Below are 57671 nucleotides of genomic sequence, written 5' to 3'. Positions count from 1 at the left end.
TATTGATCATCGGAATACCAAACGCAGCAGTTTTACCAGTACCTGTTTGGGCTTGACCAATCATGTCTTTCCCTTGCAATGCAATCGGGATGGATTTGGATTGAATAGGTGTTGCTTCTTCAAACCCCAGCTCCGTAATCGCCTGAATTACCTTCGGTTCAAGATCAAATTCTGCAAATGTCGTCAAATTTATTCAAACTCCTTCATAATGGTGGATGTGGTGGACAATCCACAATGTTGTCTGTATTCTTAAGTAGCGATATTATTGTATAAGTTTTCCCCAATACAGTGACAGTTTATTTAACTCTATAACTGCATCTTTCTGTAATGAATTCGGGGAACCCTATCCGATACATCTTAAACGAATTTATCCTTTTTAAAACAGTTTAAATTTTAAGTGTTTCTCTGGACATAGGTCCCTACTCAAGAATATCCACATCGCATTATAGCACAGAACAATTCATGAATACCAGTAAGTTGCTTTCTGTATAATTAAAATGAGGTGAAAAAAAGTTGTTAAAAATAGTGTTAAACTGCTTAACTGTTATTCTTGGAGCCGCTGCCATAGCATGCGGTTTTAATCTGTTTCTCGTCCCACATCACTTACTGAGCGGGGGAGTAGCCGGACTTTCCATGCTAATTGGCTATTTCACAAAATTCGATATCAGCACCATGTATTTTATCATCAATATCCCAATGCTTATTGCAGGCTGGTTTATTTTAGGCAAGCGTTTTATTAGTCTGAGCATTCTATCGGTTATCGTTACCACGTGGATTTTGGCCTGGGTACCCGTACAATCTGTTGTGTCTGATCCCCTGCTGGCCTCTGTCTTTGGTGGGGTAATGGTCGGCGTTGGGGCGGGTATTTCCTTTCGGGTAGGAGGGTCTACGGGCGGTTTTGACATTATCGGCTCCATCGTTACCACATATCGTGACTTCCCCGTCGGAACTGTACTTGTGGGCATGAATGGACTGGTCATTCTCGCAGCAGGATATTTGAACGATGATTGGAATATTGCACTGGCTTCTATGTTATCCATTTTTGTGACTGGTAAAGTGTTGGATCAAATCTATGTAAGTCATACGAAGATCACCGTCTACATCATTACAGAACACACTGACCAGCTACTCAGCCGAATGTTGACCACGCCACGAGGTGTCAGCAAAATAAAAATTGAAGGTGCATTTTCACATACCGAAAAGGACATGCTGATGACTGTTACGACACGCTACGAGCTTGTTGAATTAAAACGCATCATTAAGGAAGTAGACCCTTCTGCTTTTGTCAATATTGTGGAAACGGTTGGAGTAATGGGTTCATTCCGCCGAAGATAAGCACAAACCCAAGTGTCAAAATACTGTTTTTGTGGTACACTATATGTGCGCTGTTCCCATAGTATATAAAGACCAGCTTTACCTGCTATTTCACAGGCACTTTGCTTTTCCGAATCGTATTGAATGATTCTTTTGGAATGATTCCGAGCAGGAAAGGGTGATTTTTGTGGAAATGGAAACGGTAAAACTGTCCGACATTGTCTTAAGATGGTACCCGGAAATGCTCCCTTCTCTCAAAAAGAATGAGCTAAACTCGATGATTGTGCTTCGAGACGGGTTGTCCATACTCAAGCCAACGGATGCGCTTGAAATTATTCAGTACAGTATTTGTGAGCACCAAGACAATAACTATCTTCAATAAATTTTTTTGCCAAGTGCCGCTTCTTCCGGTTGCATCCACAACCGTGAAGAGAGCGGCATTATTTATGCCTATTTACGGATTCATCGAGCGATAGTTAGGTTAATCATGTAAGACTATGCCTGATGATACCAGTATTGGTTACAAGCGTGTTGTTTTTTCGATCCATAACTTTACGTATAATCAGGTAAGCGCTATACATAAGGGAGAGAGTTAGGAAATGAATATGATTTGGGCAATTATGCTATTGGCAATGGGAATAGGCGGAAACGGGGGCCAGTCAGCCAACGCTCCAAATGTAAAAGATACGGTGGCAACGACAATCAGCAGTGCCATGATCCAGGCACAACACAGTAATACAAAGGTAGATGCCTCCAATCCGCCGGTTAAAATTGACCCACAGCCGACCACGCCAGCTATTAAAGGTATCTATGTCACAGCCTATAGCGCAGGCGGTTCACGTATAACTCAGCTACTCGAATTACTGGACAAGACAGAGCTCAATTCTATGGTTATCGATATTAAGGACGATGCAGGTTACATCACTTATCCAACGACCAACCCCGAGCTTCTGAAATTGGGCAAGCCGCAAAAATTCATTAAAGATATTTCCGGTTTGATGGACCGTTTGAAAAAACATAATGTCTATCCGATTGCTCGTATTGTTGTATTTAAGGATACGGTATTGGCCAACAAAAATCCTGAGATGTCCTTCCGCAATGCTGACGGCTCTGTTTGGAAAAACGGCAAGGGAGATGGGTTCGTCAATCCCTATAATAAAAAAGTATGGGATTATAATATCGCCATTGCCAAGGAAGCAGCAAAACTCGGGTTTAAGGAAATCCAATTTGACTATGTACGTTTCCCTGAAGGTTTTGAAAAAAGAGCAGACAAACTAAAATATACCAAATCCGATCAATCCCGCTCGGATACGGTCGCTGAATTCGTACAATATGCCCGTAAAGAGCTTGCTCCACTAGGTGTGAGAGTATCGGTAGATATTTTCGGATATGCCGCATCCGTTCCTGCTGCCGAGGGTATCGGACAGGATTTCACTAAAATTTCTGAAAATGTGGATGTCATTTCACCGATGGTTTATCCAAGTCACTATACAACAGGCTGGTTTGGTGTAAAGGACCCAGATAAAAACCCCTACCAGACGATCAAAGGCTCCATGGCCGATACACACAAAAAACTCGATCCTACAGGCAAGCTAAAGCCAATTATTCGTCCGTGGATTCAGGATTTTACCGCAAGTTGGTTAGGAAGCGGACATTATGCCAAGTATGGGAAAACACAAGTCGAGGACCAAATTCGCGCGCTTAAGGACATGAAGGTGGACGAATATTTACTCTGGAATGCCACTAACCGCTATACAAGCGGAGTAACCTACAAATAACTATCCTTCTGACTCCTCTTTTTTTATACGAATTTTAGAACTTATATCTTTATTATTAAAGACTGCCCCGTTGTTTGACGAACGGATGCAGTCTTTTTTATGGCTGTTCAATTGTTGTAGTATCCCTTACAATAAAATTTACATGTTATGATATGTACAAATAATCAAACCCTAGTAAATGAGGATAACAAAAATGCAATTGACTCTAACCATGGGACAGAAATGGAAGCAGCTTTTTTACATTTTGCTCCCTATTCTAATTACCCAGCTTGCACTATCTGCCATGACTTTTTTCGACACGAATATGTCGGGACACTTTTCCCCTGCCGATCTAGCTGGAGTAGCTATTGGGGTAAGCCTATGGGTCCCTGTACAAACAGGCCTTAATGGCATACTTATGGCTATTACCCCCATTGTATCCCAATTGGTGGGTGCACAACGAAAAGATAAAGTCTCCTACTATGTCATTCAGGCTCTTTGGCTGTCTCTCGCCCTATCCATCGTCGTTTTAATTGCTGGCATCATTTTGGTAAAGCCTATATTAAACGGTATGAATCTGGAATTGAGAGTTCATAATGTGGCTCTGTACTATCTTTGTGCGATGGCCTTTGGTGTTGTCCCTTTATTTGCCTACACTGTGCTCCGAAGCTTTATGGATGCATTAGGACAAACCCGTTTTACGATGTTAATCACGCTCATGTCATTGCCCATCAATGTTTTATTGAACTATCTGCTTATTTATGGTAACTGGGGTTTTCCCCGTTTGGGGGGTGTAGGCTCCGGGGTAGCAACGGCTACCACCTACTGGATTATTATGCTGGTCGCTGGTATTACTGCGCATCGGGGAAAAATATTTACCGAATACCGAATCTTTAGCAAAATATACGGGATTGCGGCCAGTGCTTTAAAAGAGCTTATCAAAATCGGGGTACCTATTGGATTTGCTATATTTTTTGAGACTGCCGTCTTTTCAGCTGTCACGCTCTTCATGAGCAGCTATAACACAGCTACCATAGCCGCTCATCAGGCAGCCATGAACTTTGCATCTACGCTGTATATGATTCCACTCAGTATTTGCATGGCACTTACGATTTTGGTCGGATTTGAAACAGGAGCTTCCCGTCCACGAGATGCCAAAACGTATAGCGTAATGGGCATTAGTAGCGCAGTAGGCCTATCATTGATTACAGCTATTATACTGCTTATCTGGGGTGAACAGGTCGCTCGACTTTACTCTACTGACCTGCAGGTCATTCAATTGGCCCAGCACTTTTTAATCTATGCGATTTTCTTTCAGATCTCTGATGCTGTCGCTACACCAACACAAGGAGCGCTACGCGGGTATAAAGATGTCAATCCGGCCTTTTTACTCACATTCCTGTCCTATTGGGTAATTGGGCTTCCTGTAGGGTATATACTCGCACGCTGGACCACGTGGGGACCTTACGGCTACTGGATTGGCTTGATTACAGGTCTGGCCGTAGGCGCCATTTTACTTCTCTGGCGTTTGGTAAGAGTGCAACATCGTTTTGCTGAACAAAAACAACACGCAAAGGCTACTTAGTCTTTGCGTGTTTCGATTACATATGCTACACCAGCAGTAATTCGTTTCTTCTCTACGATAGCCACTTCCTTTAACTCGGGGGGATATAAAAAGTGTCTCTCCACATGTTGATCCATTTCCTCAAATGCCTGTTCTTCATTCTCAGCAGCAAGAATGACAGTCAGAGCTCCTTCGGAACTGTCCACTTCCATTTTGAATAAATACATGCATGATTACCTCCTTTTCCTATTCAAAGCTAAAAAAATAGCGGATGACTCAGGTCATCCGCATAATTTTAATTTTCCCCATATCAGAGCCCATCTACTAAACGTAAAGGTTCTTATTATTGGGACAAACGCAGAGCCAACTCATAAAGCTCCATGTTGAAATCTTTTTTGGTGCTTACAACCTTGCCAATATCTGTAGCTACCAGCTTACCGTCGATCGTTCCGCAAGCTTTGTCAGATACACCCTCAATCAATTGACGAACAGCAAAGTCACCCAAACGGCTTGCCAGGTTGCGGTCAAACGCGGTTGGTGTACCTCCACGTTGAATGTGTCCAAGCACTGTAACACGAGGCTCATAATCCGGACAGTTTTCTTGGATTACTTTGGCTACTGTTTCGCCTTTGCCTACACCCTCAGCAACAATAATGATACTGTGGCGTTTGCCATGTTTGAAGTTTTGTTTCATCCGATCGGATACTTCATTCAGGTCAAATTCTACCTCAGGTACCAAGATCGTTTCTGCACCGGAAGCCAGACCCGCATGGAGAGCGATATCTCCACAATGGCGTCCCATAACTTCCACGATGGAAGAACGTTCATGGGAAGACATCGTATCACGCAGCTTGTTGATTGCGTCCACTACAATACTAACCGCCGTATCAAAACCAATAGTGTAGTCTGTGAAGGAAATATCATTATCAATTGTTCCTGGAAGACACATGGTTTTAATGCCTTGCTTGGTCAGTTTGTTAGCTCCTTGGTAAGAACCGTCCCCACCGATAACGACTACGCCGTCAATTCCACGATTACGCAAAATTTCAGCGCCACGCTTCTGTCCTTCTTCAGTCGTAAATTCCAGACATCTTGCAGATTGAAGTACAGTACCCCCACGTTGGATAATATCTCCGACGCTTCTCAGGTCCATTGGAAAAATATCATCGTTCAAAAGGCCTTGATATCCACGTTGAATCCCGAATACTTCCAGTCCAAAATACAACCCGCTACGCACGACGGCGCGAACTGCCGCGTTCATCCCTTGTGAATCTCCACCACTTGTTAATACTGCAATTTTCTTAACTGCTGTCATGATTTATGACCTCCTCAAAATAATCATATAAGCCTTCTTATCCATCGACTGTTTAATAAGAAAAACAAACGCATGAGCGGACTATTTTTCATTAAACGTCTCGAAACAGCGCGAACATCCTGCTGCTCACTAACTTTGGGGTCGGATAAATATAAAGCCAGCAATCCCTCGATAATCATCCGGTGAAAGGAGCTGGCAGGGACATCTGCAATATCAGCCCGCGCCCGATTCACAACGTAGGCGATCCGGTCCAGCATCATGTCGGTATCTTCATAATAATTGCAAAAGTTAAGATCTCCGCCCTTCCGGTCTTCGTCTTGATCGATTAGATAATCCAGCAAAATATGAAGACTGCACACATGTGGAAAATACGATGCATGTATTGAGGCAGCCCCCGCATCTGTGAGATGCCGGTCGCTGGCAGCAAGAAACAGCATAAAGACCCCCAGGGTTGAGCCAGTAGCCGCAGCAAACTCGTTCCAGCGCAGCTCGGGTGTACGATCTTTATGAATCGACCACCAGTCCAAAAGCGCTTGTTCCCGCAGCTCGGGTTTAATATGCTTGTATACTTGCAAATCCGTGTATAATCGCGCCAAATCCTGAACGTAAGGCATTGCCGCCTCATAGCCCGGAAGCCTGCTTACACAAGACTGACAGGTTGTCACCAGCCCGGTCAAATAACCGCCATCCTCCTGCTCACGACGCAACTCATAATAATTCACTGGCCTAGCCGTCGGATTAACCGCATCCAGCATCGACTGATGCAGCAACCTGAAATCATCCGGGTCCATCGACGTACTGCGATCACACAGGTTGTCCAGATAATCGCTAATCGTCTGGTACGCCACAATCAGTGGAATTAGCGTCTGCCGGTCAGACATATTGGCTGCAGCATAAACCGCTCCCCCCACGCAGTGAAACGTCTTCTCTGCTATGCTCGCAAGCGCCTGACTTCTCAGCTCAGGGTCCGGAATTTGTTCGGCCTTGCTCTTCCAGTTACTCAATTCTTGTTTCGTTTCAGGGAGAATGTGCTTGTACATTCGGCTCATTAGACCTATGGGGCCTCTCGGTACTTGATAACGTCCTTGCTCAACATAACTCAAATGACGGTGCCTCCACATTGTTGTCTACGTAATTATACCTATCCAAACCATATTCATTATAATATGATCGACCTTTTAGCACAAATGAACAACCTCACTTTTTTCTTTACTATTCAAGAAAAATGAGCTCTTCTCACAAAAACGCTTTGTAGCCGTGCCACTGAATTAGCCAAAAATAACAGTCAAACTAGATCCACCCTTATAAAACTTTAATCGCAAATAGTAGAATTGTCCTATCTATCCCTTGTCCTCGGCCAGCTTCATGCCTTGGTTTCCCTCTCCCATGCTAGCCTGCTTCCATTTTCCGAAAACGTAATAGAAAATAACTGCTACGGCGGAGATCGTAAAACCAATAGGAAAGCTCCACCATACAGCATCCAGCCCATACTCATCGACAAATGCATAGGCCAAAGGTATACGAATGCCCCATAATGAAATAATGGTAATGAACAGCGGCACCATTACAGAGCCCGTAGATCGAACAACCCCTGTAATGACATTGGTAATACCGAATATAACAAAAGACCACAAGGTGATCAGATTAATCTGCATACCCAGTTCCAATGCCCCTCCCGTAGAAGGAAGAAACATCAGTAAGGCTTGACGGTTAAATACGTAAATGAATATTACAGCCCCACCAGTCAATACAAAATTATACACAATCCCAATCCAGGTTGTCCTACGCACTCGATCCCAGCGTCCGGCTCCGATATTTTGAGCGGCGAAGGAAGATACGGCTGCACCTAACGCCATGGCCGGCATCTGCACATAGCTGGACAAATTGTTAGCTGCTGTATAGGCTGCCGCTGCGACTGTCCCGTAGCCGTTGATCAGGTTCATTAAAGCAATCGCACTGGTGGAGACAGCAATCATCTGCAGTCCCATCGGGACTCCTTTACGAATAAGAGTCCAAATAATCTTCCAATCAAATTGAAGTAAGTGAAGCTCTGAAGATGTAATGCGCAGAAAGTATTTTACACGATATAGGTAAATGAGAATCAATACAAAGCTGATCCCTTGAGCAATCAGGGTAGCTGTGGCGGAGCCTCCGATGCCCATAGCAGGGATCGGCCCCCATCCGAATATGAGTAGTGGGTTGAGTAAAACATCCAGTACGACGGAAACGAGCAGAAAATAAAATGGTGTTTTGGAATCTCCAGCCCCTCTCATTACGGTCATGATGTAGTTATATCCGTACAAAAAGGGCATACCCGCGAAAATAATGCGCGTATAGGTGATCGCCATATCGACTGATTCGGCAGGCGTATTGAGCACATGAAGAATCCAAGGTGAGCCCAAAAACCCAATAATACCTATAGCAAAAGCAAGCACCAGGAAAAAGACAGCGCTTGTACCTACTACACGCTTCGTTTCTGCAATGTCACCCGCTCCGATATGTTGTCCAATCAGAATAGTGGCCGCCATGGTGACTCCAAAAATCGAGCTGATCAGAAAGAACATTATAATATTTCCATTCGAAGCGGCAGTCAATGCGGCTTCTCCCAGAAACTTCCCAACCCAGATTGAATTAATCGTTCCATTCAAGGATTGCAAAATGTTTCCGAACAGCATCGGCAAAGAGAACATAAACAGTGTTTTGGCAATAGGGCCTTCAATCAGGGAAGGATTACGATTAGCCTCTGCTGCACTCATTTTCTCAGCTCCCTCAACTTAAGATAACTCACGCTTAGTTTTATTACGTATAATACCCTATTCCGGCCCAACCTTCTCATATCATAAACGTTTTTACGCAAAAAAGCGCAGCTCCTTAAATGTAAGGAACTGCGCTCTCAATTCATCGTTTAACCGTAATATATAAGACATCCGTAAAAACGGAACATTTCTTACAATTCAGTTACACTTACAGTTTGATTACGTTAGCTGCTTGTGGTCCACGGTTGCCTTCAGTAATTTCGAATTCAACATCTTGACCTTCTTCCAAAGTTTTAAAACCGTCGCCTTGGATTGCGGAGAAATGTACAAATACATCCTCGCCACCATCCACTTGGATGAAGCCATAACCTTTTTCTGCGTTAAACCATTTAACTGTACCTTTCAAGTGAACAACCTCCTAAAAATACCGCCATCTATGGCGAATATCCATATTATACTTCATGCTTTTTCACATTGCAATTGGTGTTTTTCCGGGTTTTACGGTCTGGAATGATTTGCTTTTGCGGCAGAAACTGCGGTATCATGAACCAAAACATCTATAAAATCGGAGACATGCATATGATGAAAAAACACGAAATATACAAAAAAGACAAGTGGAATATGATGACTGTCGAGGTGCAGGGCCGTTACATCGTTCTGCGGGAAATATCTGATGATTGGGGCGAGGAAGCTCACACGTTTTTGAGCCGTCCGGCGCTGATGCATTGGGCTGAAAATCGTTTCCCCAAGCAGTCCTTTCAAGATAATGAGGAAGAGTGGCAGCGGATCATGAACGCTTTCAAACAGGTGTAGCCTATTCATGGTGTCCAACAGCTATCTCATCTTCATTATTCTGGCCTTCACGCTGGGCGGAGTGCTGATCATGAAGCGTGAAACGATACCGACTCCTCTCAAAAAGTGGATGGCCCTCACTGCCGTAATCATGATTTGCCTTGCCTTTTATCTTATTGTATACAGCTTATTAAATATAGGTTCCAACCCACAGTAAGGAAAATTATACTTTCAGGGGCAAAAGGTCATACTATGGCATAACAAGCCATGGTATAAGGAGGATATGCCGTTACATGCATCCTGTAAAACCTCTTGCCCTGCTGCTTACGGTAAGCGTGGCGGTTTCTTCGTTTTGGCATCCGTCCCTTACCGCCGCAGCCCTATCCCACATTACGTTCGATCAGAGGAGGCTCTCCATGAGTGAAATTGTAAAACGCGCTGATGCGCCAGTGGAAAATACATGGAAACTGGAAGACCTGTTCCCCAACCCCAAGGCATGGGATCAAGAATACGAAGAAGTCAAACAATTGGCCAAAAAGGCTGCTCAATTCCAAGGCAAGCTCAATTCAGCCGAAGCGATTGGCAACTGCTTCAAACTCGAAGATGAGCTGTCACTTAAAACCGAGCGTGTATATGTGTATGCCCATCTTCACCATGATGAAGATACGGCTGAACCTACATATCAGGGTCTTTCGCAAAAAGCTAAAAAACTAGGCGTGGAAGTCAGCGAGTCTCTTTCATTCGTGACACCTGAAATTTTGGCGCTGCCCGATCATCAGCTTGATGCCTTCATTGAAGATCCGAAGCTTTCGGATTATAAGTTTACACTTCAAGAAATGAAGCGGGAAAAAGCTCATATTTTGGGCAAAACAGAAGAAGCACTGCTCGCTCAGGTTGGCAATCTGGCTCAAGCCCCGCAAACAATTTTCGGGATGCTTAACAATGCGGATCTGAAGTTTCCAAAAATTAAGGATGAGCATGGCAAAGAGGTCGAGCTGACTCATGGCAGCTACATTCAATTTCTCGAAAGTCCACACCGCGAAGTACGTGAACGTGCTTTTAAAGCGGTATATGACACATATGCCAAAAATAAAAATACGATTGCCTCTACATTGAGTGCTAATGTGAACAAAAATATTTTTTATTCACGTGTTCGCAAATACCCTTCCGTACTGGAAATGTCACTATACGGTGATAATATTCCGAAAGAAGTGTATACGAATCTTATTGATACGATTCATGAAAGCTTGCCCCTGCTTCACCGTTATATCAAGCTGCGTAAGAAGCTGTTAGGTGTGGATGAGCTTCATATGTATGATTTATTCGCTCCGCTTGTGGACGAATACAAGATGGACATTACGTATGAAGACGCCAAAAAGCAAACCAAAGAAGGCCTTAAGCCTCTGGGCGAGGACTATCTGGCTTCATTGCAAAAAGGCTATGATGAGCGCTGGATTGACGTATACGAAAATGAAAATAAGCGTACAGGCGCCTATAGCTGGGGGGCTTATGGCACCCACCCTTATGTGCTCCTGAACCATAAAGATAACCTGAACAGCATGTTCACGCTTGCGCATGAAATGGGGCATGCGCTGCATTCGTACTATTCAGACAACGCATTGAAGTACCGGGATGCACAGTACACCATTTTCCTGGCTGAAGTGGCTTCCACTACTAATGAAGCCTTGCTGATGGATTATTTGCTGAACAAGTCTACCGATCCAAAAGAGAAAATGTACCTTCTCACCTACTATGCGGACCAATTCCGTACAACAGTATTCCGTCAAACGATGTTTGCGGAATTTGAGAAGATTGTACATGAGCGTGCTGAACAGGGAGAATCCCTTACACCGCAGCTTTTGTCGGAGATTTACTATGATTTGAATGTGAAATATCACGGACCTGGCATGAAGGTAGACAAAGACATAGAAATGGAATGGGCACGAATCCCTCATTTCTATAACAGCTTCTATGTCTACAAATATGCTACCGGCTTCTCGGCAGCAACCAGTTTTTCGAAACAGATTCTGGAAGAAGGCCAGCCAGCCGTTGACCGTTACTTAGGCTTCCTAAAGAGCGGTGGCAGTGATTATTCAATCAATATTTTGAAGAAAGCTGGCGTTGACATGTCCTCTCCGCAGCCGATTCGCGAAGCCATGAGCGTATTTGAAGAAGTCATTACGGAAATGGAAAAGCTAACTGAAGGAAAGTAAAACCGTGCACACTTCGAATCCCGCATTAAAAAGATGCACGGATAAATCCCTTGTCCATGGAGGACAAGGGATTTTATAATGTAACGGGAGGAGGTGGCATTTTGAAAACACAATGGTCTTTGATTGCAGCACTTGTTATAGCTTTGTTAACAGCTGTTTTTGCTGTTATTAATGTCAATTCGGTTCAAGTGAACCTTCTGTTTAGCAGGGTCAGCATTCCTTTGATTCTGCTTATTCTCGGTTGCACTCTTTTAGGTGGACTTATAGTCGGTTCTTTCGGAATCTTCCGTCAATATAGGCTTCAGAGAGAGATCAAGCGTCTGACTAATCAGCTTCATACACTACAAGAAGAGCACACATCGGCAGTGGAAGCATACGCGAATGTGTCCAATGACACGACTGGTTCTTCCAGCACGGTGTCTACATCCGACCCAGGTATAGAGCAACCGTCCTCTAACCCTGATCGGTTGTCCAAATGAGGAGGAGCAACAAATGACAATTCAATTCAATGAAAACTATATCATGAGCTTTTTAAATCAGCTTTTGAACACGCCCAGTCCTAGCGGATATACACATCATGTGATGGAGCTGATTCGTAAGGAAGCCGAAAAGCTAGGGGTACCCATCGAATGGAATGCAAAAGGTGGTGCTATCCTGACTCTGGAAGGTGAAGAAACGGACCATACAGTGGCGCTTAGCGCGCATGTGGATACATTGGGGGCGATGGTTCGTTCGATTACAGCGCAAGGTACCCTACGCCTGACATCTGTGGGTGGCTTCATGATGAACAGCATTGAGAACGAATACTGCCTTATTCATACCAGAAGCGGACAAACGTATACGGGCACTATTCTGTCCAGTCACCCATCCGTACACGTCTATGATGATGCACGAAGCTTTGAGCGCAAGGAGAGCCATATGGAGGTACGGATTGACGAGCTTGTCGAGTCGAAAGAAGACGTGCTTCAGCTCGGTATTTCGGTGGGCGATTTTATTTCGTTCGAAGCGCGCCCAGTCGTAACGCCCAGTGGCTTTATCAAGTCGCGGCACTTGGATGATAAAGCCAGCGTAGCGGCACTGTTTGGTTTATTAGAATCATCTGTACATGGAGGCTGGAAGCCTCGACATACTGTTAAATTGCTCATTTCCAACTATGAGGAAGTGGGGCACGGGGCGGCCTACATACCTGAAGGAATCAGTGAGATGATTGCTGTCGACATGGGCTGCATAGGTGAAGATCTGAGCTGCAAGGAAACGGACGTTTCCATCTGTGCCAAAGACTCCTCAGGCCCTTACGACTATAACATGACGACCCGTCTGATTGAGCTGGCCAAGGAGCTGAATATTCCGTATGCGGTAGATATTTATCCGCACTATGGTTCAGACGCTTCGGCTGCGCTTAAAGCAGGCAATAACATTCGTGCCGCACTGATCGGACCTGGTGTACACGCCTCTCACGCAATGGAGCGCACGCATAAGCAGGCCGTATTAAACACTGCCCGTCTGCTTGCGGCTTATGTAACAGCCTAACCATTTTATGCTGCATGGAAAACAGGTGCACATACTTCTACTTCTACAAAAAAGCAAGCCTCCATCTAAATGGAGACTTGCTTTTATTTTTAAGATTTACTTTGTTCAATTTGCTCGGCTAGCTCATTCAAATAGGTCCAACGTTCCATTTGGTACTCTAGATGCTGTTCAGCCTTCGCTTGCTCAGCCATCAGCTCCTGCAACCGTGCCGAATCGCTGAAAGATTCCTCCATCTGTCGCTGAATGTCGGCCAATTTCTGTTCGGCTTGTTCAATCAGCTCATCAATCTGCTCATATTCCCGCTGTTCCTTAAAGGTAAATTTAAGCTTGGGTTTATTTGCCCCATTGACTGATTCGGAAGGACCCGCAGACTTAGGTGCAGAAGACCGATTCGAGGAAGCTGTGCCCGGCGAGACAGACGTATTCGCAGAAAGCTGTGCATTTTTACTGATCCATTCTGCATACTCGCTATAGTCGCCTACATGTACACGTACCTGTCCATTCCCTTCGAATGCCAGTATTTTGTCCACGGTCCGATCCAGGAAATAACGATCATGGGAAACGATAAAAACTACGCCTGGGAATTCATCCAGATAGTCTTCCAAAACGGAAAGAGTCTGAATATCGAGATCATTTGTCGGTTCATCCAGCAATAGTACATTTGGTGCGGACATAAGGACACGCAGCAGATACAAACGACGTTTTTCGCCCCCGGACAAACGAGAAATAACCGTCCATTGCGCACTTGGTGCAAACAGAAAACGCTCCAGCATCTGCGCAGCTGTAATCGTCGAACCATCTGCCGTACGAATCACTTCCGCTTCTTCCTTAATATATTCAATGACACGCAAGGATTCATCCATTTCCTGATGCTCTTGAGTAAAATAACCGAGCTTCACAGTTGGTCCCAATACAACACTGCCGGAATCTGGTTCTACACGCTGGGCAATCATTTGGAGCAGAGTGGATTTTCCACTACCGTTAGGTCCTAGGATGCCCACACGATCACCAGGAACCGCAATGTAACTCAAATCCTGAATCAGCTTACGGGAATCTACCGATTTGGACAAATGCTCGATCTCCAATATCTTTTTACCCAGACGTGTGGAGGCCACGGACATATCTACAGATCCAGAACGAGCTTCCGGTTGCTGATCCCTAAGCTGCTCATATCGGTCAATACGCGCTTTCTGCTTGGTCGAACGTGCCTTTGCTCCTCGACGAATCCAGGCCAGCTCATTACGCAGCAGGTTCTTCCTTTTTTGTTCCGAAGATGCTTCCCGCTCCTCGCGTTCTGCCTTCAGCTCCAGAAAACGGGTATAGTTAGCCTCATAACGGAAAAGGCGACCATGATCCAGCTCTAACATGACATTAGCAACTCTATCCAGAAAATAGCGATCATGCGTGATCATTAACAACGCACCACGTCTCTTTTGCAAATATTGCTCCAACCACGCAACGGAATCATTATCAATATGGTTGGTAGGCTCGTCCAAAATGAGCAGCTCACAAGGTTGGATCAAAGCCGCAGCCAAAGCAACCCGTTTACGCTGTCCACCAGAGAGAACGCCCATACGAGACTCAAACTGAGTGATTCCCAGTCGGGTAAGTATATTTTTGGCCTCGCTCTCCAGCTGCCATGCTTGGAACGTATCCATTTGCTGACTTGCTCGCAGCAGGCGGTTTTGGAGCTCCTCGCTACCCGGATTCAATTCCAGTAATTCCATCGTTTCTGTATATTCACGCACTGCTTTCATTTCAGGCTGGTTGCCATGAAAAATATGCTGGAGTACCTTCATTTCAGGATCAAACTCCGGATTTTGTGCCAGATACTGAATTCGCACATCGTTGTTCACTGCAATATTACCATCATCTGGCGGCTCTAGGCCGGAAATTACACGTAAAAACGTTGATTTGCCAGTACCATTTACACCAACAACCCCTATTTTGTCACGCTCATCCATACCAAAGGAAACATCCTCGAACAACATTTTCTCGCCGTAGCTTTTGGTTATATGTTCAACGGTCATAATATTCATTACAGATTCCCTACTCTTCCCCAATTTTGTGATGCATCTTGTTTATTTTAACACAGACACAGCCAATGATTAAAAAAAACCGTTAGCTGAACAAAGCCAGTACGGTTTTAAAAGACAACATGTCAGAATTTTTGTACTCCCGCCTCACAGCCATGCATAAATAAATTAGCTGCCAATGCAGCCGTCTGATCCACGTCACATGCACGGAAATTTTGGTTCAACAAAATATCCATTTTTAGGCGTTCCATCATACCAATGAATGCCTTGGCATGAAATTCGGGCTGCGGCACACCCTCTAACGCCAGTTTATTTTTGACCAGATCGGTATAGTCCTGAATAAATCCCCGCATAAACTCCATAAGATCAGGGTCACTATTAGGAGTCATAAAAAATAATTTAGTATGCTGCTTGCGTTTGTAATAATAGTGGAGATGCAAATTCGCCATCCGCAGCAGTCCCTCTCCCAAAGTACGATTGACCAATGCACCTTGCATTTCGGATAGATATTGTTCGCAATCTCTACGTGTGACTGCTGTAAATAACTGCTCTTTACTTTTAAAGTACAAGTATACCGTGCCTTTAGCAACACCCGCTTGTTCTGCAATTTCGGAAATTTTGCTTTCATAAAAGCCTTTGGTGCCGAAGACAGTGTAAGCGGCGTCCAAAATAGCTTCATATTTATCTCCGTGCATATCCCCCATCTTTGCACCTCCTGAAACAATGATTGAAGCACGCAGTTATTCTCTAGAACGATCTCCAGCCTGGCTCATAGCATAAAGAAGATACCTGCAAGAGCGACCAATCCTCCGAAAATAGAGCTGATGCTATTCACCCGATCATTGCTCATCCAATGCCAGCCTCGTAGATAGACTGTCGTTTGCCCACAATGCGAGTCTACCTCTACTTCCCGTTTGCAAACTGGGCAGAAACGCATCAACTGCACTGTAGCACCAAGATAGGAATCAGCGAAGGCTCCAGCACTGCCAGATAACCCTCCGATCAGTGCCCACAGCCATATTGGCAATTCCGGCATACCAACGACGTGTCCAAAACCCCATGCGCCTATACCGATCAGTATGCCACCGGCCAAGGCCGCAGCCGTTCCCAATACAGATACTCCTCCCGAGGTTCCGGGTGCCAGCACCTTCCCGGTAAGCACCGAACGAGGCGGCTTACGACTCAGGCTTCCAAATTCCGTTGCCCACGTATCAGCTGTGACTGTAGCCATAACACCGACAAATGCCAGTTGCCAAGCAACATGAGGCCATATCGCATGACCTAGACATAGCAGCATGCCTAATCCCCCATTGGCCCACACTTGTCCTGCATCCCGGTTACCGGTTTTGGCATATGACTTTTCGAGCTCAGCCTTGCGCTCCTTTTTGAACTTCGACAATAGAGTGGACGTGATAAAAAATAAGAGCAATGTGCCGAACCAAAACAGGTTGCCCGCCCCATAATACACAGTTCCCATCAGTACAGCCGCAGCAAAGCCGGATAAGGTTAAGGATTTTTTATAAAATGCAGCCCCCGCCACTACAGCAGCGGAAAGTAATCCGATGATCCAGTCCATGATATACCCCCGCATTTGAGATGAATCTCTGTTTTTCGCTTTTAGTTCTGTATATCATTGTACAATGCTATACGCTTATATAAAAGCCGTGCCCCATGCTTTCGCACAGGACACGGCCTTCACAAGGCTTTTTAAATCATCTTCATTAATGCCGTCTGTAGATTTAGCCGATGATGAAGCTTCCCTGACGGTCACTCCCCCAATAAAGCTCAAAGCGGTCCCCGCTCGCTGTAGGCCCTACACCCGCCGGAGTGCCTGTAAAAATAATGTCACCCTCACCCAGTCCATATTGAGTCGCTATATATTCAACGATGTGCTGGATGGAAAAGATCATGTCCTTGATATGCCCACGCTGCACCTCTTGTCCATTTTTAAGCAAGGAAAAATCCTTCTGCTCCAGCATGTCCAAGCTCTCTAAAGGCAAGAACGGTGTCACAGGTGCAGACGATTTAAAGCCTTTGGCAGCAGTCCATGGATGACCTTTTTTCTTGAGCGTACTTTGTACATCACGCAGGGTAAAATCAATGCCAAACGCAAAAGCGTTCAGACACGCATCTGCGGTCATGCCTGGTTCGTAGTTACGTCCTACAGCCACCACCAGTTCAGTTTCAAAATGAATATCTCCCTTACCCTGAGGAAGCTCCAGCTTAGCACCATCCAATGGCACAACCGCATGAGATGGTTTCAAGAAAATCATCGGTTCTGAGGGAACATCATTCCCCAGTTCCTCCGCATGCAACTTATAATTGCGTCCGACACAATAAACATTACGAATTTCCACATTCATTACGATCCGTCACCCTTTCTGCGTATGTAGTCCAATTGATTAACGAATAAGTTTACGTATATAGTGCCACAACCGGGGCTTGGAAAGCAAAAAAACCTGCTCCCAGCGATTCGGCCAGTTGGTACAGATCATCAATTCAGGATGTAATGAGGATAATCTCCGCATGATACGCCGGTCATCCACCGTCCATGCCATGACCGTAATCCCCCGCCCGATCAGATCTTTCAAGAGCTTTCGATCTAACCGTGGATAGCCAATAGACAAAAAAGAACATTGTAAATTTTCTAATTGCTTTGCCAAATCGTCTGGACGGGCATCGATAATCAGTCCAGTACGGATTTCAGGTGCAAGTTCTTTTGCTCGGCGCAAGGCCGCACGCTCAAAAGAGGTTAAAACCACCTCACCCTCCATCCCCCTCATTATAATTTCACGAAGGACGGCTTTCTCTAGTCCCGGATACATATCACCAGCAGTTTTGAGCTCAATATTGAGCGATACACGTCCCTGGCACAAATCAAGCACTTGGGCGAGGGACGGAATAGGTTCCCCATGATATTGTGCATTTTTCCAGCTACCTGCATCGAGTCGTTGTAAGTCTTTCCAGTCTGCATCCTTTACTCGTCCCGTACCGTTCGTCGTTCGCTCCAGCGTAAAATCATGAAAGACCACCGGAACACCGTCCTTTGACAGCTGTACATCCAGTTCAATCCAGTGCACAAAAGGCTGTTCCAGTGCAAGCTTAAAGGCTGCCATCGTGTTCTCGGGAGCAATTCCCGAGAAGCCGCGGTGAGCCACGCACATATGATTCATCCCGTTATGACCTCCATTCACAAAGGAGTCGCTCATACGATCGTTCCGTCCATGTCCATATTAACAATTTCTTTCTTACTGCTACTGAACGCTTACCATACCATCCACACCTATCGAGACATTGCTTGGTGACAGTGCCGCTACTTTCTGCAAAATTTTGCTGGCCTCCGCATCCTTCAATGGAATCGGTTGACCCAGGTCCGCTCGGTAAGGGGTCAGCTTCATCTTACAGTCCCCGTTCCGGGTACAGGTGGCCTGAAATATCGCTGTATCCCAGGTGGCTGGCACCGTTGATTTAGAAAAAATAAAATTGCCTGTGCTGTATGCAATCCATTTGCCTTTATATTGCTCCATCCCTTGTAGCACATGAGGATGACCGCCAACGACAAGATCAGCCCCAGCGTCAATAAAAGCGTGAGATAACTCAGTTTGATGGGGCTCAAGTGCAGTGGCTCGCTCCTTGCCCCAATGGGCAACCACAATCACCAAATCAGCCTGATTTCGTGCCTCACGAATAGACTTTACGATCGCGGTCGAATCATAAGCCCCCGCTACACCGGACTGTTGGGCACCTGCATTCCAGTTGGCTTCAGGCATGACACGTGTAGCCCCCAACAACGCAATTTTAATCCCGTTACGTTCAAAATAATGCGGCGCATACGCTTCTTTGGCATTGCGTCCAGCTCCAGCATGGGCTATACCCTTTTCATCCAAATATTTCAGGGTATCCAGTAATCCGCTTGTCCCCTGATCCAAAATATGATTGTTGGCCAAATTTACAGCATCGATCCCTGCCGCTGCCATTGCAGTTAGCGCCTTGGGCGAAGATTTATACACATACGTTTTATTTAACGCACCAACGCCATTAGTGGTCACCGGTGTTTCCAGATTGGCAATCGTTAGATCGTCTTTATGGAACATGCTCCCGAGATATTGGTATGGAAAATCAAACCCATTCTGCTCCAACCTCTGCTCAACTTTACCAGAGAACTGCACATCCCCTATGAAGTGAAGTGTAACTGCTGGAGAATTGCCATCATCGTTGTTTGCATCCTTTTTTGGCGAATCCTCCTGTGCTTGCCTGTCTTTCTCCGAAGATGATTTTGCTCCTGAAGAGCTGCCTTCGGAGGCATTGGTGTCGGGCGTTGTCACGGGAGAACTGCTTGTGCCTGGAACGGTAGATTCCTTCGTTTCATTAACTTCTTCACTTCCTGAGGGAGTAGGGTACTCATCATCATTAGCAGGCCCCGTTTGGATGTTCTTTTCAGTTTGCGAATACTGGGCGTTTTCCGCAAGAGAATCACTACTATCGCGTTCAAATATGTAATAATAACCGAAAAGACCTACGATCATTAGCAGCAAGACCAGATTCGTAATGATCCAAGCCTTGCCTATTTTTGGTTTTTTTGCTCTCTTTCGACCTTCATTTCTCTGTGACCTGGGAGGGTACATTCTTCACTCCTTCTATGCTACTACATATGCATGAATTCCTTATTAGCTGGCGAATTTTACACCTTCTCCATTATATATCAAATTTCTATATAAATAGAACCCCTCGCCTGGATCGCGAAGGGTTCATTATCGAACATTTATACCTCTACCTTAACGACTTCCTGCTGTGCCGCTTGAACAGCATGGGAAGCCCATTCCTTGGCCTGACGGATACAGTCTGGCAAACCGATCGCATCATAACCAGCGCCCAAAACGTACACACCTGGCATCGCACTGCGCAGTTCTTCCCGCAGATCAGCTATAGCCTGTGGGTGCCCCACCGGATATTGCGGCATGGAATGACGAAGACGCGTAATTTCTGTGAATAGCGGAGTTGCTGTAACTCCCATCATCTCTTTCAAATCCTTGCGTACCACCGCAATCAGCTCATTATCCGGTAATTCTACTGTTTCTTCAGCACCTGCTCGCCCTACATAACAACGCAACAGTACCTTATCGTCCGGGCTGGTATGTAGCCATTTGGCGGACGTCCACGTACATGCAGTCACGCTACGTCCTTCCTTGCGAGGAACCAGGAAACCGGAGCCGTCAAAGACGTTTTCAATATCTGTTTTATCAAAGGCCATGACTACGTTCGCTACGGATACATATTTTACAGCTTCCAGTGCAGTCACATTTACATGATCTCGCAGTAGCGGCGCAGCAGCGAAGTTAGGAGTCGTTACAAAAATATCGTCTGCCTCCAGCGTCTCTCCATTGTCCAACATAACGCGATAGGAACTTCCTTCATTTTCAGTCGTCTTTGTGAATTCGGTAACAGCAATTCCGGTGCGTAAATCACAGTCATACAAATCATTCAGCAATGCATGCACCAAACTTTGCAAGCCTTGACGGAAGGTCAAAAAAGCGCTTTTCTTGGTACCTGTATGCGTTTCAGCAGGTTTTCGACCTGTCATCATTCCGTGAATGAGGCTTCCATATTGCTGCTCCACCTCAGCAAACTGTGGAAAAGTAGCCTGCAGACTTAGCGTCTTCATGTTGGCAGCATAGATTCCCGCCAGCAGTGGCTCGGTTACATTCTCCAGCACTTCTTTGCCCAGTCGGCGTTCAATAAAATCACCCAGCGCCTCATCTCCCGGTTCACGACGAGGCGGAATGACAAAATCCATCATAGCCCGCATTTTTCCACCTAAAGAGATCAAGCCGCTGCGTAAAAAGGGTTTCAGCTCTGTTGGAATGCCCAGCACCAGCCCAGGAGGCATCGGATGAAGCCGACCTTCATGCAAAATATATGTCTTTTTAGCCTCAGGGTTCGTGCTTACAAGCTCATGATCCAGCTCCAACTCTTTTGCCAGATCTATCATAGCCGTTTTCCGGGCCAGAAAGGAATCTGGCCCCTTTTCAATGACAAAACCATCTTTATGCAATGTTTCAATTTTTCCGCCCAGCACGGAAGCTTTCTCCACCAGCGTAATTCGAGGTGTGTAGCCAGCTTCTTTGTACATTTTCCGTGTATAAAAAGCAGTGCTAAGCCCGGTCAAGCCTCCGCCTACAATTACAATATTACGTACCTTATGCTCCATTATGTCCTCATCCCTTTTTCCATTGGTCTATGATGACATCACTAAGCGTCTCCATATACAGTGGGTCACTGTTGAGTGAATCAATACGCTGAAAACGCATATCCAGTTCCTTTGCCAAAGCCTGTGCTTCAATATCCAGGTCGTATAACACCTCTAAGTGATCAGAAACAAAGCCGACTGGCGCAGCCAGCACATACTCCACTTGCTCTTCCTTCAGACTGTGCATGGTATCCAAAATATCTGGTCCCAGCCATGGTTCTGCTGTACGGCCGGCACTTTGCCACGTAAACTGCCAGTTGGTAATTCCCGCCTTATCCGCGACAGCCTGCGAAGTAGCCATTAATTGCTCCACATAAGGATCACCCATAGCCAAAATCCGCTCAGGCAAGCTGTGCGCACTGAACAGAACACGAACTTCGTCCCGCTTGGCTCCCGCTTCTTCAAAAAGCGCCAGTTTCGCATTCACACGCTCCGTCAGCGTCTTGATTAGCTTTGGATGAAGATAATAGCTCTCCACAAACGATATGGCCAGATCCAGTTCCTGTGCCTTAGCCTGTGCACGCTTGATATAAGAGCCTACACTCATAACGGAATAATGCGGAGCCAGCACAACACCCACCGCCGTACGAATGCCATCTTGCACCATCGCTTCGACACCGTCCTCAATAAACGGCTTGGCGTGTTTGAGCCCCTGATAACAGACAAATTCTATGTCCGGGTTGCGATTTTCCTGGTTTAAGGTTTCCTGCAGGTTGTGAACCTGTCGATCTGTATTCTGACGCAACGGAAACACGCCGCCCACAATGGCTTCATAGCGATCTTTTAATTCTTTCAACTGCTCCGGTGAGGGAGCATGACCACGGCGAATATGTGTATAATACGCTTCAACTTGGTCCAGACTCTCCGGCGTCCCGTAGGACATGACCAGTACACCCACTTTGGTTTTCATTGGCAGATCCCTCTTATCTTTTCTAGTTGTATTTAGTTCTTTGACAAAACAGAGCGAGAATACTCATGTACATAATCGGTAAGCTCTCTTAGCTTATCTAGCGAGGCTTCAGGAAATAAGCCGTGACCAAGATTAAAAATGTAGCCCGGCTCCAGAATGCCTTCATCTACGATGGTTTTTGCATACTGCTTGATCACATTCATCGGCGCAGTAAGCACGTACGGGTCCAAATTCCCCTGTACTCCAAAATTGTTACCCAAGCGGCGACGGCCTTCAGGTATACTTACCCGCCAGTCCAGTCCAATCACATCGGCTTTTACCCCGCTCAAATGCGGAAGCAATTCACCGGAGCTTACACCTGGAAAATAAATTTTAGGCACATTCAGATCAGATAACTCATGGAAAATACGTACAATGGTCGGCAACACAAAAGTTTGAAAATCATAAGGCGAGAGTGCACCTACCCAGCTATCAAACAATTGAAAAGCCTTACCGCCGTTAGCGATATGGGCCCGCACGTATGTAATAACCATATCCCCTAGCTTATCCATCAAACGATGCCACAGTTCAGGCTCTCCATACATCATCGCTTTGGTGCGAATATATCCCTTGGAGGGTCTTCCTTCTATTAAATAGCTTGCAATAGTAAAAGGCGCTCCAGCAAACGTGATCAATGGCACGTTCAACTCACGGTCTAAAATACGGATGGTTTCCAAAATATGACCCAAATCGCGTTCTACATCAATCGGACGCAAGTTGTCTACGTCTGCAGCTGACCGGATCGGATTATCAATAACCGGGCCAATATTTTTGACAATATCAAAATCAACCCCTAGCGAGGCTACCGGATTCATAATATCAGAATATAAAATTGCAGCGTCCACCCCAAGCTTGCGGACGGGCATCAACGTCACTTCTGCGGCCAACTCGGGCTGGCGACAAATTTCAAGCAGCGTATATTTTTCCTTAATTTTGCGATACTCAGGGTCATACCTTCCGGCCTGCCGCATGTACCATACGGGAATATGATCCACAGCTTGCTTGCGGCAAGCGCGGATAAAAGTATCATTGTAGGTCATGACTTCAGCCTCCAGTTCGAATCATAAATACTATATTTTATTATGCCCTTTTTCAAGAGTCGTAACAACCGCCGCTCTCAAACAAACCATGACAAACCCATGACATTTGGATAAAGTTTCAATGAAGTGTGCTATACTAGAGAAATGGCTTTTTTAAAGCTCCGGGAAAGTTATACATGAATAAGCACCTTTACAACAGGATGAGAATGGCAGAAAGGAAGTGAAAGCACATTGAAAACGTGGGAGACGTGGAAAATCAATCTCATTGTGCTTTGGTTCGGTCAGTTTCTGGTCAATGCGGGAATTACAATGATTACTCCGTTCCTTGCCCTGTATTTGGCTCAAGACCTCCATGTGAAGGGCGAGCACGATATAGGTCTGTGGGCAGGAGTTATTTTTGCAGCTAACTTTTTGACCTCGTTTATATTTCAGCCATTATGGGGCAAGCTGGCCGACCGATATGGACGTAAAGTCATGCTGCTTCGCTCAGGCTTTGGCATGGCTCTGGTCATCGGGTGTATGGGTTTGGTCACCCACCCATGGCAACTGCTGGCGCTTCGCCTGCTAAACGGTACAATTTCGGGTTTCAACCCGGCTTCTATTTCCCTAGTGTCGGGTACCACTCCCAAAGAGCGAACCGGATTTGCTATGGGAATTATGCAATCCGGTCAAATGGCCGGCACGATTCTCGGCCCTTTGCTAGGTGGATTTTTGGCTGACTGGGTGGGATTCAGACCGATCTTTTACATTACAGGAGCTCTTATTTTCCTAGCCTCACTAATGGCAATGTTTTTGGTTAAAGAAAATTTCAGCAAAGCGGAAGCCGCACGAATTCCACAAATTTCGGTTCTTGCCGGATTAAAGGAGCTAAGCCATACGCCCCAGCTTCCGGCTTTGTTCACCGTAACGTTCTTACTCCAGTTTGCTATGATCAGTACCGTTTCTCTGCTACCTTTGTATGTGCAAAAGCTATATGGCTCGGCAGAAGGAATTGCACTGGTTGCCGGATTCGTTACCGCTATTACAGGCGTATCCAATATGGTAGCCGCACCGCTCCTTGGACGATTAAGTGACAAAATAGGAGCACACAAGATCTTGACAATCGCACTGCTCGGAACGGCAGTAATGCTCATTCCGCAAGCTTTTGTCAATGAAGTATGGCAGCTTGTCATTATCCGTTTTTTCATGGGTGTATTTATGGGCGGTCTGCTACCAAGCGTAAATGCGCTGATTCGCACCTATACACCTGAAGGAATGGAAAGCCGCTCTTTCGGATTCAATACCAGTTCGCTGGCGCTCGGGAATATGCTGGGTGCGGTCATTGGCGGAGTGCTTTCCGGATTTATCGGCATCGAAGGACTGTTCATTATGTCTGGTGTGCTGCTGATCGTCAATATCATCTGGGTACGTATGAAGCTTTTTGATCGTAAGGCTACGCCTCATTTCAGGTAAGACAACCTTCAGGTAGGACAGCCTGCCTTAACAGACAAGAACCTCCGCTCCACGTTACTGTGGATAAGGAGGTTCTTTTTGGTATAGCTACATTTAGGGACGCCCGTTACTTCACTCGTGCCAATGCCAATCCATCATAAGCTGGCAAAAGTGTACTGACTAGCCGTGGGTCCGTTGCTATCGTTTCGTTAAAACGTCTCACGGCCTGTACGGCAGGTCCGTTCTTGTCTGTGTTCAGTGTCCGTCCCCGAAGAAAACAGTTATCTCCGGCAATTATAGCGCCTGGATTGGCCAGTGCAATCGCATACTCTAGATACACTGGGTAATTTTCCTTATCCGCATCAATGAAGAAAAAATCAAAAGTCTTTCCTTCTTCCTGAAGCTTCTTCAGGCTGTCGACTGCGGGTCCAATACGATACTCGACACGATCACCGTAGCCATTGTTTTTCAGATGTTGATGAGCCAGCGCTGCATACGCCTCTTTTAGCTCCAGGGACACGATGCGACCTTTCTCTCCCAGCCCACGGGCCAGGCATAATCCACTGTACCCTCCTAATGCTCCGATCTCCAGTACCTGCTGTGCACCAGAGACTTCAATAAGAAAGGTCAACAACTTTCCATAGGGATGAGCAACCGATACCTCCGGCATCCCTTCTTTAACAATAGCCTCCCTAATGTTGCGCAGCGCTTCATCTTCCTGTACCAGCTGGTCTACATATTGTTCAGGTGTCATATTAGGTGTGATTTCCACGTTTCATCTCTCCTTCTTGCTTTATCATAACGCAGGTTGGACGCGGTGTCCTTCGTAAATTATTTGCCTTAACGATTTGTCTCTTCGAGTACAATGACCTATACTATAGGGATTGAACCAAGCTTACATGATTATGAGACGGAGTGAATACGTTTAATGACTCAACTGCAACTAATTGCAACTGCGCCGATGGGACTGGAAGCCGTTGTGGCCCGAGAACTCAGAGAACTGGGGTACACGGATCTGACCGTCGAGAATGGCCGCGTCGTTTTTTCCGGAGATTATAAGGATATATGCCGATGCAACCTGTGGCTTCGCACATCTGACCGCGTTCTTATTAAAATGGGCGAATTTGCTGCTACTACCTTCGACGAGCTGTTCGAGGGTACCAAAGCATTGCCTTGGCAGGATTGGATTCCTGTAGATGGTGAATTTCCCGTAGAGGGACGTTCACACAAATCACAGCTTAGTAGCGTACCAGCCAGTCAAGGAATCGTCAAGAAGGCGATTGTAGAAAAGCTCAAGGAAACCTACCATACAGACTGGTTTGCTGAAGATGGTCCTCGTTACGTCATTGAGGTCATTCTATTGAATGACCGTGCACTGATAACGCTGGACACAACTGGTCCAGGACTGCACAAACGAGGCTACCGCAAGCTTGTTACAGAGGCGCCTCTCAAAGAAACAATGGCTTCTGCTCTTATTCAGCTTAGTCGCTGGAGCCCGGATCGACCCTTCTATGACCCATGCTGTGGTTCCGGTACTTTATTGGTCGAAGCTGCTATGCAAGCCTGGAACATTGCTCCAGGCCTGAGACGTACCTTTAACTCGGAAGACTGGCCTGTTATTGGTAGAGAATTATGGAATCAGGCTCGCGACGAGGCGATGGATCTGACTCGTGATGATATTCCTTTTGAGATTGCAGGTAGCGATATCGATCCTAGCGCTATACAAGTTGCTGAAGCAGCTGTAAAAGCAGCAGGCTTTGCTAAAGACATCTCACTAAAGGTGCTGCCTGCCAGCAAGGTTAGGCTTGAGGGCCAGTATGGTGTAATGATTACAAATCCACCTTACGGCGAAAGACTGAGCGAGCAAGCCGAGGTGGAAAAGCTGATTCGTACACTCGCACGCACGGCAGCCGAAATGAAGACTTGGTCCTTCTTTGCCATCAGCTCCACCAAGCAATTTGAGCATTATTGGGGCCGCAAAGCCGACAAGCGCCGTAAACTGTTTAACGGCCGAATTGAATGCCAATACTATCAGTATCTGGGCCCTCTGCCTCCGCGCCGCAAAGATACTTCGCCGTTGCAGTCCTAAATGTTCGAGATATAGGCCAGGAAACGAACCCTTTGTTCGTTGTCCTGGCCTCATTTGTGCCGTGTTTCTTTACTTAATCATTGAAATGCGCAGGATGAGCGCTATAATAATTAAAGGCATTTCGGTTTTAACATTACGTTAATGTGTAGTTTATACTAGCCGAACATTTCTGCCGGAGGGGGTAAAGTGTTGGTTATTCGCACGACCAGTGCAAGACGCACTGGTAACATGTTCAGCAGACTGCTGCTGTCTCAATATTTCGGTTTAGTTCTGTTTTTTGTACTTATGATTGGCAAGCTTGTACTGATTCACTATAACCTGCATGCCCAAAATATCGACATGAATCCGCTGGATTATGTCATTGCTATTGGGTCGCTGTTGCTTGTAAGCTTCTGGACTTGGTGGCTGCCACGTCGCGGACGTTTGATTGCTCTTGTGGTGCTCGATATATTGCTCACCGCGCTCATTTATTCCGACATGGTTTATTATCGGTATTTCCAGGATTTTATTACGATTCCCGTTTTGCTTCAAGCTGGACAAGTTGATTCTCTGGGTGGAAGTATCGCATCTCTTATGTACTGGTGGGATATTTTCTTTTTTGCAGACTGGATTTTATTCATTCCGTATGTCATATTCGTGGCTTCGTTACGGCGTCGGTTTACAACGAATGATCATTACTTGGAAGCATCACGAAGCTCTTTCACAAAAAAATTTCTGTTTCGCTTCTCCAAGGGGGCATTGGCTTTCCTGATTGGCTATGTTTTGACATTTGGACCGATCAAAATATATACCTCTACTTGGGCAACCGGCATATTTGTCGGCAACTGGTGGTCAATGGCCTTGTATAACGTAACCGGATTGATCGGATTTCATGGATATGATATCTACCGCTACGGTCAGGACCATCTTGGGCCACAGCCTACATTGGCTCAGGTGGAATCCGATAAAGATAAAGAATGGTTCAATCAACACCAGAAATTACTTCAGGTAAAAAATGACCTCTACGGCAAGTATAAGGGCAAAAATGTGATGGTCATCCAAGCTGAAGCGTTCATGAACTTTTTTATCGGCAAACAGATCAACGGTCAAGCAATTACGCCTAACTTTGACAAACTGACGAAAGAAAGTATGTATTTCAATAATTATTTCCATCAAACTGCACAGGGTCGTACATCGGACGCAGACTTCTCTACCCACGCTTCGCTGCATCCGCTCCCTACGGGTTCTGTATTTATCCGTTATGCGGACCATAAATTCGATACGTTGCCTTCCATCTTGAAGGATACAGGTTATAGTCCTAATGCGTTTCACGTGTACGACAGCAGCTTCTGGAACCGTTACACAATGTATAAGGCGATGAACTATGACAAGTTCTACAGTAAAAAGGATTTTAAAATAGATGAGCCCCTCGGCTGGTCCCTGGGAGACAAATCCTTTTTTAGACAAACGCTCAACGATCTCACAACCGAAGTGAAGCAGCCGTTCTACGCCTATATGGTCGGTATTTCGAGCCATCATCCGTACAACCTGTCACCTGACGCTGTAGATTTGGATGTTGGCGAGTTTGAAGGTACGATGTTCGGAGACTATCTGAAATCCGTCCATTACGTGGATGAGGCTTTGGGTGAATTGGTAGATCAGATGAAGAAAGACGGATTGTGGGATAATACGATTCTAATGTTCTATGGGGATCACGACAATTCCATTAAAGACAAAGCACTGTATGAAAAGTTTTTAGGCAAGCCACTTACAGATTTGGACATGCAGAAAATCATGAACCAAGTGCCATTACTTGTGCATCTTCCTGACGGAAGTCAGGCGGGCACGTATACAGAACCGGCAGGACAGCTAGATCTAACGCCTTCTGTAATGCATCTACTTGGGATTTCTACAAAACCATATCATTTTATGGGTAACGATTTGTTTAGCGGAAAACCTCGTATGGTTGTGCTGCGTACTGGCGCTTTCACGGATGGACGAGTGTACTACATTCCATCTGAGGACGGTACATTCTCCAAGGGAACCTGTTACAATCTGAGTACAGGTCAACCTACAGATGTGAATGCCTGCGGGCCGGGCTATACTGAGGCTCTCAATCGATTGAACATATCCGATCAGGTCATCACATATGATCTTATTCGCGAATGGGAGACTGAAGCCAAGAAATAACAAAAATCCCGATCCATCAGCTTGTTAGGGCTGTGGATCGGGATTTTTGTTATTGACAGTCATTGGACTGCGCTCGTTGCCATTAAAATTATTCAGGAACGCAGCGTTTTTTTAGCCTGATCAAGACGTTGTACCTCTTCACCAAGCATCTCCTCAGCAACTTCTACTGCATCGTCACCAAGGCTATCCTTTGCCTGCTGTATAGCATGCTCCGCATGAGTGCGAGATTGCTCCGCTTGCTCAATCAGCTGTTCAGCCGGATGTGACAATGCCTGAGACACGGCATTATGGAGCTTGTCCACCGAGTTTTGTGTTTGAGCCTCGACACTGTGATTGTCGAGATTGGAATCATATTGGGCCATGAGTCACTCCTCCTTCTGGGCATGGTCTACATTCATTAGCATGGATCAGAAGGATGGGAACTATTCAAAAGATGAAACGCTGCGCACTGAAACTATTTTATAAAACGTGCAGCCTTCTCTAATACTTCATCCTCTGTGGCCGCACTCACATAACGTCCATTTACATACACAAACGCCCGTTTTCCACAAGGACCGCAATACGATTTGCAACCGATTTTGATCTCGGCATCAGGTGCCATCTTTTTCAACTTAGGCAAGATCGTTTTTAAGCGGATATGATTGCACTCATCACATACGCGAATATCATTGGCCATCTGTCATCCCTCCGAGCTCCGGCTTAGTGGTCGCCGTGATTACCTTGGGAAGGGTTAGTAATAACAAATCCTTCTTCGGGGAAGTACAAGTAATCAATTTTCACACCATCCAGCAACGGCTGACCGCTTTCCAAAATTACATCAATACCTTTATCTGTAGATACAACAGTATCTGTTTCCTTAGGCGTGTCCAAATCTAGCCCATAATGAGCATGATCTCCATGAGCATGAGTAATAACAACGCGCAGGCTCTTCCCTTGGTTCTCTTCCTTATCCAATTCAAGCTTCAATACTTTAGCTGCATTACGAGTAATTTTGCAGTTCATTAAACTTCATCTCCTTCATATTCATTAAATGAAATGTGGTTCGATGGAAATATATTCACACCACACAACCTAGCGGATAAAATCAACAATTCCAAAAATTAGCCCCTCTCCTTGATGAAAAGAAGTTGTGCAGCATAGCACAAGGCAATATTCCTATTGTAAAGAAAATCGCAAAAAATCGCAATCATGAAAATCATAAGTTTACATCTATCGAACACGTACGTGCTGTTTTTCAATCACATCAGGATATTTTCGTTCAGCACGGGTGACGAACCAATTCATAAGCAATAACGTCACACCAATGTCGTCAATGGGCATAAATGGCATGACATCAGGCAGTATCCAATAAAGCAATACAGGCACCGCAAAAAGTAGTTTTTCACCCAAAGGAATCCTCGAAGAGGTAATCAATCGGGGAATACGACGAAATACATGTGACCACTGACGGAGAGATAGTAGTTTTTTCCACTTCATAGGTTGTTCACTCCATTTCCAATGCTCCTAAGTATATATACCCTATGGAAGGGACAAGTAAAGAGGAACACGTGTAAAAAACGTGCTCCTCCTAATACGTGTAAATGATGCAATACGTTTCAGCAGGTCCGATCTGTTACCATGACAGCACCGTCGCCATTAACATGCCAACTTCTGCTGCAATATCCTCATAATCACGCATAGGCAGCGGATTTACACCCAGACCAACTTCAACGGTAAATCCCGGTTTACCAAACCGTTGTATAAACCAATCCTTATACCCTGCATCGCTTCCCCCCAGCTTTACCGCCCGATACCCTGTTGCGGCAGCCAGCTGCAATGCCCAATCTCGGCTCTCCTTAGGCTCTAGATCTCGATAATTCCAATAGATTTCCTGTCCCTGGCTGTGTATGGATAATACCATGTCGAACTGTTCGCGCTCCGTTAGATTGGCAAGGGCCTTGGACTCTGGCTCAGACAAAGGTGCAGGTCCTGCATAGTCTCGTCGAGACGGACCTGTTTTACCGCGTCTGCGCACCTCCTCCTCCCAATACGCCGGAAACTGATCGTTGAGGTCAACACCGCGAATATTGGCCTTCCAGCCACGAAAATCAGCACGTCCTTCATTCCATTTTCTGAGTTCATGATACAGCGGATGAGTTGGGAGTACACCCTGTTGCACCAGCTCCACTCCATCTGGATTGACCATTGGTACCACCCACAAGGATGTATGCTCCATTAAATCCTGCGGAGAGCCTCCATACACCCATGGATTTCCTGTCTGTTTCCCCCATTCATCGTGAAGTTGCTCAGCATCCCGTCCTTCAGCCCCATCAATCCCTCGTGCATATTGTTCTATAAAACGCAGCAAACAAGGTGTCGTCAACCATTCGTTAGCATGTACAGAAGCGTTGGCATGAATTTTCCTCGTTCCCTGCCCAATCCGTATATAAGGGATATCCTTCCCCATGACACTGGTGCCAATGCTGCCAACTTCAATAAACGGAAATCTGTGGACCAATGCCTTCAGGTCTTCCATTAAATCTTCATAGCTATACTCTCCACGTAACCGTACAATCTGATCTCGATGGTCTTCAGGAATGATAATTATCTTTCCTTCCACGAAATTATGCTCCGCAAGTCCCGAATTAGCGAGCCGCAGCTCATCAAGCTCTACACCGAACTGTTTGGCAATCTGTCTTGCATTCTCCCCAGGCTGAATAACGTATTTACGATCCGTAGACGGACGAATATATAGCAATTGACCACAAATCAGATAGGGTTGCGTGGCGGCCCACGGATTATCTGCGATCAAAGTATCCGCCGATAGTTTAAAAGCCGAGGCGACCCGGTGCAATGTATCTCCTTTTTGAACGATATATTCCCTCATCTTACTACGCCCCTTCCATCTGCCTTACTGCATGTTATGCAGACGCTGCGTGTCTTGATGTAGCGAAAAGCAAAACAACCAACTTCTTTTGTCCAATGACAAAAAAAGTTGGTTGTCTCGTTAATCCAGATGAGTGACTTGCCAGACAACAGGCGTTTGCCGAATCTGCTCCCCAAGCCACTGTGCGGCAATGCGCTGGAACAACTCTGGATCGCCGGAACAAAAAAGCTGATGCACTGGCGTTTCGTCCCCGGCCTCCAATTTGCCCTTGTTATACAAAATGGTACTTGTCTCTCGCGCTGTTTCATCTGCCGAGCTAATGAGCTTCACCGCAGGACCCATGACTTCCTGAATCGTTTCCTTCAAAAAAGGATAATGCGTACAACCAAGAATCAGACAATCAATCGGATACGTTTGAATAGGTCTCAATGATTCCTCCACAACCTGCGATGTCGTTTTGGAGCGGAACAACCCTTGTTCCACCAAAGGCACAAGCGCAGGGCAAGCGTGGCTCACCACGTCTACATAGGGAGACAACTGCTTGAGCGCAGCTGTATATGCTCCGCTTCGAATCGTACCGACAGTTCCAATCACCCCGACATACCCAGTAGCGGTCGCGCTGATCGCAGCACGAGCCCCAGGGTGGATAACTCCGATCACCGGAATGGATACCTTTTGGCTTATATACTCTAATGCCGCAGCCGTTGCTGTGTTACAAGCAATAATAATGACTTTCGGATTAAACTGAATCAGAAAATCAACCATTTGCTCTGTAAATTTTTTAACCTCTTCCGATGGTCGGGGACCATACGGGGTGCGCGCAGTGTCTCCAAAATAAATGATTTTTTCCCGCGGAAGCTGACGCATGACTTCTTTAACAACCGTCAAACCTCCTACACCGGAATCCAATATTGCAATCGCTTGCTGCACGTACACACCGCTTCCTTTTTTTGTTTAAATATGAGTTGTTTCATCTCGGAAATCTTTCTGCCGCTACATAACTTATGTCGTATTAGCGTAAAAGGTACCCCAAAAGATTACCCTAAAACGAGGAAGCGATCAACAAAAAGGCTTCACCCCAACGGGAGAAGCCACAAACTCAAGCTATAGCCAGTTGTTTCACCTACGATATACAGACAGTTACAAAGCATCTTCTTCCGTATTCTCTTCAACAGGCATGGATGAAATGCCAACCTTTGAAGCAATATCACTCTTTTTACGCCATTGACCTAATTCATGAATGACGGCTGAAGCTGTCTCCTTAATTTTGTCAGTATACTCGATGGAAGTATCTGAAATTTTCCCCGCAAGCTCCTGTCCCTTATCACTCACGTGACGTGCCTGGTCTGTAATATCCTGACGCAGCTCGCGACCTGACTTAGGAGCAAATAACAACGCAGCAACCGAACCAGCAATGCTGCCTACCAACGCGCCACGGATAAAGCTTTTGCAGTTCTCTTTCATATTCATCTCTCCCTTATGCCCGGGCGAATGCCCATCTGTTAATGCATTATAAGCATGGAGAGCCTGTCATGATACAGAGAACAAGCCAGAAAATTTCTACTTATTTTTGGAGCGGATACGATACAAGCAGCAACGACCTCCATCCGCCAAACAATCCTCACGGACAACCTCGGCATCAAGCAGTTCCTCAAACATTTGCTGTTCGCATTCACAAGCCTTGCGGTAACGATTGGCGATCTGAGAGATCGGACAATTGTACTCCATAATAGAGTAACTGCCATCCTCTTCCTCACGCCACTCTGCCATATAGCCTGAAGCGTTCTGGATGCCCGAAAGCTTTTCCACACGTGAAGCTAGTGTAGACTCACTCTCGATGTGAGGGGCGTAGCGCTTCATCATTTTACGTTTTCTACCATCAAATAACGAGTGTACAGCTTCCATTCCCTGCTCTTCATCCAGCTCCTCTAACAGTTCCAGTAATAGATGATCATAATTACGAGGAAACTGCTCGCTTCCCTGATCGCTCAGGCTGTACAAAAACGTTGGGCGTCCCATCGCCTGTCTCAGGATCGTAGCCACAATCAGGCCATCCTGCTCCATTAATTTGAGATGCCTGCGCACCCCCATTTCGGTAATGCCCAATTGAGCTGCCAAGCTTCCGACGCCCACAGGTCCCTGGGTTTTCAACAGTGTCAAGATCATGCGCCTAGTGGGCATTTCGGGTACGATATACTTATCCGTCACTTTTGCCTTTACACTCCCTCGGGCTGAGGACCCAATTCCTTATTTAAATAATCGTGCACGCTAGATACAAAAAGCTCCAGCAACCCAGGCAGCTTAGGTGTGAGTGGGTGAAGGCTTGTCCGGTCCCAATAAAAATACTCCTGTACTAAGGGTTTGCGCAAGGCTACCAGCTCTAATAGTGAATGAAATACGGTATCATCCAATACACCTTCCTCATGAATGATACCGATAATGTCCTCATAGCTACTGGCGTCACGCATAATAAAACCGTCGATGATATAGCTCCCTACGTCCGTTACCGTCTCAATGGCCAGATGAAGACACCGCTCCTGCACTAGCCCCTGCAACAGATCGCCTTTCCAGGCGGCGGATGTCTGGCGAAGGCCGTCGACAATGTCGGGAACAGCCCCTAGTCGAAGCTCAATTTGTTCCCGGTTGACATAATACAAAGTTCTGCACCTCCAGTAACCGCTTTAGATTTCATAATCAACTGCGATAGATACATCCTTCACTTCATTCATGTGTACAATAATTTCCTGATGCACAGGGTGTACCTGATACGTTTGCAAGTCTTCCAATGTTTCTACCACAGCGGTAAGGGAAATATCATAAGAACGTTCCGAACGAATCACATCCGTACCTACTTCAAGTGACAGCAGCTCCTTGATCTTGCCATTCATGCTGCGCAAAATAGATGCCGTATGTTCAATGCTTTCAGGGGAGCGGTCTTTCAATTTGAACAAAACAATATGTTTAATCATGCGTATAGGCTCCTTATCTTAAAAATGTTCTCTTGAAAATTTTATCATAACGCCCCACATACGGAAAGAAACTTTGTAATCTTAGCGATCTTTTCCACCATTTTTACCATCAGACTCCTTGTCCTTTAGTAGGGCAAAAAAATTCTTAAGCTTCGGTGGTAGCGGCAGACCCATTCGTGAACAGTTTTCCGTAATCGAGATCAATTCGTTGGATAAATAAAAATACGTTGCCGCCCCCTTCATGATTTCCGTACCCATCAGAAGATCCATATGATGCGCCAAAGAAATCACCATGAGCATTAAAGCCTTTCTCGCCAACCCCCAAAAGCCAGCTTTACTGCTTAACCCTTGTCCAGTCTTCACGGCAGCAGCGACTCCAGTTACATAATCAACAGCCATGGCAACCGTGAATAGCACCATAAGCTGATTCCAGCCGCCAAAGGCAAACGTAATAATGGCTCCTGCGGTGGCACAAATCATACTAAACATACTCGGATTAATATTCATACCTGCTCCTCCTCTCGGGGCGGTTATTGCAATATATGCAGCGACGTCGTCACCCGTAAAGTCATATGACCTGTGCATAGATATCAATTCATAGATTCATATAAAACAAGCTGTGAAATTCACCATTTCCGAGCAAATACAATAAAAGCACCTTCAAAGCCCCTATAAAGGAGCGATAAAGGTGCCTTACTTATTTTTTTAGGGAATATAACAATTGTGCATCTACTTTATCCATGACGCTTGGTTTCTGCTTATCGTTTATATAAAAAAACAGGCTACCCCCTCTCAAATAATTGAAGTAGGGCAGCCTGCTTTCCTTTCAAGTTTATTCAATTAACGGTGATCATTCCAAAAATTAAGCGGAGTCAGGTTATCATTTAACGGCTCGAACGAATATCCTTCTTTCTGCAAGGCCGCCATGATTTGTGGAAGCACCTTGATCGTAGATGGCTTATCATGCATAAGAACGACTGGTGTTCTGCCTTGCTTTTTCAATCTCTTAATATCACTGAGGACCGTCTGTACAAAATGCTCCGGATTTTTAGTATAACGCCAATCATTCGAATCTATGTTCCAGTCCCAAATATGATAGCCTGCACCCGTCAGTTGATCACGGTATGCTTTCTTCAAATAGGGTTTGCTGCCATAAGGTGTACGAATCAAAGAAGTGCGTTTCCCTGTGGCCTTAAATAAAATCTCATTATCCTGATTCATCTCTGCCAGTGCCGCTGCCGGGGATGCATAGATCTTTTTCACCTGGTGTGTCATCCCATGCAAGCCCAAGCCATGCCCCGCGTCTACCATTCTTTTCATCACTGCGCTATGTTGGCGAATTTCAGGTCCCAGCATGAAGAACGTAGCCTTGGCATTATATTTGTCCAGAATATCCAGCAGCTGCGACGTATGCGCCGTTGGACCATCATCAAAGGTCAAATAGATTGTACGGCTGGAAGGCTTGGCATTTCCCGTGCTGCCTGTATTGCTAGTTTTGCCTGGCTTAACAGCTGCATACTGTTTAATTTCTGCCGCGAATGTATTCAAGAACTGAGCATCAGACAAACTAGCGTTTGCATTCTGAATTCGATACACATTACTCGTAGGAATCGTAATAGTGAAGCCAAACGCATCGGTCAAAGTGCGGATTGGCACCATCGTACGTCCTCCACGCTCAAACACATCACCCTTGTTCAAATCCAGCGTAAAGCTGCGATTATGCCCAGTCAGCACCAATGTATTTCCATTGGCCGAAGTAGAAATGCCCATCTTTTGCCCCAGTGTCACGATAGGAACATACAACTTATCATTTTCCATTACAGGTTTAATCGTATTCGAATCTAGCAATACATCATTAACCCCAAGCAAAGGAGCCTTCGCTTGTGCACTCGCTGTATTCGTATGTATACCCAGCAACCCCAAACAACAGATTGCCATCAAGCATACAGCCATCCATTTTACTTTTAAAAGCTTCATCATTACACCATCCTGTGCTGTATTTTATAATGTGCGGGAGCTATCTCTAGCTTGTCTATGAAGTTATACAGACATGACGATATAGACATGGCAATATAGACATTCACTCAACATATAGAACATAAACGCATCTCAACCGACTGAACCGGACGTCTTTTGGCCCCCTATACATATTAATAGATTAACAGACTATAGTAGGTAAATATAGTAAAACAATTTGAAAACAATCTCGCAATCCATCTTACCAAATAAGTTACAAAGTTGTGAATAAATCGACTGAGTTAAAAAGAATACAAAGAGAATTAGAAACTCCGTGAAAACTCGGATTTCATACTTAGTTTTGTTTAGGGAGCTGAATGCCGATTATTTGATCTATTGTTAGCTAAATATCTTGATCTTGATCAATACTCTGCTCCTACATAAGTCTCAGGTAATAGTTTGATTAAAAAACAAATGATCTACAAGAGGGTCTTTTTTTAAGTTCCATTTCCACTTAGCTAGGATGTGGGTAAAAGAAAGGCCTTAGGGACATAGCCCCAAGGCCTAATATCAAGATATAAGAAATGTTTATTTATACATACCAAAGTACTCATCCGAAAGCTCACCGTCAATTGTATATTCAACATCATAGTAGTATTGTTGAATTTGTGTCTCTGGATGAAGTAATTCAAGGCAAACTCTAAAAAATGGATATATTCTATCATGGTTATTAAGAAATAGCTCTGTACACTTATAACGTATACTAAAATCTTTTAATTTAATGTCGTTTGGTAATTTTTCTTCTTCTTCCTTTAAAAAATTTGAATCACTATTTAATATTTTTTTTTCTAGTAATTTGACCGACTTAATTTTTATATCTTCAAAAAGATATGCTTCATTAAAAATTTTCTCAATATCTAATAAATTCATTTTACCTCCTACTTACCACTTGTAATGTAGTCAAACAATAAATTACCTTTATCATCAATTCTGCCATATACCCTCACGTGATTGGAAGCCTTCGCCACCTTTAACTTAAATGTGTATAAGTTTCCTTTTTGTATTAATTGTTCACTTTTTGATAAGAAAATTATACCATTATCATTTGAACGGGTAAGAGCTAATCCCTTTTTCATTGCTCGGTCAAATTGTTCATTTAGCCCTAGTCTTTTTAACTCTTTATAGGTATCTCGTTGAATCCAACGAGAATCGGGAAGACATGAGTTATGCGTCCAAATTCCGAGATTCGATACAAAGTACGTATGGTAATCCTTAACCATAAAGTTGTATACTGTTGCATGCTTCTTCTTAATCTCTATTTTCTCAATAGCTAATTCCTTGCTATTCGAAGTTGTAAGAATATCGCCTACCAGTACATCTTTGGATTTAACCCAACCTTTGCCAACAATCCAAAATGGATGCTCATCAGTGGTTGTAATGACTTCGCCGCCAACAGTAATATTATAAGTTTTTTCAACATCACGTTGGAAGAGCCATTCAACTTCTTTGTAAGCCATCTCACCTGTTTCATCATTTTTGGCAAGGACCTTATCCCCGACTTTAATATCCTCAATCGGTTTTTCCCCTTCGTCTGTTTGAACCTTCGTACCTGCTGTAAAGCAATTACATTTACTTATAACATCTTTTACTGTTTTGCCCGTACTGGCGCTTTTGCCTTTAGTTACTTTAGCTATTGCAGGCCCTTCTACAAGAGAACCACTTACAAAACTTGCACACTGTACATCATAGTAGCAACCCATTACTGCATCAGATATACCTGATTTATCCCATTTAACACGAGCCGCGCCTTTAGGATACCATGTCCCCTGTTTCACCCCGGCAGCGTAAATAGACCGACCAAAATTAATAGAAATGGAATCTGGAATATAGTCTGCATTTTTACCTGAGCCACTGCAATATCCAGGGTGGGAATAATATTTCCCTCTAACCGTTGCTGTGCACCAGTTCCCGGTCGGGTCACTGTTTGTCAATGGATTATTATGCACATACGTATATCCATTCAAACTCAACGGTTCGTTTATCTCGCCCTGATACGTATCCTCGCCCATAAAACGGGCTGTACCCGGATCGTACCAGCGAGCCCGTAGGTACTGTAGCCCGGTCGTATCATCCCAATACTCACCAGCATAACGCAGCACATTCGGAACGGTCTCTTTGACCTTCTCCGGGCCGCCCCAGATATCGTAGCTGTAGCTATTCAGTTCCTTCCCCGAACTATCACTTAAGCCTACCACATCACCGTGACCGTTCAGCTGATAATATTGCAACTGTCCGCTTGCCTTGTCCTGTCTAGCCCACAGTTGACCGGACAAGTCATATACGTAAGCGTAGGTGATCTTGGCTGTTCCACCTTGGACTTCGGCCTCCGCAATCAGCTTCGCTTCTTCGTCATAGTAATACCGAGTCGTTTTGCCGCCCTCTGTACGCTCGTACAGTAGACCGTCTCCGTTATAGCTGTAACCTACCTCTTTGCCTTCACCGCTCACCTTTGTCAGACGGCTGGCAGAATCATACGTATATTCAGCATTTTTCATGCCGAACACTTTGCCACTGCCTTCAGCACTTCGGTTTCCATTCGGATCGTAGCCATAGGTCTTATTCTTTTCACCAGCGGCTTCGCTGGCAATACGGTTTGACGGGTCATATCCAAACTGGTCTGTTGTTCCGTTTTGTGTACGTCCGATGATGTTTTTATTCCCATCCCGCTCATAACCAAATTGGTGCAGCGCCGTACCGCCTTGTTCTACCGTAACCCCGGACAAATCCAGTCCGTTGTAGCTGAATCGCGTATTCAATCCTCTGCTTGAAGACTGACTTTTCAGCAACCCATTCGGAGCATACTCAAATGTCATACGATCCAATGATCCGCCCGCAGCAGCACTCGCTTCTCCCAAGCTCTGTACATTTGCCGCACCGGTCCCAGCGCTAATGTCCATTTGAGTAACTCGGCCCACACTGTCCAGCTTGGATTGAACATGCATAGACGTGCCAGCAGCATCTGTTAGCACATAGCCTGTACGAGACTGCTTGTTGTATTCATAGCTGATGTGCGTACCATCAGGGTACTTCAGCCCAGTCAACGACCCATCTGCTGGATCATAGGTATAGGTGGTCGTTCCCTGACCATCTGTCATGCTTTTTCTTCGTCCTGCGCTGTCATAGGTGTAATTGGTTTTAAAATCAGGACCTGCCGCTTCGGTAACTAATCCGTCAGCGTTATATTGAAAGGTAATGGCCTCCGATTTTCCTGTCAACATACGGGAGACGGTTCCATCCGTATCGTAAATATTTAACGTAGTTCCTCCGCTTGATTTCTCAAGTAACGTACGTCTGCCCAACTCATCATACGAATACACATTCTTTTGCCCATCAGGATACTGAACGGTCTTCAAATTTCCGGCCAGATCATACATATAGCTGACCTGCTGTCCGGATGGATCGGTAACCGAGGTCATTTGTCCCAGAGCATCGTAATCATAGAGCGTGCGTTGACCATTACCGTCTGTCCGGCTAGTAACCATACCCGCATAATTATAAGCTAACGATTCCAGCGGCTGAAATGATCCATTTTTAGCTTCTTGTGTGGAAGTCACACGACCTAAAGCATCTGATACTTCACGCACACGATAACCGGACGCATCCGTCTGAGTGACAGAACGATCCGCCGCGTTATACGTCACAGTTTCTGTTGTTCCATCCGCATAGGTCGTCTTCACAGGTCGTCCAAAGGCATCATAGGCATAGCGAGTGGTTGCTTGTTCGGCATCCGTGCTTTCTATCAAATCTCCATGCTCATCATAACCATAACCATAGATTGCATCACCCACTTGCTGCTGAAGCATCTGCCCGAACGGATTATACAATCTTTCGACGCTGACACCATCGGGTCCTGTGACAGTGACATCATTCGCATCATCCTTGTACACCACGACGGTTTGAGTTCCATCTGGATAAGTAACCTTCGTTACACGTCCCAAAGCGTCATATACATAGGACTCTGTTTTGCGCTTGGCATCTGTTTGGGACTTGATTTCTCCAGTCGGATAGTAGTCATACGTATACTCAACACCTTTAGGCAAAAGCTGCCTTGTTGGGAGCTGTGAACCATATGGCGATTTATAATCAATAGAAACATCTGTATAGTTTCTGTCATCTATGAGAACTTTCTGACCGCTTACATTCCCTTTTGCATTGTAAAAAGTATAGGTATGTGATAAAAGCTTCCCTTGCTCTGTACCTTCGTAGTTTTTTAGTTCATACAATGCGCCCTCTGCTTTATAAGTTCGAACTGTCGTTCCAGTTTTTCCTTCACTTATTTTAGTGACCGTCTGGGAAGGTTGAACCCAGAAAAAAGGCTCACTAGAGGTTTTATACGTATGAACAGTCTCCAATCCGGTACTTTGGGATACTTTTAGTGGAAGACCATATTCATTGTAGTCATAAGAGGTGGTTACAGATTCTGACGAAGAACCTCCCTCCGTATAGGACTCTTGCATTTGCACAGGCAAATTCCAATCCATGGCCTCATTATAGGTGTAGTTTATATGATAGCCGGTAGAATCACCCTCTTGATCATAGCGGTTAAGAACAAGCTTGTCTGGTGTGTTATCTCCTCTAAAGACTTTACCAAAATGGAAGGTTTCTGTTGTACGTGTCCCTTTGGCAACCACCGTCCACTCAGCATTTTTTCCATAACTGGCTAGATCTTCTCCGGAATACGCGAAATCAATTTTATTTAAGAAACGATCGCCGGCAGTTGTACTGTACATATCAGCGCGTGAAGCCACCTTGAACACGCCTTGTGTACCGTACACGCCTATCTGCTTGTTATAGGCTTCATAGCGAATGTCTGTAATCGATGAAGTAGGTCGTACAATTCGTGTAAGCAACGCGGTTTCATTGGGCTTTAGGGCTCCAGTCTTTCCTTCACCATCTATGACCACATTAAAAGGAGCATCCATGAATGTATAAGCATAGCTTGTGCTTCGGGAAAGAGAATCCAATACTTCTGACAGCACCTTGCTGCTTCCCTCACCACTTTGGCGATAGGTGTACTGATGGTCTGTGCCCTGCTCTTTAACAACAAGCTGCCCGGCATTGTAAGTGAAGTCAAGCTCTCTACCATCACTGTTTCGAATCGAACGAATAAGCTTTGCTCCACCAGAACTTGTATAATCAAATTCCACTCGATTCTTATACGCATCCTGGATCAAAATCAAATAACCATCCTGATCGAGATAATAGTCGTTTCCATTCAGTACTGATATTTTGTATGCACTGCTTACTCCCTGCACACTTACGCTTTGATCTGTACTGATCTTCAGATCTTTGTATGCATATCCTTCTAGCTGCAAATCATCTCTCAGTTCATAGGAGCCTGTTCCCGGAATATACAAATACCGTTTACCATCCTGTTTCTGTATATGAGGAAGATCCCATTTCCAGCCTCTCCCCAGGCCAGAAGCTGCTTCTTCCTCGCGGATGGCACTTGTGTTTGTATACAACCCTTCATTTTGCTGCACACCAATCTGATTATTTGCCAATGAACTGTTATACACACGAGTCAATGCAAAGGGCAATGACCCCGGCAGCACCAAGTCCGTATTTTGAACAACGAGCTGTCCTGAAACGGTGGACACACTGTTGTCACCGTAATCCATTCCATAACGCGACGTATCATCACTTAGCCTGCTTTGTGCAAGCGCCGCCTGATCAAAAGGAGCATACACATCTGCTGTAGCAGATACCTGAAACAAACTCTGTTTAAGTAAATCCTGCCCGATTAGTCCGTTTTCTCCTGGAGTCGGAGCATATACGGAATCATTTACTCGGGGTATAGATGGGATATCCATCTCAGTCGTGTCTGGAGCCGGCGCTTTACCCTCTTCCTTATCTAGTGGATGTTGAGTTAGCTTTTCATCCTGGGTGACCTGAGCGGGCTTTTCACCCTCCTTCAGCGCAGCCGACTCATCGGACGGCTCCACCTTTGCATTTGTACTCAATGTCAGTCCATTCTGCTGTACCCACAAGCTTGGACTTTGTTCTGGCAATGAATTTTCTCCACCATCTTTTTGCCATGCTTTATAAATATCATATAAAGTATAGCCTTTGGATAACTGTGCATTGACCCACGCCTGATCCTTACCTGTTTGCTGTGCAAGCCATGCTCTGGTAATAATCTGTGGAGTAGAAGACGTAGAAGACTGAGAAGCTGCTGCCTCCCTCTGCCCTTCTTCTCCATATGCCCATGTGCTCCATGGACCCAGCAACATCAGCACACATAGTAGACTACAAATATAACGTTTAAACACTCGCTCACCCCTATTAATAATGCCTATACATCTAATGATCTGTTATATTTTTTCGAAGCCAAGAGCATCCTTTTAATCTGTAAAAGGAAATACCTTTTTCGTCCGTTTTATGACGTTTCCGTTTAAATCATAATCCAATTGAATTTGGTCACCGGTGAATAAAATAACTTTATTCAGTCGGTTTCCTTTGCCGTATTCATATGAAGTGTCCTTGCCAAGCGCCATATGGGCTGCCTCAATTACGGCTTGTAATGCACCGCTATTAATTTCTGACAGCTTCACATAAACCGTTTGACCTGCCTTCATCTCATACTCTAAGACCGTGTAATCCCAACCATATATTTGTGCTTGCTCTGTTGAGGAGACAAGCTGGCTACTAAAATCAGGGTCTGTAAACAAGGCTACAATGGGCTGCTGCGCAGCAAAGTTGGATTTCTCCTTCACCGCGAAACGGTAAATCCCGTCTTCTTTGGGTGTAAAACGATATTTCCCTTGCTGACCTGCTGTAAAGTCAGCTTCCTTTTCTATGAGTTCAATGAGCTCATCTAGCTTGCTGTCATCGTTATTTTTTACAGCAAATACACGATAAGGTGCTCCAAAGTTAACAGCAGGAGTAGCGGCTGCTACGGCAAGATGAATATTTGCGTTAGCTGGCACTTGCTGCTGATTGTCTGTCGCCTCTTTATGCTCTCTAATCACTTTTCCAGCACGATCTGCAACAGTGAACTGATATGTTCCACCCGTTGCCTTTGCATTCGTCAAGACAGGTGCTTCCTGGCTCCCGCGATTGATCCATACTTCCTGCTTGCCACCAGATAAAGATGTTTTTAATAACGCTGGTTCTGTGCTTGGATCTGCTTTAATGTCATTGTTGAAATGAATGGTTACAGCTTGCGGTGAAGTAACGGTTACAACAAGCGTACCTCCTGCGCCAAGTGAGATTTCAGGTAAAGAAACACTCATACCTGCTCTATCCACCTTGGAATTCACACCGCTACCTTCTCCATACATGGCATAGTCATAGAGACGGCTTGTGTCTAAAGCATCTGTGGTTAATGAGGAAGCCTGTGAGCCAGTATTATGGAATACATAGCTTTCTCCCTGCTTGATGGTAGCCTGATTGCCTGTTGGCACATCGGCAGCCTCAACATCGAATATTCCTAATACAGCTCCATAAGTAACTGGCACATCAGAAACCGTCGTTACAATGGCGTAGCCACCAGCCTGTACTAATGGTAATTGAGTCGTATCATTAGCTTGGCTGTACACAGTTCCATCTGCCTTATAGTTAATGTAATTCCATTTCATACCGCTGACTGAAATGACGTCCAGGGCCTTATCCAAAGTGCTAACGTTTATAAATTTTTGGCTTTCACTGCGTTTTAGTGTAATTCGATGGAAGGCAGCCTGTGCGTTAAGCATAGCCTCTATCTTACTGCTGTAACTAAAGGTGATTGGCCGATCGGATACATTGGTGACAATGGCTTCACCGCCAGCAACAATCTCTGGGTCCACTGTATTGTTGAAATGATCTGATGTAAGTAAACGAAGTCCCCGATAGCTTGCTGAATCAAAGCGTGCACTTCCATTACTTTTGTCATGCCGTAATGAATTTGATTTGCTATCATGATTGCGGAAAATATACGAATCTCCCGGCTCCAAAGTCGTTTGCCTGATACCATCATCATCTCCGCTGGCCTTAAAGCTCCGATAGATTCCACCAAACGTGATTGGCGTATCACTGGTTACCATCACGCTGGCCTTTTTACCTGCACCCACCAAAAAGGTTGATTTCCCAGTACTGCGCCTGGATTGCTCTGTACCATCTGCTTTATACAGGACCACATCAAATTTCCCTTTAACGGTACTGGCTGTGTTGTGCAGATTCCTCAAATGATCACTAATATTAGTGAAAGCATAACTTTCGCCTTTGGACAGTGTTACGCGCAAAAAAGCAGGATCATTGCTGGTTTCCCAAGAAAAATCATCTGTATAGTCAAAGGTAATAGGACTCGGGCCAATTACAGTCACAATGGCATATCCCGATGGCGGGATCATAGGACCTGACTGGCTGTTAAAACCAGAGGAATTTACCGTTCCATCCGGCTTGTAAATCGCATAGTCGAACAAGCTTCCTACCTTTTTGGAGTTATTGTAGATCGGATTCATTAGTGTACCGTTATTATGGAAAATGTAGCTCTTGCCCACCTCAAGCTCTACACGGCTGATGGCATCACCACCCACAGGGCGAGCAATGAAATTGCGATAAGGGGCCCCGTATGTAACCGGATTTGCAGTGACCTGGGTAATTACCGCATATCTGTCCACAGCAATCTGCGGCTTCGCCGTAGTGCTACTGCCGCGTGAAGCCTCTGTTCCGTTTGCCAGATAAACAACATAGTCAAGTTTATCTTTAGATGTACCATCACTTTCCACCGTATCCAATCGTGTTCCCACATTGATAAACTGGTAGCTTTCCCCCTGATTTAAGGTAACCCGCGCATAAGCCGGCTCACCGGTGCTTTCTATAGTGTATTTGCCGTATGGAAATCCGAACGTCACCGCATTGGCAGTGGAGCCTGTAATAATCAGTTCCTCTCCATCACCCAAAGTAGGATGAGCAATACTATTAAGGGCGGAAGCGGATAAGGTTCCGTCTGCCTTGTATTTTGCGTAATCAAAACGGCGATTGTCTGTATTTGACCCATCATGCTGAATGGAACGGGCTGTCCATCCTTCATTCACAATCCGGTAGCTTTCATTCTTAGAGAGCGTAACTCGCTCTAATGCTGGGTCCTCCGATGTACTGTAGGTGAAGACGTCTGTTACTTTTACAGTTAATGCTGCTGTCCCTGTATTCGTAATAAACGCTGTACCTCCCCCAGGAACACCAATGGGGCTTATGCCATAGTCCATATGGACAGTGCTAATATCTCCGTCCTCTTTGTAGCTCACACTATCGTACAGAATACCTTTTGACTGAGAAGCGTTGCTGTATATAGATTTACTAACTGTATCTGTATTCTGAAATTCATAACTTTCTCCAGGGTCGATAACGATTGACGTATACTCCACCGCTGCCAAACTCATCATGAGTGCATTATACACGCTGTTTGTCGCAGAAGTTGGCGGCTCAAAAGAAACTGTTTCATTCGTGAGCCCCTGTTCCTTCTGTACCAAATCTGCTTGATCCGCATGATTTAGTTGCATTCCGTCCTTTAAATCTTGTTTTTCCGCTCCTGCCACACTAGGCAAGCACAGCAAAGTGTTCGTTGCCAAAAGTGCCGTCAGAAACCATACCATTACCTTTTTACAAATCATCTAGCTGTATAACCTCCCTTTTTCTCGTCAAAAAAATTGCATGTTGGGCTGTAAAAACCCACTTTTCTCTCTGTACAACCTTACAATCATAAGAGAAGAACATATTACCTCCATTTCCATAAAAAATGTCACATTTTAATATATCGACACCTTAAACTTCCATTTTTATAGGCCAAATGGACCTTATTTTCCATAAACCGGTTAAGCCCATGGGATTAAAAGAAAATCAGGAGAAGAGTCACTTGCAAAGCCCCCTTCGGGTATAGTAGTATGTGTTTAAAAAAAATCGGAGGGTATATGCCTAAACAACAAGACAAACATTCCATTCAGGCGTGGTCTCTGATCAATCGCAAATATTTGGGAAAAGGCGTGCGTGTCAAACGTTTTCGCAAACCAACACGCTGTCAAGTACGCAATCGCGTTCTGCTTGCCGTTTTGATGGCTAATGACATTAAACTGTCCCAACTTGCCGAGGAGCTTTCCATCTCCTCTCGCAGCGTCAGCGCGTGGGTATATGAAGGCCGTATTCCCGGCAACACTAATCTGGAAAAGACGTGTAACACACTTGGTTATCCACACCATATTCTATTTAATGAAGAGGTTGTCCGGCGTTCACCGCTTATTTGTCAACCATCGCCGTCCCGTTTTATGAAACGGACTGTAACTCGTTCTCCGGTTAAAAACCGGATTTTGGCGGGTTTGTGCATGGTACATGATATTTCGGTGACCGATGTCAGTCATTGGATTGGCGTTCACCCGGGTACATTTCGGAAATGGTTGCATCAGGGTACCGTTCCTTCACAAACCTTCCAGGATCAGGCGGAACAGTTTTTCCGTATTCCAAAATCCATTTTGTTTGCTGATGCCATGCTGAAAAAGTAACAATGTCCTTTAAAACGAAACGATTGAAACTTTCATGAAAGCCTTTGAAAGGAACGCATTACCATCTTTCATGCATAAGGCTTTCACATCATGTGATTTACAGAATATAAAAGCAAAAAAGCACAGTCTGCCGATTCTGGCGTACTGTGCTTTTTAGATAGCAAAATTTAAATGCTTCTTGCTTATAATTTGTAACTTCTTAGGATTGAGTGCTTGCCGCTTCAGTTGAACGTCCAGCTTCTGCCTTGATGGCCTTCAGCCTTTTCATAACTGGGTTACCCCCACATCCAAAGTAGTCGTGAAGACGGCTGTATTCCTCATAGAGCTTATTATAGATGTCCACGTTCTCAGGGATTGGCTTGAAGCTCTCATCACGCATACGTGCCATATGACGCGCTGTTTCGGCGATTGTCATATCCTCCGCCCCAACTTCAGCTCCCATAGCCATGGCTGCCAGTTGACCTCCCAAACGTCCTTTATTTAATGTTTCTAACATACATAGGTCACTCTTCTTACTTTCATTTCTGGCACCACTCTCACCGCACACTTGTACGTACAACTAAATCAACCTTTTTTATATATCTTTTTGATAGATTTATGTACACATTTTCAAAATGTATAGAAAAACAGCCCCTTTTCTGCAATCCAGAAAACAGGCTGCTCCGTGTATCCAGTAACATACCATCAACTTAAAATTCACTAAACATTTCCTAAGCTGGCCCCGTGGATTCGCGTACAATTAACTCTGGAGGTATAATCCACTGACGCTCTTCTTCACAATACCCCTTTTCTTCAATCATCGATAGCATGGTATCCGCGGCACGTAACCCCAATTCTTCCTTGGGGTGCCGAATGGTTGTAAGTTTGACTTCCGTGGCTGTCGCCAAAAATGAATCATCAAACCCAACCAGTGACAGATCCTGGGGAATGCTGAGGCCCGCCGAACGTACAATATCCAGCAGCCGCACCGCCAATTCATCATTATAGGTCACCCATCCGGTCGGACGTTCCCCTGTCTCCATCGCCAACAGCTGTGATGCGCGTTGTAACGGAAGCTCATTTTTTTCTTCAGTCCGGTACGTCGTTACTGCGTTTGGATGTAACGTCACTCCATATTTACGGTGAGCGGCTACAAATCCCTTCATCCGCAGAATTCCTTGCATATCATCGGTTTTGAAAAATCCGGCCAATCGCCGGTGCCCCAGTTTGATCAAATGCTCTGCCGCCAAAAAACCACCCTTTTCATCGTCCAAACGCAAACAAGGTGCATCCATCTCCTCATAACGCGCATTGATCATTAAATAAGGGATTTGGCGATTCTCCACGGATAAATAATAGTTCAAATTGGGATTACGTTCCCCGCTTTTAGTCGGCTCAATAATAATTCCGCTCAGTGGTTGACTCAGCAGCATTTTCAGGCATTGACGCTCTTGCTCAGGATCATTGCCTGTACTTGATAATAGCAGTTTGTAGCCTTGGCGGCTTAGCTTGGACTCAATTCCCTGTACAATGGATGGAAAAATATAATCCGATATATAGGTTGTAACGATTCCAATCGTCCTTGGATTTTCAGGCTGCTTATGATCCCGTACCGCGACAAAGGTTCCTTTGCCCTGTATGCGAAGCAGCCAACCTTCCTGTACCAGCTCACCCAGCGCCTGACGCACCGTTTGCCGACTAACTGCAAATTGTTCAGACATTTCATGTTCAGATGGCAGCTGGCTTTGCGGCTCCAGTCTAGATGAATGAATCCATGATAAAATCTTCTGTTTAACTTGTATATATTTGGGCGCCATAATGTCCTCCGTACTTGCCATATCATGTACCTATTCGTATTCCGATTATAGCATATCGTCCATTTGTACATACAAATGTAACAAGAGCAGGTTATTGTTGTATAGCTGCCGGAGGCGTAAACCCATTCACAAATCCCTTCCTCATGCTTAAACTGAGTATCTAAAGGACTCTAGTGTAGGTGTAACACACATTACGAACGAAGCAACTGGTGTTCATTCATATACTTGAGTCCGGTATAGCGATCACGCAAAGTATGTGCCGTGCGCAAAGCACGAGCAAGTTGTTCCTGTGTAACCCCCAGCTCGGCAATGGTAGACGGACCTCCCACCTGAGCTAGCCATGCACGCATCTGTTCCGATGTAGGCAAAGTCCGATATACTTCAAATGCCTCCACATCCTGAGTGGCAGCCAATTCCCTATACATGTCAGACAGCAAAGCGGAGGCAACGCCCACCTTGGCACCATGCAAAACTTGCTTGCGCCCCTCTGCAATAAAATCCATTTCAATTCGGTGAGAAATATGATGCTCTCCCCCTGAGGCAGGACGGGAATGATCAATCATCAACATCGAAATACCGGATGCAATCAGCGCATTCATCAACACCTCAACTCCTGCCTTACTGCCTGCCGCGATCTCATCGACATGCTCTACACAAGCACGTAAAGCCACCTCGGTAATTCGATTAGCTACAGGTGAATACGGCTCGTTTCCCAAATCTCTGGACACATGCCAGTCCGCTAATGAGGTGAACTTACCGAGCATATCGCCAAAACCCGCGGCAGTCATCACTTGAGGGGCACTTGCCAGTACGGACAAGTCAGCGAAGATCGCCTCTGGCGGAACGGCTTGGAACGTCTGCTTGCTGCCATCCACAATTAATGGGGCCCCAGCTGAGGTAAAACCATCTACAGATGCAGCCGTTGGGACTGACAAGAACGGACGATTCATTTTATAGCACACAAAGCGAACCAGATCATGAATCGTACCTGACCCTACAGCAAGCACAGCCTGACTTTGATCCGCCACACCTAGCAGAACCTTCATGATATAAGTTTCATCAGCAACAACATCCCCTACCGCATTCGGAGGTAGCCGAACCACATCAACTGTCATACCTGCTTCACGGATTAATTCAGCTACTTTTTTCCCTGCTGCTGCTGAAGTATGCTCATCCTCTACCAGAGTGACATGCCGATAATTCTGTTGATTCAGATAAGAAGCAATGGATTCAAGCGCTCCATCCCGCACCTCGATAAACAATTCAACCTTTCGGTGAGGATGATCAGTGTTACTAGCCTGCGCCTCTTCGTTCCACAGCTTAATCTGCTCATTCATATTCATTTCATCAGCCTCCTGAAAAAGGAATAATTTGTACAAGAATGATCCATACTAATAATAGATTCCGTTTGAAAACGATTACTATTTAATTGTACGCACAAGTGTGGGTACAAGTCCAGAAAAAACGTACAAGTTACGATTCAATTCAACCATTCGAAAGGAACAAGATTATGAAATTTGGAACAGATATTGCCTGTGCGCTCGGTTTACTGGCAGGTACAACGTTTGGCAGTGGGGTTGCTTTTTTGTTCGGCTGGCAAGCTTATCGTGCACTGACTTCTGTCACGGTTTTTGGCATTGCTGGGATTATCATTACCATTGCCGTTTTTCGCTTGCTGCACCGAAAGTCGCTTTCTACGTCCAATTCTCAATGAATTCTGTTGAAAGCCAGACCATTTTAATTTGACTGCATACATAAAAAACGGGCCTCACAAGCCATTTGCAGCTTGAGAGTACCCGTTTTTGGTTTAGCACATTTTCACCTAAGTTGTGTGAACTTCTGGATCAACGTCCAATTCATAATCAATTTCATCAAAACCGAATCCAAACAATTGAAGGAAATCCAGACGATATTGCTCAAGATCACCCAGTTCGGATACGTTTTCGGTAGTGATCTCAGACCAAGCCGCTTTAACAGCTTGCTGCACATCCTCTCTCATTTCCCAGTTGTCCAGACGAATGCGTCCTTCATCGTCTGTTTCCACAGTGGACCCACTGTATAATGCCTCGAACAGACGTTGCGCCTGCTCAATACAACCCTCGTGCAGTCCCTTTTCTTTCATGACCTTAAACAGTAAGGAAATATACAGAGGCACAACAGGTATAGCCGAACTGGATTGTGTAACCAAAGCTTTATTCACTGAAACGTAGGCCTTCCCACGATATCGCTCCAGTTGCTTTGTTAACGTATGTGCTGTGGCTTCCAAATCATTTTTAGCTTGGCCAATGGTTCCTTTACGATAAATAGCCTCCGTAATCTCAGGACCAATATACGAGTAAGCCAGTGTGGTTACCCCTTCAGCCAGCAGGTCGGCTTCTTCCAACGCTTTTAACCACAGGGACCAATCTTCGCCACCCATGACCGTGATGGTGTTATCAATCTCCTCCTGCGTTGCTGGTTCAAGCGTAATTTCCGACACGACACCTGTGTTCGTATTCACCGTTTTATTCGTAAACGGCTGTCCGATGGGCTTGAGAACGGAATTGAAGGTCTCTCCCGTATCAGGATGTGTCCGTCGCGGTGAGGCGACACTATATACAATCAGGTCTACCTTGCCCAGCTTTTCTTTGACCAGCTTCAGCGTCTCCTGCTTAATTTCATGGGAAAAAGCATCTCCATTAATGCTCTCCGCTATGTAGCCAGCCGCTCTGGCTGCTCTTTCAAAGGCCACTGTATTGTACCAGCCTGCCGAAGCCGTGCGCCCCTCTGAAGCAGGACGTTCAAAGGATACTCCTACGGTGTCAGCTCCCATACCGAAGCTCGCAGCAATGCGGGAAGCCAGTCCATAACCTGTGGATGCTCCGATCACAAGTACCTTTTTAGCTCCTTGTAATCCCGTGCTGTCTTTGATGTAGTCGATTTGACGATTAACGTGAGCCGCACATCCTGCAGGATGCGCAGTCGTACATATGAAACCACGAATTTTCGGTTTAATAATCATTGCAAGGGTCCCCCTACTTTGGCATTCATTTAATATTGATGGAATGGTTGTCCAGTCATAACTATATTACAAATCAGCTTGCGGCTCAACATATAACATGGTCTTGAAGGTAAACGATCAAATACTATGACACAGATATCCCCGAACTGCGACTCTACGCCAAAAAGAACATCGCCGTAAACATCATAGTCTACAGCGCTCTTTAACTCCAATATTCATTTGGATTATTTTCTAGCAATATCACATCTTCTCCTTTCTCTTGTCTTATTTTGATATTAGTCCTTCCCCAGGTACACATTAAATCAATAATTTGATTTGCTGTAATTCCATATTCCGTTATATAGTACTCCACTTTTGGAGGCATTTGATTATACACATGTCTGCCTATGATCCCATCCTTCTCAAGTTCACGAAGTTGCTGTATAAGAACCTTTTGAGAAATGCCTGCAATACTACGCTGTAATTCCTGGTCCTCTTTCTACCAGACATTAATAAGCATATGATTAAGGATTTCCACTTACCTCCGATGATCTCCAGTGTTGCTTCTATGCCTAAATTATATTGTTTCATACGACCACCTCTTCAAGACTAAAATAACTAAGTTTATCGAATTCATTTTATAATCACATATCTTCACTCTAAGTACCACGCACACTTTCAAGTAACTATATTACTTTATTGTGTGTATTTACTTTTTTTATAGCCTACAGAATAATAATACGTATCCACAAAAAGCAAATGATGCGATGTAAGAAAGGTGATTGATGATGAAGACTCTCGTAATTTTAGCACATCCGAATATTGAAGATTCCAGAGTAAATCAAAGATGGAAACAAGAATTGCTTCGATATTCCAATGAAATTACAATTCATGAAATTTATAAAGAGTATCCCAACTGGAATATTGATGTTTTGAAAGAACAAAAGTTACTTGAAGCACACAACAATATCATATTTCAATTTCCCTTATACTGGTATAGTTACCCTCCTTTATTAAAAAAGTGGTTTGATGATGTTTTCACCCATGGATGGGCTTATGGTTCAAAAGGTGATAAATTAAAAGGAAAAAAGCTAGGGATCGCCATGTCGATTGGCGATAAAAAAGAAAACTACTTATCTACGGGTTCCGTTACATTTACGGTAGATGAAGTTATAGCCCCTTTTAAAGCAAGCGCAGTACATGTGGGCGCCGTAACATTACCCTATTTCGCTGTCTTCGGAGCCTCGTTTCAAGCAAGTGATGAAGACATTAACCAGAGTGCAAAAGATTATATTAAATATATATTCCAGCATAAATAAAATGGCTGTATAATAGCACGCATCTTAACCATATAAAAACAGGCTCTTGGAGGCATTCAGCCAATCCAAGAACCTGTAATTGTTAGGTATAATGCGGTCGAGAGGACTCGAACCTCCACGGGGGGTTAGCCCACACGGACCTGAACCGTGCGCGTCTGCCAATTCCGCCACGACCGCATACTATGTATTGATGGCGATACTTTAATCACCATAATTAAGATTATATCTTGAATAGAGCTTAAAAGCAAGCAGATTTATATTATATTTTCTATGAATAATGCTAGTAAATATAAGAAAATCACTGGATATCACCAACCAGATATGGTAAGATGAACGCATCAGGAAAGGAGGTGCGTCAACATCAATAATCATATGTTGAGCGTATCCCTTACCCGGTCCGTTATTCTCTAATTTGCAGAGTTGACGGAGGCGCGGGATACGGATCAAGGCTTTAATTAAGCGCCACGGGTAGAAAGACCGTCCACGGACGGTCTTTTTTATTTCATCATACTCTATTATAGATACGATTACATATTGTGAAAAGAGGCGTTACAATGTCGATTAGACCTGCGAAAGTAGAAGAATTAAAGGAACTGGTAGCCATCTGGCTGGATGCTTCTATAGAAGCCCATCATTTTATTGCTCCGCAGTATTGGACATCTCAAGCTGCCGAGATGGAGAACAAGTACCTTCCCCTCGCTCAAAACTACGTTATCATACAAGATGACCATACGATCGGCGGCTTCATTTCCATGATGGACGGATACTTGGCTGCTCTGTTTATACGTGTTGACTCTCAAAGAAAAGGCTATGGCAAGTTACTATTAGATGGGGTTAAGCAACAGCATGAGGAAATTCAATTAAAGGTGTATCAGTCAAACACCAAAGCATTTAACTTTTATACTAAAAATGGATTTACCATTCAAGCAGAGTCAGTGGATGCCGAGACTGGTGAGAAGGAATTTGTGATGGTATGGACAAAACATTAACAACAATGAAGCACATCTAGCTTTTTAGAGCAAAGGCCCCGCTCCCGTACCCATACGGAACAAGCAGAGCCTTTTACTTTTATCTACTACTGTCTAGTCTCTTATTTAAGCCCATAAACTTCGGTATATAAAGTCTCTTTAAACGGAGCAAACGCCGATTCAGCCAACGCACCTGGATAGCTCATAATCTGAAGCCGCAGATCCGTCTGTCCTTCTCTTAGAGGGGGCTGTACATATTCAAAATGGTTCAGATGGAATCCCAATCGTTCGTAAAAACCAATTCTTCTCCGTGACCATTCATCCACTGGCGGCTCAACCTCCAGCACTACCGGTTGGTTAGACTGTGAGATAAATCTACCCATAAGCTTTTGGCCTAATCCGCCACCTCGTATACGGGAATCTACCGCAATATGCTCTACAAACCGAAAATGTGCGAATTTCCACCCTGCCAAAAAAGCCACTATGTTACCCTGCTCATTTTTTTCAGTGATGATGCGATAGCTAGGATGCTTCAATAAAGCCTTTTGAGCCTCAAACGTCCTGCATTCTGATGCTGGAAAAGAAGACTCCATAATCGCATATATTTCAGAAAAATCGTGCTCATTTATCATATATCCTTAGCTCCTTTACCTCTACATCCCCAACGACAACAGCCTGTCTTTCATTAAGAGAAAGAGGGGGTTAGACCTTGTTTAATTCCATAAGCGTCAGCAACACGTGTTCCAACAACTCTGAAATATCCTCCATCTGCTCTTCGTTAATTTGCCTGGAAAATCGGAGTTCAATCCTGTTTTGGTATGTAGACGTCTTCTCTCCGTAAATCTGACTTAACGTTTGTACTGGTCGAAGTTCGGGCTTCCAAATGTCGGTCAGTATATTTTCAATCTGGCTGCATTGTGTCTCCATCTCTCGAATCTTCATATCAAAATACAGCAACAAGCTACATCCCGGAGTTTGGTCTTCCATTTCCAAAATTTCTGCAGCCAGGTTGTTTAAATCCATTTTTAGTTGAAGTTCTGCCGTCACACCCGGCTGTTCTCTCAGACTGAACTGTACGCCAAATTCACGCGACATTACCGACATTTCCAATCTATCGATTCGCTGTGTAATGTTAATACGTGAATCCAGATTATCCAGATCGTAAACCGCATTTTCCATAGCCACTTTTAAATTATCAAAAACGGTCGGGTCGAACATTTTTCTCACCTCCAATTATTGAGTATAACATAGCTTCTGTTACCCCTAAAATAGAATGCCCCTTTTCATAAAAGCATATTAAGATGGAACTTTATAGTATACAGCAAGTTGGCTAATTCCTAATTGAAGTTTAGTGAATAAATTTGTAAAAACACATAATTGTGACAAAAAAATATATATTTTTGTTTATTGTTCCATTTTTATTCCAATTTATTGGAATGCGCTATATAATAATGGATGTAATTAGCAATATATATCATATAAATCTCAAAACAAAAGAAGGGAAGAGATTATTAAATGAAAAAGGCAATAATATCCACACTAGGTCTAGCACTTCTATTAAGTACATCCACCGCTGTTGCATCTGCTCAAGAAGCAGCACCCGCATTACAAAAGGAATCTATTCAGCTTTCATCTTCCTGGTATACCGACGTAGAGCCTAATAACTGGTTTGATCAAGCCACTGGAATAACAGTAGGAAGTGGCGTCGATATCTATGGGAACTTCGGAAAATTCATTTCTGAAGGCAATATAGGCTATGACTTTGCAGATTATTATAAGTTTACAGCCCCTCGGTCTGGATTTTATGAATTTAACATTCAAGGGGAAATATATCCTAATTCATGGATGATGCTTAGTGTGGCTGACAGCAATGGAAGTATCAAAAGAAGTGCAGCAGATCGTCAATACCGTTTAGGTATAAATCTTGAAGCCGGACAAGATTATTACTTGTTAGTAGAGGTAGCCAATCCTGAGGTTGGTCAATTGTTCGACTATAGAGTTTTTTCTACGATTAAATAAACTAAACAGCCAATGGAGCATATCAACAACGTAATCTTTTTTACAGGGTCTGCGCTTTTACATCTTTGAACGACTATTGTCTTACGACAAATGTAGCTATATCCTCGTAGAAGAACTGACGGTTTACGTTCATATCTTCTTCGTGCTTATGGCTCGTTTGTACTTCTTCATCTTAGATAATCACCCTCTTGCAACATTTTTAATGTACACCCTCAAAATAACTAATCCTTTTTTGTATATCATATATCTAGTGAAAGATATTGAATAATAACCCCATAATTAAATCACTAATATATTTATGTAAATGAATATAAATCCCAAAAAAGAGAGGAATCATTATTCATGAAAAAAACGTTGTTAGCTTCATTAGGTCTTACACTTATGCTGAGTACTACTGCCAGTGTCGCTTTAGCTTCAGAAGCAGATTCTGTACCAGTTGCAAAGGAATCCAACCAACTCTTCGGTAATGGAACTGACAGGGAGCCTAACAATTGGTATGATAAGGCCAGCGAAGTTTGGCTAGGTAGTGATATATACGGAACCATAGGGGAACTCATTGAAGGAAGAGACTATGATACTTACGATATGTATAAATTTAAGGCTTTTCAGACCAAATGGGTTGATTTTAAAATTGAAGGGGATAAGTATCCTAATGCATGGTTAAATTTGACTCTAACAGATAGCGATGGTCATATGATTAAAACAACAGAAGAAGGACAGAATACTTTAGGTAAAAAACTTGAGGCTGGCAAAGAGTACTACTTAGAAGTGGGAGTGCCAGGCTACGAAATCGGTCAATTGTTCTGGTACAAGATTTCCGCCAAAATTGAGGAATAAAGATACTAATTCAGTTTCCTATACAATAAAGCCTCACTCCTAATTTTAGGGGCGAGGCTTTTTGGTTTGCTGTATATTAGTAACCTTTTCTTACGACAAACGTGAGCTAAAGTCCTCGTAAGAGAACTGACGGATTACCTTGATGCCTTCTTCGTCATTGTAGCTGGCGATGGCTGGCAGGTTGACTCCGTTGAACATGTGGTTTTTGACCATCGTGTAATGGG

The 57671-nt window shown here is 44.6% G+C and carries 56 protein-coding genes, 1 tRNA gene and 1 pseudogene (2 of these 58 cut by a window edge); 18 read left to right on the top strand and 40 right to left on the bottom strand.

Annotated elements, in window-relative coordinates; all coding sequences use genetic code 11:
• On the bottom strand, positions 1-187 hold the 5' end (the start) of the coding sequence (gene cshA, locus HFE01_RS04235; protein ID WP_013370492.1) for a degradosome RNA helicase CshA. Its footprint begins 1391 nt before the window's first position; only the first 187 of its 1578 coding nucleotides appear in the window; it begins with the start codon at positions 185-187; its stop codon lies off the left edge, out of view.
• 326 nt (positions 188-513) lie between these two features.
• Here cshA and HFE01_RS04230 point away from each other — a divergent pair, with 326 nt between their 5' ends.
• The 4 genes from HFE01_RS04230 (at position 514) to HFE01_RS04215 (ending at position 4656) form a co-directional block, all read left to right on the top strand.
• Positions 514-1335 (top strand): YitT family protein, encoded by an 822-nt coding sequence (locus HFE01_RS04230; RefSeq protein WP_016819728.1) that lies wholly within the window; start codon positions 514-516, stop codon positions 1333-1335.
• A gap of 172 nt (positions 1336-1507) precedes the next feature.
• Complete coding sequence (locus tag HFE01_RS04225) at positions 1508-1696, top strand: hypothetical protein (RefSeq protein WP_014599634.1); 189 nt, start codon at positions 1508-1510, stop codon at positions 1694-1696.
• A gap of 217 nt (positions 1697-1913) precedes the next feature.
• Positions 1914-3092, top strand: a complete 1179-nt coding sequence (locus HFE01_RS04220; RefSeq protein ID WP_107734319.1) for a putative glycoside hydrolase — start codon at positions 1914-1916, stop codon at positions 3090-3092.
• A 193-nt stretch (positions 3093-3285) separates the two neighbouring features.
• Positions 3286-4656, top strand: a complete 1371-nt coding sequence (locus HFE01_RS04215; protein WP_107734320.1) for an MATE family efflux transporter — start codon at positions 3286-3288, stop codon at positions 4654-4656.
• Here the strand turns inward: HFE01_RS04215 and HFE01_RS04210 are convergent.
• The 5 genes from HFE01_RS04210 to HFE01_RS04190 all read right to left on the bottom strand — a co-directional run bounded on the left by HFE01_RS04210 (position 4653) and on the right by HFE01_RS04190 (position 9112).
• Positions 4653-4862: a DUF3906 family protein gene (locus HFE01_RS04210; RefSeq protein ID WP_017425844.1), complete on the bottom strand. Its 210-nt coding sequence runs from the start codon at positions 4860-4862 to the stop codon at positions 4653-4655. The two genes, HFE01_RS04215 and HFE01_RS04210, sit on opposite strands and share 4 nt — an antisense overlap.
• Positions 4863-4978: 116 nt before the next feature.
• A complete protein-coding gene (gene pfkA / locus HFE01_RS04205) occupies positions 4979-5950 on the bottom strand; it encodes a 6-phosphofructokinase (RefSeq protein WP_016819724.1) in 972 nt (323 codons plus the stop codon).
• Between the two features lie 23 nt (positions 5951-5973).
• Entirely contained in the window at positions 5974-7053 is a 1080-nt protein-coding gene (locus HFE01_RS04200) for a tetraprenyl-beta-curcumene synthase family protein (RefSeq protein WP_016819723.1), read from the bottom strand.
• 237 nt (positions 7054-7290) lie between these two features.
• Positions 7291-8706, bottom strand: a complete 1416-nt coding sequence (locus tag HFE01_RS04195; RefSeq protein WP_019686905.1) for an MATE family efflux transporter — start codon at positions 8704-8706, stop codon at positions 7291-7293.
• 208 nt (positions 8707-8914) lie between these two features.
• Positions 8915-9112, bottom strand: coding sequence for a cold shock domain-containing protein (locus tag HFE01_RS04190; RefSeq protein WP_016819721.1), 198 nt, complete (start codon positions 9110-9112; stop codon positions 8915-8917).
• A 173-nt stretch (positions 9113-9285) separates the two neighbouring features.
• On the opposite strand from HFE01_RS04190, the gene HFE01_RS04185 reads away from it, so the two are divergent.
• The 5 genes from HFE01_RS04185 (at position 9286) to HFE01_RS04165 (ending at position 13241) form a co-directional block, all read left to right on the top strand.
• Positions 9286-9519: a hypothetical protein gene (locus HFE01_RS04185; RefSeq protein WP_014599632.1), complete on the top strand. Its 234-nt coding sequence runs from the start codon at positions 9286-9288 to the stop codon at positions 9517-9519.
• Between the two features lie 7 nt (positions 9520-9526).
• On the top strand, positions 9527-9715 hold the full coding sequence (locus HFE01_RS04180) for a hypothetical protein (RefSeq protein WP_016819720.1): 189 nt from the start codon (positions 9527-9529) through the stop codon (positions 9713-9715).
• Positions 9716-9914: 199 nt separating this feature from the next.
• Complete coding sequence (pepF, locus tag HFE01_RS04175; RefSeq protein ID WP_167438221.1) at positions 9915-11711, top strand: oligoendopeptidase F; 1797 nt, start codon at positions 9915-9917, stop codon at positions 11709-11711.
• Between the two features lie 56 nt (positions 11712-11767).
• Positions 11768-12190, top strand: coding sequence for a LapA family protein (locus HFE01_RS04170; protein WP_016819718.1), 423 nt, complete (start codon positions 11768-11770; stop codon positions 12188-12190).
• A gap of 13 nt (positions 12191-12203) precedes the next feature.
• Positions 12204-13241 carry a M42 family metallopeptidase gene (locus HFE01_RS04165; protein WP_017425848.1) on the top strand — a complete coding sequence of 346 codons (1038 nt, stop codon included), beginning with the start codon at positions 12204-12206 and terminating at the stop codon, positions 13239-13241.
• Between the two features lie 89 nt (positions 13242-13330).
• On the opposite strand, the gene HFE01_RS04160 is transcribed toward HFE01_RS04165, so the two are convergent.
• The 9 genes from HFE01_RS04160 to hemE all read right to left on the bottom strand — a co-directional run bounded on the left by HFE01_RS04160 (position 13331) and on the right by hemE (position 23513).
• Positions 13331-15280 (bottom strand): ABC-F family ATP-binding cassette domain-containing protein, encoded by a 1950-nt coding sequence (locus HFE01_RS04160; protein WP_039277004.1) that lies wholly within the window; start codon positions 15278-15280, stop codon positions 13331-13333.
• A gap of 122 nt (positions 15281-15402) precedes the next feature.
• Complete coding sequence (locus HFE01_RS04155; protein ID WP_107734323.1) at positions 15403-15981, bottom strand: TetR/AcrR family transcriptional regulator; 579 nt, start codon at positions 15979-15981, stop codon at positions 15403-15405.
• 65 nt (positions 15982-16046) lie between these two features.
• Entirely contained in the window at positions 16047-16853 is an 807-nt protein-coding gene (locus tag HFE01_RS04150; protein ID WP_019686901.1) for a DUF92 domain-containing protein, read from the bottom strand.
• A gap of 163 nt (positions 16854-17016) precedes the next feature.
• Positions 17017-17640, bottom strand: coding sequence for a fumarylacetoacetate hydrolase family protein (locus HFE01_RS04145; RefSeq protein ID WP_019686900.1), 624 nt, complete (start codon positions 17638-17640; stop codon positions 17017-17019).
• Between the two features lie 39 nt (positions 17641-17679).
• A complete protein-coding gene (locus tag HFE01_RS04140; protein ID WP_045243904.1) occupies positions 17680-18450 on the bottom strand; it encodes a glycerophosphodiester phosphodiesterase in 771 nt (256 codons plus the stop codon).
• A gap of 81 nt (positions 18451-18531) precedes the next feature.
• Positions 18532-19902: a CapA family protein gene (locus tag HFE01_RS04135; RefSeq protein WP_167438175.1), complete on the bottom strand. Its 1371-nt coding sequence runs from the start codon at positions 19900-19902 to the stop codon at positions 18532-18534.
• 137 nt (positions 19903-20039) lie between these two features.
• Positions 20040-21485: a protoporphyrinogen oxidase gene (hemY, locus tag HFE01_RS04130; protein WP_167438176.1), complete on the bottom strand. Its 1446-nt coding sequence runs from the start codon at positions 21483-21485 to the stop codon at positions 20040-20042.
• Positions 21486-21492: 7 nt separating this feature from the next.
• Positions 21493-22434, bottom strand: coding sequence for a ferrochelatase (hemH, locus tag HFE01_RS04125; RefSeq protein ID WP_016819709.1), 942 nt, complete (start codon positions 22432-22434; stop codon positions 21493-21495).
• 32 nt (positions 22435-22466) lie between these two features.
• Positions 22467-23513: a uroporphyrinogen decarboxylase gene (hemE, locus tag HFE01_RS04120; protein ID WP_025364552.1), complete on the bottom strand. Its 1047-nt coding sequence runs from the start codon at positions 23511-23513 to the stop codon at positions 22467-22469.
• A 231-nt stretch (positions 23514-23744) separates the two neighbouring features.
• On the opposite strand from hemE, the gene HFE01_RS04115 reads away from it, so the two are divergent.
• Positions 23745-24965 carry an MFS transporter gene (locus HFE01_RS04115; protein WP_016819707.1) on the top strand — a complete coding sequence of 407 codons (1221 nt, stop codon included), beginning with the start codon at positions 23745-23747 and terminating at the stop codon, positions 24963-24965.
• Between the two features lie 106 nt (positions 24966-25071).
• On the opposite strand, the gene HFE01_RS04110 is transcribed toward HFE01_RS04115, so the two are convergent.
• Entirely contained in the window at positions 25072-25716 is a 645-nt protein-coding gene (locus tag HFE01_RS04110; RefSeq protein WP_017425857.1) for an O-methyltransferase, read from the bottom strand.
• A 156-nt stretch (positions 25717-25872) separates the two neighbouring features.
• On the opposite strand from HFE01_RS04110, the gene HFE01_RS04105 reads away from it, so the two are divergent.
• On the top strand, positions 25873-27033 hold the full coding sequence (locus HFE01_RS04105; protein ID WP_013370466.1) for a THUMP domain-containing class I SAM-dependent RNA methyltransferase: 1161 nt from the start codon (positions 25873-25875) through the stop codon (positions 27031-27033).
• Between the two features lie 186 nt (positions 27034-27219).
• Entirely contained in the window at positions 27220-29202 is a 1983-nt protein-coding gene (locus tag HFE01_RS04100) for an LTA synthase family protein (protein WP_044785487.1), read from the top strand.
• A gap of 92 nt (positions 29203-29294) precedes the next feature.
• Here HFE01_RS04100 and HFE01_RS04095 read toward each other — a convergent pair whose 3' ends face one another.
• The 15 genes from HFE01_RS04095 to HFE01_RS04025 form a co-directional block, all read right to left on the bottom strand.
• The gene (locus HFE01_RS04095; RefSeq protein WP_013370464.1) at positions 29295-29564 is read right to left on the bottom strand and encodes a hypothetical protein; all 270 of its coding nucleotides are present in this window, start codon (positions 29562-29564) and stop codon (positions 29295-29297) included.
• A gap of 92 nt (positions 29565-29656) precedes the next feature.
• Complete coding sequence (locus tag HFE01_RS04090) at positions 29657-29878, bottom strand: YuzB family protein (protein WP_013370463.1); 222 nt, start codon at positions 29876-29878, stop codon at positions 29657-29659.
• 23 nt (positions 29879-29901) lie between these two features.
• Complete coding sequence (locus tag HFE01_RS04085; protein WP_013370462.1) at positions 29902-30204, bottom strand: iron-sulfur cluster assembly accessory protein; 303 nt, start codon at positions 30202-30204, stop codon at positions 29902-29904.
• 207 nt (positions 30205-30411) lie between these two features.
• Positions 30412-30678 carry a hypothetical protein gene (locus HFE01_RS04080; protein ID WP_017425861.1) on the bottom strand — a complete coding sequence of 89 codons (267 nt, stop codon included), beginning with the start codon at positions 30676-30678 and terminating at the stop codon, positions 30412-30414.
• 136 nt (positions 30679-30814) lie between these two features.
• Complete coding sequence (locus tag HFE01_RS04075; RefSeq protein ID WP_167438177.1) at positions 30815-32068, bottom strand: M14 family metallopeptidase; 1254 nt, start codon at positions 32066-32068, stop codon at positions 30815-30817.
• Between the two features lie 120 nt (positions 32069-32188).
• On the bottom strand, positions 32189-32998 hold the full coding sequence (racE, locus tag HFE01_RS04070; protein WP_016819699.1) for a glutamate racemase: 810 nt from the start codon (positions 32996-32998) through the stop codon (positions 32189-32191).
• Between the two features lie 210 nt (positions 32999-33208).
• On the bottom strand, positions 33209-33532 hold the full coding sequence (locus HFE01_RS04065; protein ID WP_167438178.1) for a YtxH domain-containing protein: 324 nt from the start codon (positions 33530-33532) through the stop codon (positions 33209-33211).
• A gap of 96 nt (positions 33533-33628) precedes the next feature.
• A complete protein-coding gene (locus HFE01_RS04060; RefSeq protein ID WP_016819697.1) occupies positions 33629-34276 on the bottom strand; it encodes a helix-turn-helix transcriptional regulator in 648 nt (215 codons plus the stop codon).
• A gap of 8 nt (positions 34277-34284) precedes the next feature.
• Complete coding sequence (locus HFE01_RS04055; protein WP_016819696.1) at positions 34285-34725, bottom strand: DUF86 domain-containing protein; 441 nt, start codon at positions 34723-34725, stop codon at positions 34285-34287.
• A gap of 24 nt (positions 34726-34749) precedes the next feature.
• Positions 34750-35037, bottom strand: coding sequence for a Dabb family protein (locus tag HFE01_RS04050; protein WP_013309679.1), 288 nt, complete (start codon positions 35035-35037; stop codon positions 34750-34752).
• Positions 35038-35118: 81 nt separating this feature from the next.
• The gene (locus HFE01_RS04045) at positions 35119-35544 is read right to left on the bottom strand and encodes a phage holin family protein (protein WP_016819695.1); all 426 of its coding nucleotides are present in this window, start codon (positions 35542-35544) and stop codon (positions 35119-35121) included.
• A 333-nt stretch (positions 35545-35877) separates the two neighbouring features.
• Positions 35878-37014, bottom strand: coding sequence for a polysaccharide deacetylase family protein (locus HFE01_RS04040; protein ID WP_167438222.1), 1137 nt, complete (start codon positions 37012-37014; stop codon positions 35878-35880).
• Between the two features lie 567 nt (positions 37015-37581).
• Positions 37582-37923: a hypothetical protein gene (locus HFE01_RS04035; protein WP_016819693.1), complete on the bottom strand. Its 342-nt coding sequence runs from the start codon at positions 37921-37923 to the stop codon at positions 37582-37584.
• An 8-nt stretch (positions 37924-37931) separates the two neighbouring features.
• Positions 37932-43325, bottom strand: a complete 5394-nt coding sequence (locus HFE01_RS04030) for a polymorphic toxin-type HINT domain-containing protein (RefSeq protein ID WP_107734334.1) — start codon at positions 43323-43325, stop codon at positions 37932-37934.
• A 72-nt stretch (positions 43326-43397) separates the two neighbouring features.
• On the bottom strand, positions 43398-46646 hold the full coding sequence (locus HFE01_RS04025; protein ID WP_167438179.1) for a hypothetical protein: 3249 nt from the start codon (positions 46644-46646) through the stop codon (positions 43398-43400).
• A gap of 297 nt (positions 46647-46943) precedes the next feature.
• On the opposite strand from HFE01_RS04025, the gene HFE01_RS04020 reads away from it, so the two are divergent.
• Positions 46944-47528: a helix-turn-helix domain-containing protein gene (locus HFE01_RS04020; RefSeq protein ID WP_013370447.1), complete on the top strand. Its 585-nt coding sequence runs from the start codon at positions 46944-46946 to the stop codon at positions 47526-47528.
• 199 nt (positions 47529-47727) lie between these two features.
• On the opposite strand, the gene HFE01_RS27205 is transcribed toward HFE01_RS04020, so the two are convergent.
• The 3 genes from HFE01_RS27205 to HFE01_RS04005 form a co-directional block, all read right to left on the bottom strand.
• Positions 47728-48024 (bottom strand): hypothetical protein, encoded by a 297-nt coding sequence (locus tag HFE01_RS27205; protein WP_243208136.1) that lies wholly within the window; start codon positions 48022-48024, stop codon positions 47728-47730.
• Between the two features lie 214 nt (positions 48025-48238).
• Complete coding sequence (locus tag HFE01_RS04010; RefSeq protein ID WP_107734336.1) at positions 48239-49324, bottom strand: GntR family transcriptional regulator; 1086 nt, start codon at positions 49322-49324, stop codon at positions 48239-48241.
• 191 nt (positions 49325-49515) lie between these two features.
• Positions 49516-50667 (bottom strand): sn-glycerol-1-phosphate dehydrogenase, encoded by a 1152-nt coding sequence (locus HFE01_RS04005; protein ID WP_107734337.1) that lies wholly within the window; start codon positions 50665-50667, stop codon positions 49516-49518.
• Between the two features lie 167 nt (positions 50668-50834).
• Here HFE01_RS04005 and HFE01_RS04000 point away from each other — a divergent pair, with 167 nt between their 5' ends.
• Positions 50835-51038: a hypothetical protein gene (locus tag HFE01_RS04000; RefSeq protein WP_016819686.1), complete on the top strand. Its 204-nt coding sequence runs from the start codon at positions 50835-50837 to the stop codon at positions 51036-51038.
• A 108-nt stretch (positions 51039-51146) separates the two neighbouring features.
• On the opposite strand, the gene fabV is transcribed toward HFE01_RS04000, so the two are convergent.
• Together fabV and HFE01_RS03990 are read right to left on the bottom strand one after the other, a co-directional pair.
• Entirely contained in the window at positions 51147-52325 is a 1179-nt protein-coding gene (fabV, locus tag HFE01_RS03995; protein ID WP_017425872.1) for an enoyl-ACP reductase FabV, read from the bottom strand.
• 202 nt (positions 52326-52527) lie between these two features.
• A pseudogene (locus tag HFE01_RS03990) lies at positions 52528-52895 on the bottom strand (winged helix-turn-helix transcriptional regulator).
• A gap of 197 nt (positions 52896-53092) precedes the next feature.
• Between HFE01_RS03990 and HFE01_RS03985 the strand changes: the two are divergent.
• Positions 53093-53623 carry an NAD(P)H-dependent oxidoreductase gene (locus HFE01_RS03985; RefSeq protein ID WP_107734339.1) on the top strand — a complete coding sequence of 177 codons (531 nt, stop codon included), beginning with the start codon at positions 53093-53095 and terminating at the stop codon, positions 53621-53623.
• A 92-nt stretch (positions 53624-53715) separates the two neighbouring features.
• On the opposite strand, the gene HFE01_RS03980 is transcribed toward HFE01_RS03985, so the two are convergent.
• Positions 53716-53800, bottom strand: a tRNA-Leu gene (locus tag HFE01_RS03980).
• A 377-nt stretch (positions 53801-54177) separates the two neighbouring features.
• On the opposite strand from HFE01_RS03980, the gene HFE01_RS03975 reads away from it, so the two are divergent.
• The gene (locus HFE01_RS03975; RefSeq protein ID WP_107734340.1) at positions 54178-54612 is read left to right on the top strand and encodes an N-acetyltransferase; all 435 of its coding nucleotides are present in this window, start codon (positions 54178-54180) and stop codon (positions 54610-54612) included.
• Positions 54613-54713: 101 nt separating this feature from the next.
• Here HFE01_RS03975 and HFE01_RS03970 read toward each other — a convergent pair whose 3' ends face one another.
• Positions 54714-55223 (bottom strand): GNAT family N-acetyltransferase, encoded by a 510-nt coding sequence (locus tag HFE01_RS03970; protein ID WP_039268925.1) that lies wholly within the window; start codon positions 55221-55223, stop codon positions 54714-54716.
• Between the two features lie 70 nt (positions 55224-55293).
• On the bottom strand, positions 55294-55809 hold the full coding sequence (locus HFE01_RS03965) for a hypothetical protein (protein ID WP_107734341.1): 516 nt from the start codon (positions 55807-55809) through the stop codon (positions 55294-55296).
• Between the two features lie 297 nt (positions 55810-56106).
• Between HFE01_RS03965 and HFE01_RS03960 the strand changes: the two genes are divergently transcribed.
• Positions 56107-56610: a hypothetical protein gene (locus tag HFE01_RS03960; protein WP_107734342.1), complete on the top strand. Its 504-nt coding sequence runs from the start codon at positions 56107-56109 to the stop codon at positions 56608-56610.
• A gap of 342 nt (positions 56611-56952) precedes the next feature.
• Positions 56953-57447 carry a hypothetical protein gene (locus HFE01_RS03955; protein WP_107734343.1) on the top strand — a complete coding sequence of 165 codons (495 nt, stop codon included), beginning with the start codon at positions 56953-56955 and terminating at the stop codon, positions 57445-57447.
• 90 nt (positions 57448-57537) lie between these two features.
• Here HFE01_RS03955 and nspC read toward each other — a convergent pair whose 3' ends face one another.
• Positions 57538-57671 carry the 3' portion of a carboxynorspermidine decarboxylase gene (nspC, locus tag HFE01_RS03950; RefSeq protein WP_016819677.1) on the bottom strand. Its footprint extends 1006 nt past the window's final position, so only the last 134 of its 1140 coding nucleotides appear in the window; its start codon lies off the right edge, out of view; the stop codon is at positions 57538-57540.

The sequence above is a fragment of the Paenibacillus sp. EKM10P genome (genome assembly GCF_011800655.1).
GTDB classification, from domain to species: domain Bacteria; phylum Bacillota; class Bacilli; order Paenibacillales; family Paenibacillaceae; genus Paenibacillus; species Paenibacillus polymyxa.
Note: the sequence above shows the minus strand (reverse complement) of the source record. Positions and strands in the feature narration are given on the sequence as shown.

Excerpts from the sequence above, each read along its gene's own strand:
- HFE01_RS04225 (WP_014599634.1), top strand. The coding sequence starts at position 1,508 with ATGGAAACGGTAAAACTGTCCGACATTGTCTTAAGATGGTACCCGGAA.
- HFE01_RS04220 (WP_107734319.1), top strand. The coding sequence starts at position 1,914 with ATGAATATGATTTGGGCAATTATGCTATTGGCAATGGGAATAGGCGGA.
- HFE01_RS04215 (WP_107734320.1), top strand. The coding sequence starts at position 3,286 with ATGCAATTGACTCTAACCATGGGACAGAAATGGAAGCAGCTTTTTTAC.
- HFE01_RS04210 (WP_017425844.1), bottom strand. The coding sequence starts at position 4,862 with ATGTATTTATTCAAAATGGAAGTGGACAGTTCCGAAGGAGCTCTGACT.
- pfkA (WP_016819724.1), bottom strand. The coding sequence starts at position 5,950 with ATGACAGCAGTTAAGAAAATTGCAGTATTAACAAGTGGTGGAGATTCA.
- HFE01_RS04195 (WP_019686905.1), bottom strand. The coding sequence starts at position 8,706 with ATGAGTGCAGCAGAGGCTAATCGTAATCCTTCCCTGATTGAAGGCCCT.
- HFE01_RS04185 (WP_014599632.1), top strand. The coding sequence starts at position 9,286 with ATGATGAAAAAACACGAAATATACAAAAAAGACAAGTGGAATATGATG.
- HFE01_RS04180 (WP_016819720.1), top strand. The coding sequence starts at position 9,527 with ATGGTGTCCAACAGCTATCTCATCTTCATTATTCTGGCCTTCACGCTG.
- pepF (WP_167438221.1), top strand. The coding sequence starts at position 9,915 with ATGAGTGAAATTGTAAAACGCGCTGATGCGCCAGTGGAAAATACATGG.
- HFE01_RS04170 (WP_016819718.1), top strand. The coding sequence starts at position 11,768 with ATGGAGGACAAGGGATTTTATAATGTAACGGGAGGAGGTGGCATTTTG.
- HFE01_RS04165 (WP_017425848.1), top strand. The coding sequence starts at position 12,204 with ATGACAATTCAATTCAATGAAAACTATATCATGAGCTTTTTAAATCAG.
- HFE01_RS04160 (WP_039277004.1), bottom strand. The coding sequence starts at position 15,280 with ATGAATATTATGACCGTTGAACATATAACCAAAAGCTACGGCGAGAAA.
- HFE01_RS04155 (WP_107734323.1), bottom strand. The coding sequence starts at position 15,981 with ATGGGGGATATGCACGGAGATAAATATGAAGCTATTTTGGACGCCGCT.
- HFE01_RS04150 (WP_019686901.1), bottom strand. The coding sequence starts at position 16,853 with ATGGACTGGATCATCGGATTACTTTCCGCTGCTGTAGTGGCGGGGGCT.
- HFE01_RS04145 (WP_019686900.1), bottom strand. The coding sequence starts at position 17,640 with ATGAATGTGGAAATTCGTAATGTTTATTGTGTCGGACGCAATTATAAG.
- HFE01_RS04140 (WP_045243904.1), bottom strand. The coding sequence starts at position 18,450 with ATGAATCATATGTGCGTGGCTCACCGCGGCTTCTCGGGAATTGCTCCC.
- HFE01_RS04135 (WP_167438175.1), bottom strand. The coding sequence starts at position 19,902 with ATGTACCCTCCCAGGTCACAGAGAAATGAAGGTCGAAAGAGAGCAAAA.
- hemY (WP_167438176.1), bottom strand. The coding sequence starts at position 21,485 with ATGGAGCATAAGGTACGTAATATTGTAATTGTAGGCGGAGGCTTGACC.
- hemH (WP_016819709.1), bottom strand. The coding sequence starts at position 22,434 with ATGAAAACCAAAGTGGGTGTACTGGTCATGTCCTACGGGACGCCGGAG.
- hemE (WP_025364552.1), bottom strand. The coding sequence starts at position 23,513 with ATGACCTACAATGATACTTTTATCCGCGCTTGCCGCAAGCAAGCTGTG.
- HFE01_RS04105 (WP_013370466.1), top strand. The coding sequence starts at position 25,873 with ATGACTCAACTGCAACTAATTGCAACTGCGCCGATGGGACTGGAAGCC.
- HFE01_RS04095 (WP_013370464.1), bottom strand. The coding sequence starts at position 29,564 with ATGGCCCAATATGATTCCAATCTCGACAATCACAGTGTCGAGGCTCAA.
- HFE01_RS04090 (WP_013370463.1), bottom strand. The coding sequence starts at position 29,878 with ATGGCCAATGATATTCGCGTATGTGATGAGTGCAATCATATCCGCTTA.
- HFE01_RS04085 (WP_013370462.1), bottom strand. The coding sequence starts at position 30,204 with ATGAACTGCAAAATTACTCGTAATGCAGCTAAAGTATTGAAGCTTGAA.
- HFE01_RS04080 (WP_017425861.1), bottom strand. The coding sequence starts at position 30,678 with ATGAAGTGGAAAAAACTACTATCTCTCCGTCAGTGGTCACATGTATTT.
- HFE01_RS04075 (WP_167438177.1), bottom strand. The coding sequence starts at position 32,068 with ATGAGGGAATATATCGTTCAAAAAGGAGATACATTGCACCGGGTCGCC.
- HFE01_RS04065 (WP_167438178.1), bottom strand. The coding sequence starts at position 33,532 with ATGAAAGAGAACTGCAAAAGCTTTATCCGTGGCGCGTTGGTAGGCAGC.
- HFE01_RS04050 (WP_013309679.1), bottom strand. The coding sequence starts at position 35,037 with ATGATTAAACATATTGTTTTGTTCAAATTGAAAGACCGCTCCCCTGAA.
- HFE01_RS04045 (WP_016819695.1), bottom strand. The coding sequence starts at position 35,544 with ATGAATATTAATCCGAGTATGTTTAGTATGATTTGTGCCACCGCAGGA.
- HFE01_RS04040 (WP_167438222.1), bottom strand. The coding sequence starts at position 37,014 with ATGAAGCTTTTAAAAGTAAAATGGATGGCTGTATGCTTGATGGCAATC.
- HFE01_RS04035 (WP_016819693.1), bottom strand. The coding sequence starts at position 37,923 with ATGAATTTATTAGATATTGAGAAAATTTTTAATGAAGCATATCTTTTT.
- HFE01_RS04025 (WP_167438179.1), bottom strand. The coding sequence starts at position 46,646 with ATGATTTGTAAAAAGGTAATGGTATGGTTTCTGACGGCACTTTTGGCA.
- HFE01_RS04020 (WP_013370447.1), top strand. The coding sequence starts at position 46,944 with ATGCCTAAACAACAAGACAAACATTCCATTCAGGCGTGGTCTCTGATC.
- HFE01_RS27205 (WP_243208136.1), bottom strand. The coding sequence starts at position 48,024 with ATGTTAGAAACATTAAATAAAGGACGTTTGGGAGGTCAACTGGCAGCC.
- HFE01_RS04010 (WP_107734336.1), bottom strand. The coding sequence starts at position 49,324 with ATGGCGCCCAAATATATACAAGTTAAACAGAAGATTTTATCATGGATT.
- HFE01_RS04005 (WP_107734337.1), bottom strand. The coding sequence starts at position 50,667 with ATGAATATGAATGAGCAGATTAAGCTGTGGAACGAAGAGGCGCAGGCT.
- HFE01_RS04000 (WP_016819686.1), top strand. The coding sequence starts at position 50,835 with ATGAAATTTGGAACAGATATTGCCTGTGCGCTCGGTTTACTGGCAGGT.
- fabV (WP_017425872.1), bottom strand. The coding sequence starts at position 52,325 with ATGATTATTAAACCGAAAATTCGTGGTTTCATATGTACGACTGCGCAT.
- HFE01_RS03985 (WP_107734339.1), top strand. The coding sequence starts at position 53,093 with ATGAAGACTCTCGTAATTTTAGCACATCCGAATATTGAAGATTCCAGA.
- HFE01_RS03975 (WP_107734340.1), top strand. The coding sequence starts at position 54,178 with ATGTCGATTAGACCTGCGAAAGTAGAAGAATTAAAGGAACTGGTAGCC.
- HFE01_RS03970 (WP_039268925.1), bottom strand. The coding sequence starts at position 55,223 with ATGATAAATGAGCACGATTTTTCTGAAATATATGCGATTATGGAGTCT.
- HFE01_RS03965 (WP_107734341.1), bottom strand. The coding sequence starts at position 55,809 with ATGTTCGACCCGACCGTTTTTGATAATTTAAAAGTGGCTATGGAAAAT.
- HFE01_RS03960 (WP_107734342.1), top strand. The coding sequence starts at position 56,107 with ATGAAAAAGGCAATAATATCCACACTAGGTCTAGCACTTCTATTAAGT.
- HFE01_RS03955 (WP_107734343.1), top strand. The coding sequence starts at position 56,953 with ATGAAAAAAACGTTGTTAGCTTCATTAGGTCTTACACTTATGCTGAGT.